The organism is Kribbella sp. NPDC048837 (genome assembly GCF_055586945.1).
Genome location: NZ_JBVJHF010000008.1, coordinates 115,926 through 172,672, shown reverse-complemented (window position 1 = coordinate 172,672; position 56,747 = coordinate 115,926). Strand labels below are relative to the sequence as shown.

The 56,747-nt window shown below is 69.7% G+C and carries 49 protein-coding genes and 1 riboswitch (2 of these 50 cut by a window edge); of the genes, 20 read left to right on the top strand and 29 right to left on the bottom strand.

Annotated elements, in window-relative coordinates; translation table 11 throughout:
- Both sucB and lpdA read right to left on the bottom strand, forming a co-directional pair.
- Positions 1 to 1,511 carry the 5' portion of a 2-oxoglutarate dehydrogenase, E2 component, dihydrolipoamide succinyltransferase gene (gene sucB, locus ACZ6O0_RS33115; RefSeq protein WP_465768958.1) on the bottom strand. The gene continues 529 nt to the left of window position 1, outside the view, so only the first 1,511 of its 2,040 coding nucleotides appear in the window; it begins with the start codon at positions 1,509 to 1,511; the stop codon falls past the left edge of the window.
- Between the two features lie 140 nt (positions 1,512 to 1,651).
- Positions 1,652 to 3,031 carry a dihydrolipoyl dehydrogenase gene (lpdA, locus tag ACZ6O0_RS33110; protein ID WP_465768957.1) on the bottom strand — a complete coding sequence of 460 codons (1,380 nt, stop codon included), beginning with the start codon at positions 3,029 to 3,031 and terminating at the stop codon, positions 1,652 to 1,654.
- Between the two features lie 181 nt (positions 3,032 to 3,212).
- Between lpdA and ACZ6O0_RS33105 the strand changes: the two genes are divergently transcribed.
- Positions 3,213 to 3,530: a hypothetical protein gene (locus tag ACZ6O0_RS33105; protein ID WP_465768956.1), complete on the top strand. Its 318-nt coding sequence runs from the start codon at positions 3,213 to 3,215 to the stop codon at positions 3,528 to 3,530.
- Here ACZ6O0_RS33105 and ACZ6O0_RS33100 read toward each other — a convergent pair.
- Positions 3,527 to 4,297: a nitrilase-related carbon-nitrogen hydrolase gene (locus tag ACZ6O0_RS33100; protein WP_465768955.1), complete on the bottom strand. Its 771-nt coding sequence runs from the start codon at positions 4,295 to 4,297 to the stop codon at positions 3,527 to 3,529. The two genes, ACZ6O0_RS33105 and ACZ6O0_RS33100, sit on opposite strands and share 4 nt — an antisense overlap.
- Positions 4,298 to 4,326: 29 nt before the next feature.
- On the opposite strand from ACZ6O0_RS33100, the gene ACZ6O0_RS33095 reads away from it, so the two are divergent.
- The 3 genes from ACZ6O0_RS33095 (at position 4,327) to ACZ6O0_RS33085 (ending at position 6,078) form a co-directional block, all read left to right on the top strand.
- Positions 4,327 to 4,965 carry a GntR family transcriptional regulator gene (locus ACZ6O0_RS33095; RefSeq protein ID WP_465768954.1) on the top strand — a complete coding sequence of 213 codons (639 nt, stop codon included), beginning with the start codon at positions 4,327 to 4,329 and terminating at the stop codon, positions 4,963 to 4,965.
- Between the two features lie 110 nt (positions 4,966 to 5,075).
- Positions 5,076 to 5,747 carry a DUF2848 family protein gene (locus tag ACZ6O0_RS33090; RefSeq protein ID WP_465768953.1) on the top strand — a complete coding sequence of 224 codons (672 nt, stop codon included), beginning with the start codon at positions 5,076 to 5,078 and terminating at the stop codon, positions 5,745 to 5,747.
- Position 5,748: 1 nt separating this feature from the next.
- Positions 5,749 to 6,078, top strand: coding sequence for a cupin domain-containing protein (locus ACZ6O0_RS33085; RefSeq protein ID WP_465768952.1), 330 nt, complete (start codon positions 5,749 to 5,751; stop codon positions 6,076 to 6,078).
- On the opposite strand, the gene ACZ6O0_RS33080 is transcribed toward ACZ6O0_RS33085, so the two are convergent.
- Positions 6,067 to 7,563 carry a leucyl aminopeptidase gene (locus ACZ6O0_RS33080; protein ID WP_465768951.1) on the bottom strand — a complete coding sequence of 499 codons (1,497 nt, stop codon included), beginning with the start codon at positions 7,561 to 7,563 and terminating at the stop codon, positions 6,067 to 6,069. The two genes, ACZ6O0_RS33085 and ACZ6O0_RS33080, sit on opposite strands and share 12 nt — an antisense overlap.
- A gap of 98 nt (positions 7,564 to 7,661) precedes the next feature.
- Here ACZ6O0_RS33080 and gcvT point away from each other — a divergent pair, with 98 nt between their 5' ends.
- The 7 genes from gcvT (at position 7,662) to ACZ6O0_RS33045 (ending at position 18,306) form a co-directional block, all read left to right on the top strand.
- Positions 7,662 to 8,768, top strand: a complete 1,107-nt coding sequence (gene gcvT, locus ACZ6O0_RS33075) for a glycine cleavage system aminomethyltransferase GcvT (protein WP_465768950.1) — start codon at positions 7,662 to 7,664, stop codon at positions 8,766 to 8,768.
- Between the two features lie 123 nt (positions 8,769 to 8,891).
- Positions 8,892 to 11,780: an AfsR/SARP family transcriptional regulator gene (locus ACZ6O0_RS33070; protein WP_465768949.1), complete on the top strand. Its 2,889-nt coding sequence runs from the start codon at positions 8,892 to 8,894 to the stop codon at positions 11,778 to 11,780.
- A gap of 344 nt (positions 11,781 to 12,124) precedes the next feature.
- Positions 12,125 to 13,132, top strand: coding sequence for an ABC transporter permease (locus ACZ6O0_RS33065; protein WP_465768948.1), 1,008 nt, complete (start codon positions 12,125 to 12,127; stop codon positions 13,130 to 13,132).
- Between the two features lie 41 nt (positions 13,133 to 13,173).
- The gene (locus tag ACZ6O0_RS33060) at positions 13,174 to 14,931 is read left to right on the top strand and encodes an ABC transporter substrate-binding protein (protein ID WP_465768947.1); all 1,758 of its coding nucleotides are present in this window, start codon (positions 13,174 to 13,176) and stop codon (positions 14,929 to 14,931) included.
- 106 nt (positions 14,932 to 15,037) lie between these two features.
- Positions 15,038 to 16,030 (top strand): ABC transporter permease, encoded by a 993-nt coding sequence (locus ACZ6O0_RS33055; protein WP_465768946.1) that lies wholly within the window; start codon positions 15,038 to 15,040, stop codon positions 16,028 to 16,030.
- Positions 16,031 to 16,062: 32 nt separating this feature from the next.
- Positions 16,063 to 17,190, top strand: a complete 1,128-nt coding sequence (locus tag ACZ6O0_RS33050) for an ABC transporter ATP-binding protein (RefSeq protein ID WP_465768945.1) — start codon at positions 16,063 to 16,065, stop codon at positions 17,188 to 17,190.
- An 18-nt stretch (positions 17,191 to 17,208) separates the two neighbouring features.
- On the top strand, positions 17,209 to 18,306 hold the full coding sequence (locus ACZ6O0_RS33045; RefSeq protein ID WP_465768944.1) for an ABC transporter ATP-binding protein: 1,098 nt from the start codon (positions 17,209 to 17,211) through the stop codon (positions 18,304 to 18,306).
- Positions 18,307 to 18,349: 43 nt separating this feature from the next.
- On the opposite strand, the gene ACZ6O0_RS33040 is transcribed toward ACZ6O0_RS33045, so the two are convergent.
- The 14 genes from ACZ6O0_RS33040 to ACZ6O0_RS32975 form a co-directional block, all read right to left on the bottom strand.
- A complete protein-coding gene (locus tag ACZ6O0_RS33040) occupies positions 18,350 to 19,567 on the bottom strand; it encodes a low temperature requirement protein A (RefSeq protein ID WP_465768943.1) in 1,218 nt (405 codons plus the stop codon).
- 96 nt (positions 19,568 to 19,663) lie between these two features.
- A complete protein-coding gene (locus tag ACZ6O0_RS33035) occupies positions 19,664 to 21,016 on the bottom strand; it encodes a sugar ABC transporter permease (protein ID WP_465768942.1) in 1,353 nt (450 codons plus the stop codon).
- Complete coding sequence (locus ACZ6O0_RS33030; RefSeq protein WP_360362079.1) at positions 21,013 to 21,828, bottom strand: ATP-binding cassette domain-containing protein; 816 nt, start codon at positions 21,826 to 21,828, stop codon at positions 21,013 to 21,015. The genes ACZ6O0_RS33035 and ACZ6O0_RS33030 overlap by 4 nt, the downstream gene beginning before the upstream one ends.
- 166 nt (positions 21,829 to 21,994) lie before the next feature.
- A complete protein-coding gene (locus ACZ6O0_RS33025) occupies positions 21,995 to 23,071 on the bottom strand; it encodes a substrate-binding domain-containing protein (RefSeq protein ID WP_465768941.1) in 1,077 nt (358 codons plus the stop codon).
- Positions 23,072 to 23,174: 103 nt separating this feature from the next.
- Complete coding sequence (locus ACZ6O0_RS33020; protein ID WP_465768940.1) at positions 23,175 to 24,356, bottom strand: ROK family transcriptional regulator; 1,182 nt, start codon at positions 24,354 to 24,356, stop codon at positions 23,175 to 23,177.
- A 149-nt stretch (positions 24,357 to 24,505) separates the two neighbouring features.
- The gene (locus tag ACZ6O0_RS33015) at positions 24,506 to 25,243 is read right to left on the bottom strand and encodes an adenosylcobinamide-GDP ribazoletransferase (protein WP_465769251.1); all 738 of its coding nucleotides are present in this window, start codon (positions 25,241 to 25,243) and stop codon (positions 24,506 to 24,508) included.
- A 44-nt stretch (positions 25,244 to 25,287) separates the two neighbouring features.
- Positions 25,288 to 25,815 (bottom strand): bifunctional adenosylcobinamide kinase/adenosylcobinamide-phosphate guanylyltransferase, encoded by a 528-nt coding sequence (locus tag ACZ6O0_RS33010; protein WP_465768939.1) that lies wholly within the window; start codon positions 25,813 to 25,815, stop codon positions 25,288 to 25,290.
- Complete coding sequence (locus ACZ6O0_RS33005; RefSeq protein WP_465768938.1) at positions 25,808 to 26,617, bottom strand: ECF transporter S component; 810 nt, start codon at positions 26,615 to 26,617, stop codon at positions 25,808 to 25,810. Before ACZ6O0_RS33005 ends, ACZ6O0_RS33010 begins: the two co-directional genes overlap by 8 nt.
- The gene (locus ACZ6O0_RS33000) at positions 26,614 to 28,224 is read right to left on the bottom strand and encodes an ABC transporter ATP-binding protein (protein WP_465768937.1); all 1,611 of its coding nucleotides are present in this window, start codon (positions 28,222 to 28,224) and stop codon (positions 26,614 to 26,616) included. Before ACZ6O0_RS33000 ends, ACZ6O0_RS33005 begins: the two co-directional genes overlap by 4 nt.
- The gene (locus ACZ6O0_RS32995) at positions 28,221 to 29,309 is read right to left on the bottom strand and encodes an energy-coupling factor transporter transmembrane component T (RefSeq protein ID WP_465768936.1); all 1,089 of its coding nucleotides are present in this window, start codon (positions 29,307 to 29,309) and stop codon (positions 28,221 to 28,223) included. Before ACZ6O0_RS32995 ends, ACZ6O0_RS33000 begins: the two co-directional genes overlap by 4 nt.
- A complete protein-coding gene (locus tag ACZ6O0_RS32990; protein WP_465768935.1) occupies positions 29,310 to 30,014 on the bottom strand; it encodes an SCO2322 family protein in 705 nt (234 codons plus the stop codon).
- A gap of 101 nt (positions 30,015 to 30,115) precedes the next feature.
- A riboswitch (cobalamin riboswitch) is annotated at positions 30,116 to 30,247 on the bottom strand.
- The gene (locus ACZ6O0_RS32985; RefSeq protein WP_360362053.1) at positions 30,235 to 30,444 is read right to left on the bottom strand and encodes a hypothetical protein; all 210 of its coding nucleotides are present in this window, start codon (positions 30,442 to 30,444) and stop codon (positions 30,235 to 30,237) included. It overlaps the preceding riboswitch by 13 nt.
- A complete protein-coding gene (locus ACZ6O0_RS32980; RefSeq protein ID WP_465768934.1) occupies positions 30,441 to 31,451 on the bottom strand; it encodes an aldo/keto reductase family protein in 1,011 nt (336 codons plus the stop codon). Before ACZ6O0_RS32980 ends, ACZ6O0_RS32985 begins: the two co-directional genes overlap by 4 nt.
- A 22-nt stretch (positions 31,452 to 31,473) precedes the next feature.
- The gene (locus ACZ6O0_RS32975) at positions 31,474 to 32,061 is read right to left on the bottom strand and encodes a DUF3043 domain-containing protein (protein ID WP_465768933.1); all 588 of its coding nucleotides are present in this window, start codon (positions 32,059 to 32,061) and stop codon (positions 31,474 to 31,476) included.
- A gap of 165 nt (positions 32,062 to 32,226) precedes the next feature.
- On the opposite strand from ACZ6O0_RS32975, the gene ACZ6O0_RS32970 reads away from it, so the two are divergent.
- From ACZ6O0_RS32970 to ACZ6O0_RS32955, 4 genes are all read left to right on the top strand, one after another.
- The gene (locus ACZ6O0_RS32970) at positions 32,227 to 33,048 is read left to right on the top strand and encodes a PspA/IM30 family protein (RefSeq protein WP_465768932.1); all 822 of its coding nucleotides are present in this window, start codon (positions 32,227 to 32,229) and stop codon (positions 33,046 to 33,048) included.
- Positions 33,045 to 33,320 carry a PspA-associated protein PspAA gene (pspAA, locus tag ACZ6O0_RS32965; RefSeq protein ID WP_465768931.1) on the top strand — a complete coding sequence of 92 codons (276 nt, stop codon included), beginning with the start codon at positions 33,045 to 33,047 and terminating at the stop codon, positions 33,318 to 33,320. Before ACZ6O0_RS32970 ends, pspAA begins: the two co-directional genes overlap by 4 nt.
- Positions 33,321 to 33,610: 290 nt before the next feature.
- On the top strand, positions 33,611 to 35,140 hold the full coding sequence (locus tag ACZ6O0_RS32960) for a sugar transferase (protein WP_465768930.1): 1,530 nt from the start codon (positions 33,611 to 33,613) through the stop codon (positions 35,138 to 35,140).
- Between the two features lie 93 nt (positions 35,141 to 35,233).
- Complete coding sequence (locus tag ACZ6O0_RS32955; protein ID WP_465768929.1) at positions 35,234 to 35,833, top strand: RNA polymerase sigma factor; 600 nt, start codon at positions 35,234 to 35,236, stop codon at positions 35,831 to 35,833.
- A 33-nt stretch (positions 35,834 to 35,866) separates the two neighbouring features.
- Here the strand turns inward: ACZ6O0_RS32955 and ACZ6O0_RS32950 are convergent, their stop codons facing one another.
- The 11 genes from ACZ6O0_RS32950 to ACZ6O0_RS32900 all read right to left on the bottom strand — a co-directional run bounded on the left by ACZ6O0_RS32950 (position 35,867) and on the right by ACZ6O0_RS32900 (position 51,874).
- The gene (locus tag ACZ6O0_RS32950; protein WP_465768928.1) at positions 35,867 to 36,244 is read right to left on the bottom strand and encodes a hypothetical protein; all 378 of its coding nucleotides are present in this window, start codon (positions 36,242 to 36,244) and stop codon (positions 35,867 to 35,869) included.
- A 6-nt stretch (positions 36,245 to 36,250) separates the two neighbouring features.
- Complete coding sequence (locus ACZ6O0_RS32945; RefSeq protein ID WP_465768927.1) at positions 36,251 to 37,882, bottom strand: right-handed parallel beta-helix repeat-containing protein; 1,632 nt, start codon at positions 37,880 to 37,882, stop codon at positions 36,251 to 36,253.
- A 34-nt stretch (positions 37,883 to 37,916) separates the two neighbouring features.
- Positions 37,917 to 39,119, bottom strand: coding sequence for a glycosyltransferase (locus ACZ6O0_RS32940; protein ID WP_465768926.1), 1,203 nt, complete (start codon positions 39,117 to 39,119; stop codon positions 37,917 to 37,919).
- Complete coding sequence (locus ACZ6O0_RS32935; protein ID WP_465768925.1) at positions 39,116 to 40,363, bottom strand: hypothetical protein; 1,248 nt, start codon at positions 40,361 to 40,363, stop codon at positions 39,116 to 39,118. Before ACZ6O0_RS32935 ends, ACZ6O0_RS32940 begins: the two co-directional genes overlap by 4 nt.
- Entirely contained in the window at positions 40,360 to 41,991 is a 1,632-nt protein-coding gene (locus tag ACZ6O0_RS32930; RefSeq protein ID WP_465768924.1) for a YveK family protein, read from the bottom strand. The genes ACZ6O0_RS32935 and ACZ6O0_RS32930 overlap by 4 nt, the downstream gene beginning before the upstream one ends.
- On the bottom strand, positions 41,988 to 43,202 hold the full coding sequence (locus ACZ6O0_RS32925) for a Wzz/FepE/Etk N-terminal domain-containing protein (RefSeq protein WP_465768923.1): 1,215 nt from the start codon (positions 43,200 to 43,202) through the stop codon (positions 41,988 to 41,990). The genes ACZ6O0_RS32930 and ACZ6O0_RS32925 overlap by 4 nt, the downstream gene beginning before the upstream one ends.
- 78 nt (positions 43,203 to 43,280) lie before the next feature.
- Positions 43,281 to 45,242 (bottom strand): heparinase II/III family protein, encoded by a 1,962-nt coding sequence (locus ACZ6O0_RS32920; RefSeq protein WP_465768922.1) that lies wholly within the window; start codon positions 45,240 to 45,242, stop codon positions 43,281 to 43,283.
- Positions 45,239 to 47,389 (bottom strand): bi-domain-containing oxidoreductase, encoded by a 2,151-nt coding sequence (locus ACZ6O0_RS32915; RefSeq protein ID WP_465768921.1) that lies wholly within the window; start codon positions 47,387 to 47,389, stop codon positions 45,239 to 45,241. Before ACZ6O0_RS32915 ends, ACZ6O0_RS32920 begins: the two co-directional genes overlap by 4 nt.
- 9 nt (positions 47,390 to 47,398) lie before the next feature.
- Positions 47,399 to 49,318, bottom strand: coding sequence for an asparagine synthase (glutamine-hydrolyzing) (gene asnB, locus ACZ6O0_RS32910; RefSeq protein WP_465768920.1), 1,920 nt, complete (start codon positions 49,316 to 49,318; stop codon positions 47,399 to 47,401).
- A 1-nt stretch (position 49,319) separates the two neighbouring features.
- Positions 49,320 to 50,555, bottom strand: coding sequence for a glycosyltransferase family 4 protein (locus ACZ6O0_RS32905; protein WP_465768919.1), 1,236 nt, complete (start codon positions 50,553 to 50,555; stop codon positions 49,320 to 49,322).
- Positions 50,552 to 51,874 carry a UDP-glucose dehydrogenase family protein gene (locus ACZ6O0_RS32900; RefSeq protein ID WP_465768918.1) on the bottom strand — a complete coding sequence of 441 codons (1,323 nt, stop codon included), beginning with the start codon at positions 51,872 to 51,874 and terminating at the stop codon, positions 50,552 to 50,554. The genes ACZ6O0_RS32905 and ACZ6O0_RS32900 overlap by 4 nt, the downstream gene beginning before the upstream one ends.
- Before the next feature lie 215 nt (positions 51,875 to 52,089).
- Between ACZ6O0_RS32900 and ACZ6O0_RS32895 the strand changes: the two genes are divergently transcribed.
- The 5 genes in view from ACZ6O0_RS32895 to ACZ6O0_RS32875 are tightly spaced (at most 28 nt apart) and all read left to right on the top strand, a layout consistent with a single transcriptional unit that may run on beyond the window.
- Entirely contained in the window at positions 52,090 to 53,166 is a 1,077-nt protein-coding gene (locus ACZ6O0_RS32895; RefSeq protein WP_465768917.1) for an NAD-dependent epimerase/dehydratase family protein, read from the top strand.
- Complete coding sequence (locus ACZ6O0_RS32890) at positions 53,166 to 54,398, top strand: class I SAM-dependent methyltransferase (RefSeq protein ID WP_465768916.1); 1,233 nt, start codon at positions 53,166 to 53,168, stop codon at positions 54,396 to 54,398. The genes ACZ6O0_RS32895 and ACZ6O0_RS32890 overlap by 1 nt, the downstream gene beginning before the upstream one ends.
- Positions 54,399 to 54,426: 28 nt before the next feature.
- Positions 54,427 to 55,281, top strand: a complete 855-nt coding sequence (locus tag ACZ6O0_RS32885; protein WP_465768915.1) for a sugar phosphate nucleotidyltransferase — start codon at positions 54,427 to 54,429, stop codon at positions 55,279 to 55,281.
- Positions 55,281 to 55,931, top strand: coding sequence for a PIG-L deacetylase family protein (locus ACZ6O0_RS32880; protein WP_465768914.1), 651 nt, complete (start codon positions 55,281 to 55,283; stop codon positions 55,929 to 55,931). Before ACZ6O0_RS32885 ends, ACZ6O0_RS32880 begins: the two co-directional genes overlap by 1 nt.
- A 14-nt stretch (positions 55,932 to 55,945) precedes the next feature.
- Positions 55,946 to 56,747, top strand: partial view of a class I SAM-dependent methyltransferase gene (locus ACZ6O0_RS32875; protein WP_465768913.1) — the 5' portion only. The gene runs 320 nt beyond the window's last position; only the first 802 of its 1,122 coding nucleotides appear in the window; its start codon is at positions 55,946 to 55,948; the stop codon falls past the right edge of the window.

Here is a 56,747-nt window from a genome sequence, read left to right as displayed (position 1 = left end):
AAGGACAGCTTGACGCCCTCGCGGGCCTCGAACTCGGCCTTCTTCGCCTTCCGCAGCTTGGCGATCTCGGTGACGTCGACCTCGACCACGGTGGTCAGCTGGGCCGAGACGCGCAGCGAGTTGACCATGTGGGTCGCGATCGCCTTGCGGATGCGGCTCATCTTCTCGGTCGTGCCGCGGAGCGGGCTGATGGTCGCGGCCTGTGCCGCGGGGGCTGCTGCGGCGGAGGCGTGCGGGGCGGGGGCGGCGGCTGCGGCGGCCTTCTTGGCTTCCGCGGCGGCGATGACGTCCTGCTTGCGGATGCGGCCGCCGACGCCGGTGCCCTGTACGGCGTTGAGGTCGACCTGGTGCTCGGCCGCGAGCTTGCGGACGAGCGGGGTGACGTAGTTCGGGCCTTCTGAGGTGGAGCCGTTCGGGGAGGCTGCCGGTGCCGATGCGGCCGGGGCAGAGGCCGGGGCTGCCTGGGGGGCGGGGGCGGGGGCGGCTGCCGGGGCCTGGGCGGCGGGGGCCTGAGCCGGAGCCGGCGCGGCGGCGGGGGCCGGGGCCGCAGCCGGGGCCTGTGCGGGTGCGGCGGCGGGGGCCTGAGCGGGCGGGGCGGCAGCCGGAGCCTGGGCGGCCGGAGCCTGGGCGGCGGGGGCCTGAGCCGTGGCGGCCTGAGCCTGGGGGGCCGGGGCGGATTCGGCGGGGGCCGCGGCGGGGGCGGCGTTCGCGGAGCCGACGATGGCTAGTTCGGCGCCTACCTCTACGGTCTCGTCTTCGGCAACCTTGATCTCGAGGAGCTTGCCGGCGACCGGGGACGGGATCTCGGTGTCGACCTTGTCGGTGGAGACCTCGAGGAGGGGCTCGTCCACTGCTACGTCGTCGCCGACCTGCTTGAGCCAGCGGGTGACGGTGCCTTCGGTGACGCTCTCGCCGAGGGCGGGGAGGGTGACCGGGGTGCCGGATGCTGCGCCGTTGCCGGACGCGGGTGCCGATGCGGCCGGGGAGGTCGCGGGAGCTGAGGCCGCTGCGGCCGGAGCTTCCTGAGCGGGGGCCTCTGCGGCGGGCGCCTGCTGGGCGGGGGCGGCCTCGGCGGCGGGCGCGGCCTGGGCGGGCGCGGACTCGGTGGCCGGCGCCTGCTGAGCCGGAGCCTGCGCGGCGGGCGCTGCCTGGGCGGGCGCGGCCGGAGCTTCCTGAGCCGGGGCAGCCTGCGCGGCGGGCGCTTCCTGAGCGGGCGCGGCCGGAGCTTCCTGAGCCGGGGCGGCCTCGGCGGGGGCGGAGCCGGTGGATTCGCCGGCGTCGCCGATGACGGCCAGTTCGGCGCCGACCTCTACGGTCTCGTCCTCGGCGGCCTTGATCTCGAGCAGGGTGCCGGCCACCGGCGACGGGATCTCGGTGTCGACCTTGTCGGTCGAGACCTCCAGCAGGGGCTCGTCGACGGCAACCGTGTCACCGACCTGCTTGAGCCAGCGGGTGACGGTTCCTTCGGTGACGCTCTCCCCGAGGGCCGGCAGGGATACAGAGGTCGGCATGACGGTGGTTGCTCCTTCGTCTGATCGGTCGAGTGTCAGCCTACGGTGCCGCCGGCGTGCGCGGGATCCGGGTCACGGCGACCCGCACGCCCCAGCGGCCCCAAACCTACTCGGGCGGTCCAGCGAACCGCCCGAGCGTCTCAGTCATGGAAATGCAAAGGTTTCCCGGCGAGGGCCAGGTGGGCTTCGCCGAGGGCTTCGTTCTGGGTGGGGTGGGCGTGGATGAAGGGGGCGACGTCGGCCGGGTAGGCGTCCCAGTTGTAGATCAGCTGGGCTTCGCCGATCAGCTCGCCGACACGGGAGCCGACCATGTGCAGGCCGACGACGGCGCCGTCCTTGGCGCGGACCAGCTTGATGAAGCCGGCCGTCTTGAGGATCTGGCTCTTGCCGTTGCCGCCGAGGTTGTAGTTGAGGATCTCGACGTCGCCGTACTTCTCCCGGGCCTGCTCTTCGGTCAGACCGACCGACGCGACCTCGGGCTCGGAGTACGTGACGCGCGGGATGCCGGCCTCGTCGATCGGGGTCGGTGCCAGCCCGGCGATGTGCTCGGCGACGAAGAAGCCCTGCTGGAAGCCGCGGTGCGCCAACTGCAGTCCCGGCACGATGTCGCCGATGGCGTACACACCCGGCACGCTGGTCTGCAGCGTCGCGTCCACGGTGACGAACCCGCGGTCGAGCGCGACCCCAACCTCCTCGTATCCCAGGCCGGACGTGTTCGGACCACGGCCGACCGCGACGAGCAGGACCTCGGCCTCGATCACCTCGCCGCCGGCCACTGTCACGCGTACGCCGGAATCCGTCACCGCGACGGACTCGAACGGCGTACCCGTCTTGAAGGCGATCTTCCGCTTCCGGAACGCCCGCTCGAGCGCCTTCGAGCAGTCCGCGTCCTCGGCCGGGACCAGCCGCGGCAGCGCCTCGACGATCGTCACGGCCGTGCCGAAGGAGGTCCAGGCGGAGGCGAACTCGACGCCGATCACGCCGCCGCCCAGGACGACGGCGGACTCCGGGACGCGGTCCAGGGTCAGGGCGTGCTCGCTGGCGATCACCCGGTGGCCGTCCAGCTCGAGGCCGGGCAGCGAGCGCGAGTAGGAGCCGGACGCGAGGACGATGTTCCGACCGGTGTACGTCGTGTCGCCGACCTGCACCGTGGTGGGCGAGGTGAGCCGGCCCTCGCCCTCGATCACGGTGACCCCGCGGGCCTTGAGCTGGCCCTGCAGTCCCTTGAAGAGCCGGTCGACGACGCCGTCCTTGTACTTGTTCACGCCGCCCATGTCGACGCCCTCGAGCGTGGTCCGGACACCGAACTGCTCACCCTCGCGGGCGGAGTCGGCCACCTCGGCGGCGTGCAGGAGGGCCTTGGTCGGGATGCAGCCGCGGTGCAGGCAGGTGCCGCCGACCTTGTCCTTCTCCACCAGGGCGACGGACAGCCCGAGCGTGGCGGCACGGATCGCGGCGGCATAGCCACCGCTGCCGCCTCCGAGAATCACCAGGTCGTACGTCGTACCACTCTCAGTCACAGGTTCCTCCGTGGGTCTGGTCGGCGGGCGGCCCCGGATCGCGGTTCCGGCCCGGCGTCATCTTTTCACCGATCCCACCGGCCGCCACCCTCGACCCGGTCACACTGTGCCGCCCGGGCGGCCCGGAACCGTTACGAGGGTTTTCTCCCGGAGAGTTGCCGGGATAGGGGACACTTACCTCATGAAGTGGTTCGGTCGCCGGCAGAAGGCCGGAACGATGCGCCGGTCGGACACCCCCGATCAGGCGCACCTGCGGGAGTTCGCCCAGACCCGCCAGGGTGTCGAGGGGTTCGTCGAGCCGCGGACGGCGGTGACGGAGTACACCTTGTTGCTGGTGGCCATCGACGGCGAGTGGACCCGGCGCCGGGTCCCGTCGGTCCGGTGGGCGCACGACTTCGCCAACAAGCTCGGCATCCCGTCGTACGACGCCGCCGTGGTCGGCTACCCGCCCCGCATGCGTGAGTACAACGCCCGCATGAAGAAGAACGGCCTGTCCTAAAGGATCGGGACCCGGGCGCGCACGGCACCCACGACCGAGGTGTCGATCGTCGCGTGCAAGGTGCCGGGCACGGCGTCCAAGCGGATCAATGTCTGGCCCAGGGGAGTGGTGACCGAGCTGCGGCCGATCCCCAGCGGATCGCTGCCGCGCGGCGGGACGTACGCCTGGTCGCACGCCAGCAGCCAGGCCTGCGCGTCGGCGGCTCGCGCCCGCGTCAGCAGGTCCCACTGCTCTTCTTTGCCGGGTCCCGCACCCCACGACGCCGGTACGACGATCAGCTCCGCGCCGAGCCGCCCGAGCGCGGTGAACTGCTCGGCGAACCGCAGGTCGTAGCACGTCGCCAGCCCGATCGTCACATCCCGCCACCGGAACGTCACCAGCTCCTTGCCCGGAGCAACAGTGTCCGACTCGCGCGAGCCGAAGGCGTCGTACAGGTGGATCTTCCGGTACGACGCCTCGACGCCAGGTCCCGTGACGAGCACCGTGTTGTGCACCCGCCCGTCGGAAGACGGCTCGAAGAGACCGGCCGCGACGACGACCCCGAGGTCCGCGGCGACCTTCCGTAGGCCCGTCGCGAACGGTCCGTCCAGCGGTTCGGCGACGCCGGCCAGGTCCGTGCCGAAGCAAGCCAGCGTGGCTTCGGGCAGCGCGACCAGTTCGGCGCCGCCCTCGGCTGCCTGCCGGACCGCGGCAGTTGCCGCGGCCAGATTGGCGACCGGATCCGGGCCGGTGCTGAGCTGGGCGGCGGCCACGCGCAGTTCTGTCATGAGGACCTCCGAGGCTGTATACGTTGAGTATGCAATTGAGTGGGGACTCCGGCCGTGATCGTGCCTATCAGTACTTGCGGGGGACTGTGCTGAGCGACCCCGCCGTGTCGGGGACGTTCATCAACGAGCAGAGCGTCGCGACCGAGGTCGGCATCTCCCGGACGCCGGTCCGCGAGGCGTTGCTGATGCTCGCCGCCGAGGACCTGGTCCAGCTCGTTCCGCACCGCGGTGCGTTCGTCGCGCCGCTGCCCGGCCGGGAGATCGCCGAACTGATGCAGGCCCGTGGAGTGATCGAGTGCTGGGCCGCGACCACCTCGCTCAGCGCCGGCGTCGCTCCGGTCGAGGCGATGTCCGCCGTCCTCGAGCAGCAGCGGGCGATCGTCGAGCAGGGTGACGCGAAGGCATTCATCGAGCTCGACAGCCAGTTCCACGCGCTGCTGGTGGAGGCCGGAGGCAACTCGGTGCTCGGCCGGCTGTACGACAACCTGCGGGCCAAGCACGTGCTGCTCGGCGTCGTCGCCCTGCAGCGCCGCGCCACCCGCCGGCAGGACGTGCTCACCGAGCATCAGGCCATCGTCGACGGCCTGGCGGCGGGCGATGCGGCCGCGGCCGAGAAGGCCATCCTCGGCCACCTCGGCACCACCGGCTCGATCCTCATGCAGGGCTGAGCGCAAGACCTTCCTCCCGGACCTCGAGTGGACTCCTCCGCGAACGTGTTCCATACTCGTTGTATACGACGTGTTCACGCAAGCGCCGCCGCGCAAGTGAGAGTTATCCGATGACTCTGCGATTCACCCTGCCCGACGGGACCGAGCGGGCGATCGCCGTCCGCTACGCCCTCAACGCCGGGTACGCCGGTCGCGACACCGAGCAGGTCCGGCACCACGTGGACGAGCTGGCCGAGCTCGGCGTACCGGTTCCGGGCCGCATCCCGACGCTGTACCCGTTGTCCGCGTCGTTGGTCGGGCGGCCGGAGGTCGTCCAGGTGGCGCACGCCAAGACGTCGGGCGAGGCGGAGTGGGCGCTGGTGGTCGGCGAGGACGACCTCCTGCTGACGGCTGCCTGTGACCACACCGATCGGGCGCTCGAGGTGCATGGCGTTGCCTGGAGCAAGCAATCCGCGCCGGACCTGCTCGGCGACATCGCCTGGCCGCTCGCGGAGATCGAGGACGAGCTCGACCGGTTCACCCTGAAGGCGTGGGTAAGGCACGGCGACACCGAGCAGCTGATCCAGGACGGCACGCTGGCCCAGCTACTGCCACCGTCCTACTGGCTGAAGGAGCTCGGCGACCGGGTCGTCCCGGGCACCGTCCTGCTCAGTGGCACGATCCCGATGATCCCCGGTGTCGACCAGTTCGCCGACGCGTGGCGCGTGGAGCTGACCGATCCGCGCGGCCTGACCAGCCGCGTCGTGTACACCGTCGAGCAGCTCGCACCGGCGTGGGACTGACATGAAGGAAGAGAAGGAGTTCTTCTCCGCCCAGAGCGTGGCGTGGACCGACGCGGGCGCCGGGATCACCCAGCGGGTTCTGAGTCAGGACGCCGACGGCACGCTGACCCGATTGGCCCGCTGGGCTCCTGGTACGACGTCGGGCACCGAGCTGATCCGGCACGAGTACGTCGAAGAGGTGTACCTGCTCGAGGGTGAGCTGACTGATCTCACCCTCGGGCAGACGTTCGGCCCCGGCGACTACGCGTGCCGGCCGCCGGGGATGCCGCACGGCCCGTACACCACGGCCGGCGGCTGCACGATGCTCGAGATCCGCTACTCAGCTCGCTGACGCGGCCAGTTCGATCAGGGTGCGTACGGCGTACCCGGTGCCGCCGGCCGGCGTGTAGCCGGAGCCGCCGCCCTCGTTGAAGGCCGGGCCGGCCACGTCCAGGTGCACCCAGTCGATGCCTTCGGCAACGAAGTCGCCGAGGAACGCGGCCGCCGCCAGCGCGCCGCCCCAGGGCTCGCCGGTGATGTTGGCCAGGTCCGCGACCTTCGAGTGCGACTTCAGCTTGTCCAGCATCTCGGCCGGGATCGGCAGCGGCCACATCGACTCGCCGGCCGCGATCGCGGCGTCGACGACCCGGTCCCGGGCGGTGTCGGTGTTCGCGAACGCGCCGGCCACCTTGGTGCCCAGGGCAACGACACAGGCGCCGGTCAGGGTGGCCACGTCGACGATCAGGTCCGGCTCGTCCTCGGACGCGCGGACCAGGGCGTCACCGAGGACGAGCCGGCCCTCGGCGTCGGTGTTCAGCACCTCGACGGTCTTGCCGCCGTACATGGTCAGCACGTCGGACGGCCGGGCCGCCGACCCGGACGGCATGTTCTCGGCCATCGCGGCGTACGTGGTGACCTGGACCGGCAGGCCGAGGCGGGCGATCGCGACGGTCGCGCCGATCACCGCGGCGGCGCCGGCCATGTCGGCCTTCATGCTGACCATCCCGCTGGCGGTCTTCAGCGACAGGCCGCCGGAGTCGAAGGTGATGCCCTTGCCGACGAAGGCCAGGTGGGTGACCGGCTTCTTCGGCGTGTAGCTGAGCCGGATCAGCCGCGGCGGGTTCGCCGAGCCCTGGCCGACGCCGAGGATGCCGCCGTACCCGCCCTTGAGCAGGGCCTTCTCGTCCAGCACCTCGACCTTGACGCCGTACTCCTTGCCGAGCTTCACCGCCGAGGCGGCGAAATCGACCGGGTTCAGGTCCGAGGGCGGGGTGTTCACCCAGTCGCGCACCTGGGCGACCGCGTCGGCGGTCACCTCGGCCCGCTCCAGCGCGGCCTTGGCGTCCTTGTTCCGGGCCAGGTCGGTCAGGATCGTCAGGTTGCCGGGCGCCTCGGTGATGCCCTCGGCGGACTTGTACGCCGTGAACGAGTAGCGGCCGAGCAGCGCGCCCTCGGCGATCGCGCGGACGCACCCGGCGTCCGGGGTCGGCAGCGCGAACGCGACCGACTGGGTGGTCTTGGCGGCCCGGACCCCGGTGCCGGCCGCGGTCCGCAGGTCCTCGGTCTTCAGCGCACCGTCGGGCGCCGCACCGAGACCGACCGCGATCAGCGTGGCCGACTTGCCCGGCTTCGGCCCGGGCACCTTGGTCACCTCCCCGGCCTTGCCGGTGGCGCCCAGTCCGGACAGCACCTCCACCAGCTTCCCGCCGTATGCGGCGTTCAGCGCCTCGGTGCCGGCCGGCAGAGCGACGCCGCCGCCGAGTTTGACCACGCCGATGACCACGGCGTCGGTCTTGACACCGGCCGCATCGGACTTGCTCAGGGTGATGGTGGTCACGAAATCCTCAGTCCTCCTTGACCGGCCAGGCAGCGGGCCGGTCGTGACGGTACGTACAAGCTGCCTCCGCATGCTACGCGTCAGGTAGTTTCCCCTCCATGACCGAGTCGCCGGAGTTGAAGAAGTCCCCGCTGCACGAGCGTCATGTCGCGCTCGGCGCGAAGTTCGCCGAGTTCGGCGGCTGGGAGATGCCCCTGGAGTACGGCGGTGTCGTCGCCGAGCACACCGCGGTCCGGACGTCGGTCGGCGTCTTCGACGTGAGCCATCTGGGCAAGGCGACCGTCAAGGGTCCGGGGGCTGCGGCGTACGTGAACTCGTGCCTGACCAACGACCTGGGCAAGATCGCGCCGGGCCAGGCGCAGTACACGTTGTGCTGCAACGAGCGCGGGGGAGTGGTCGACGACCTGATCGCCTACCTGCACGCCGACGACGACGTGTTCCTGATCCCGAACGCGGCCAACACCGCCGAGGTGGTCCGGCTGCTGCAGGCCGACGCACCCGAGGGCGTCGTGGTGACCAACACCCACGACGACTACGCGATCCTCGCGGTGCAGGGGACGAACAGCGACGACGTGGTGGCCGCGATCGGTCTGCCGACCGGACACGACTACATGTCCTTCGCGACCGCGGACTTCGCCGGTACGCCGGTCGTGGTGTGCCGGACCGGTTACACGGGCGAGCGCGGGTACGAACTCGTCGTACCGAACGCCGCGGCTGTCGGTGTGTTCGACGCGCTGCTGGAAGCCGGTGCGCAGTACGGCATCGTCCCGGCCGGGTTGGGAGCGCGGGACACGCTGCGGACCGAGATGGGGTACCCGCTGCACGGTCAGGACATCACTCCGGACATCACTCCGGTGCAGGCGCGCTCAGGGTGGGCCGTGGGTTGGAAGAAGGAGCACTTCTGGGGTGACGAGGCGCTGCGGGCCGAGAAGGAGCGTGGACCGGCCCGGATCCTGCGGGGTCTGCGGGCCGCCGGCCGTGGCATCCCGCGGCCGCACATGACCGTCCTCGACCAGTCCGGGACCGCACTCGGCGAGGTGACCTCCGGCACGTTCTCGCCGACGCTGAAGAAGGGCATCGCGCTGGCACTGCTCGACGCGACGGTGAAGGAGGGCGACCAGGTGACCGTGGACATCCGCGGTAGGCAGGAGCCGTTCGACGTGGTCAAGCCGCCCTTCGTCACCGTGCACGTGCGGGAGGGCTGATCGGATCAGCCCCAGTCCCAGGCCCGAGCCATGGCGGTCCCCTTCCGTCGCTGAGGCGTGCATCCTGGACCGGGGCCGTTACCGCGCACTTACCATCGGCCACCGCGGCCGTATGCTGACCCGGTGGAATTCCGACTGCTCGGTCCGGTCCAGATCTGGTCCGGGGGCGAGCGGATCGGTCTGAAACGCCGCCAGGAGCGGCTGTTGCTCGCGGTGCTCCTGCTGGAGCCGGGCAAGGCAGTGCCCGCCGAGCGGCTGATGGAGCTGCTCTGGCCCGAGGCGATGCCCACCAACCCCCGGCGCGCTCTGCAGGTCTACATCTCGCGGCTGCGCACTGTGCTCGAGGTCGAGCTCACCAGTGGGCGCGAGGGCTACGCCATCCAGGCGCCGCTGGGCAGCACCGACATTGAGCAGTTCAGATCGCTCGTGGAGCAGGCCCGGCGGGCGGACGACCTGGAACAGCGCAGCAAGCTGCTGACGGGCGCTCTGGCGCTTTGGCGCGGGCCGGCCTTGGCAGACGTCACCACCGAGGACGTACGACGGCGCTTGTGTGGGGGACTGGAGGAAGCGCGGTGGGCGGCCGAGGAGCTCCGGCTGACCACCGAGCTGGCACTCGGGCACCACCAGGAGTTGCTGCCCGCCTTGGCTGAGCTGACCGCGGCACAGCCCACGCGGGAGTCGTTCGCCGCGGCATCGATGCTCGCGCTGTACCGGTCCGGTCGTCAGGCCGACGCTCTGGCCGTGCACGCGGAGCTGGTGCGGCATCTCGACGAGGAGCTCGGCGTCGAGCCGGGGAGCGAGGTGCGGGACCTCCAGGTCGCGATCCTCCGGCAGGACCCGTCGCTGGAGCTGGCGACCGGAGTACAGGTGCCGCACGAGCTTCCCGCGGACGTGGGCGTGCTGGTCGGACGGGACGACGTACTCGCGGAGTTGTCCGGGGTCCTGCTCGGCCCCGGGCATCCCGGCGTACCGGCTGTTGTCTGTCTGTTCGGTGCTGCCGGAACGGGGAAGTCGGCGGCGGCTGTGCGGCTGGGGCATCAGCTGGCGGACGCCTACCCGGACGGGCAGCTGTTCGCGCGGCTGCAGGACGTGGACGGGCAAGGACGAGAGGTACGCACGGTCCTCGGGCAGCTGCTGCGGTCACTCGGAGTGGACGGTGGCGAGATCCCCGACGCGGTCGAGGCCCGGTCCGCGCTGCTGCGGAGCCGGCTGGCCGACCGGCACGTGCTCCTGGTCTTCGACGACGCGATCGACGCCGGACAGCTCCGTCCACTGCTCCCGGCCGGCGGCGGTTGCGGAGTGATCGTCACGTCTCGTCGGCCCATGCTCGGCCTCGAAGACGCCACCCATCGCGAGCTGCTGCCGCTGTCCGACGAAACGAGCGCGGAGCTGCTGGGTGCGTTGTCCGGTCTCGGTGCCGCGCGTGTGACGGACGTGGTCCCGCATTGCGCCGGCCTACCGCTGGCCCTGCGCATCGTCGGCGCCCGGCTGGCGCTGATCCGCGAAGACGTCGCCGACGTGGTCAAAACGCTCGCGGACGAATCCCAGCGCCTCGACTACCTGATCGCCGGGGACCGGGCCGTCCGCGCCAGCCTCGACCTCACCCTGAGCGTCGCCAGCGCCCAGGCCCGACTGCTCTTCGCCCGCCTGGCCCTCGTCGGCGCGGACGAGTTCGGCCCCTGGGTCGCGGCGCCGCTCCTCGGCCTGGACGAGCCCGCCGCCACCTCCGTCTTCGACAGCCTGGTCTCCCTCGGCCTCGTCCAGCAACGCCGCCTCACCCCACCCCGCTACGGCCTCCACGGCCTGGTCCGCGCCCTCAGCGTCGAACTCCTGGCCACCACCGACCCCGCGGAAGTCACGAGGCTCGAGCAGCTCTATACCGACACCGTCCTGCGCCTTGTCGTGACCGCGGACGCTCAGCTGGACCATGCGGTCACGACGAGCGTGGTCCTCGACCTCGACGCCGAACCACTCCTGCAAGAGACGCTCGCCGCGGCCGGCGCAGGCGCTGCCTGGCTCGACGTCGAGACTCCGGTGATCCAGGCGGCCGTCGAGCTCGCCAGCCGGACCGCGCCCCGCCAAGCCGGCCTGATGGCCTTGCGGATGCACGGGTTCCTCGCCATCCGCGATCTGCGCGAGGTCCGCATCGCCATCCTCGAGACGGCACGGGACACGACTGCCGACTCCGGTGACGTCGACCTCGAGGCCGAGCTGGATCGTGCGCTGTTCGCGGCCAACGCCCAGGGCAACGCGTCGGCGGACGACCTCGCACGGCTCGCCGAGCGGGGTCTGGACTCGGCGATCCGTTCCGGCGACCCCGCCCTGCGCATCCGCGCGCTGAACCAGGTTTCGTGGGCCGCGGCGGCGCGCGCCGATTTCGCCCGGTGCCTGGAGATCGCGGACGAGATGCTCGTCCTGGCCGAGACGAGCCCGGACCCTGAACAGTCCAGGTTGCACGCGCTCGACCAGCGGTCCGGAGCCTTGCACAACCTCGGCCGGACCGCCGAGGCACAGGCGATCCGCCGGGAGATCCGCGCCCACAGCGAGCCCGGGAGCCGCGTCCATGCGATCCGCCTGGTGCTGCTCGCGGAGTCGTTGCTCGACGGTCCGGATCAGGGCACCGCACACGTGGACGAACTGACCGGCGTGGTCCGCGAGGCCCGGGAGATCATCGAGCGCATCGGTGACGAGCTCGGACTGGCTCACGTGGACAACGTCGAAGGAATGGCCCTGATCGCGTCCGGGCAGCCCGACGCGGCCGAGGAACTGTTGCGCCGCGCGGCCGATATGTTCACCCGCCGGCCGGACAACTGGGGCGAGACCACCAATACCGCGGGATGGGCCCGGCTGGCGATTCTCCGGGGCCGTCCGGACGACGCGCGAGGCATCCTGACCGAGGCCCTCGAGAATGCTCCCGCCGCACACGTCGTGACCGAGCTCGAACGCCAAGTGGAACGGCTCGGCCGGCATGAACAAGGGGCAACGAACTCCGGAACGATATACGAAGCGTGACGATCACCGCGTGCCAGGTTTCCTCACGCTGTGTCATAAGTTGGCACAAAATGGCCGCTGGCTGGACTGTGCCGACGCGTTTTGCGTAGGAATGACTGCACAGGGTGATGGATCGGGGCAAATGTTCCGTTCCGGTACCCGTTCCGGTAACGATTTGTGCACTGGTGCCGAGCACCGCTGGTTTGGTGTCACAGTGTCAGGCAGGCTAGCGCCCGGTTGTGCGGGATCGGCCTGTCAAGGGGATTTGACGGCCGCCCGCCACAGAGCGAAGCTTCGGCACGATATCCACCGATAACTGCCGATCCACGGACCGAAATCCGGCTGACAGAGCTGACGGAGCGCGAATGAGTATTGGGTCACCCGACTCGACCGTAGGGATCGAGGACCACCCGGCGTCGGCGGAACCGGTACGTGCGGCAACCGTGGCGCACGGTAAGTCCCCGACCCGGATCGCGGTCGACCGACTCCGCAAGGACAAGGTCGCCGTGATCTGCGTGTGCGTCGTGCTGTTCTTCGTGCTGATCGCGATCTTCGCGCCGCTGCTGGCCAAGCTCGAGGGCGGCGACGTGCAGACGTTCCATCCCGAGCTGGTCGACGAGTTCGGCTTCCCGGTCATCGGCATCACACCCGATCACTGGTTCGGTGTGGAGCCGAAGACCGGCCGGGACAACTTCGCCCGCTGGGTCTTCGGTGCCCGGCCGTCGCTGATCGTCGCGTTCGTGGCCACCATTTTCGGCACCACGGTCGGCGTGGTGATGGGCCTGCTCGCAGGATTCCTCGGCGGCTGGGTCGACCGGGTGATCTCCTGGTTCATCGACTTCGTCCTGAGCCTGCCGTACCTGCTCTTCGCGATCGCGATGGTGCCGATCGTCGAGTCGTGGCGCGGCGGATCGTTCAACCTCTCCCCCGAGGAACAGGCCAGCACCCGGTTCTACGTGCTGATCTTCGTGTTGTCGTTCTTCGGCTGGGCCGGACTGGCGCGCATCATCCGCGGCGAGGTGTTGTCGCTGCGGGAGCGTGAGTTCGTCCTGGCTGCCAAGGCGATCGGTGTGTCGACCCGGCGGATCCTCTTCAAGGAACTGCTGCCGAACCTGGTCGCGCCGATCGTCATCTCGGCATCCCTCGCGTTGCCGGCGTACGTGACCGCGGAAGCGGGACTGTCGTTCCTCGGCGTCGGCTTGATCGAGCCCCGGCCCTCCTGGGGCCAGACGATCGCGAGCGCGACGAACTGGTTCAAGGCCGACCCGTTGTATCTGTGGCTTCCGGTCGCGGCGATCACCATCCTGGTGCTCGCGCTCGCCCTGCTCGGCGACTCGATCCGAGACGCCTTCGACCCCAAGACTCGCCGGTAGTACGGCGATTGCCCCAGCGGCAGAAAAGGAGAAACCCGACCATGCAGTGGAAACGGATCACCGCAGTCGCGGCGACGGTCATGCTGGCCGCCGTTGCCTGTGGCAGCCCGTCCTCGAACAGCGGTAATGCGAGCGAGTCGAACGGGCCGGCCAACACGACCCAGACCAAGGTGACGGACGAGTCGGCGAAGGGCCCGGCCGCCGACGTCGACGGTTTCAAGAAGGGCGGGACGGCGACGATCCTGTCGGACGTGACGCCGGACACCTTCGACCCGACGAACACCTACTATGTCGACGGTTTCCAGATCGAGAAGCTGTACTTCCGGGCGCTGACCCAGTACCGGCTCGACGGACCTGACCACAAGCCCGTCCTGGTGCCCGACCTGGCCGAGGACCTCGGCAAGGTCTCGGACGACAAGCTCACCTGGACCTTCAAGCTGAAGCAGGGCATCAAGTACTCCGACGGCACCCCGGTCAAGGCCGAGGACTTCGCGTACTCGATCAAGCGGTCCTTCGCGCACGACCTGTACGACGCGGGACCGGCGTACCAGATCCAGTTCTTCAAGGACGGCGACAAGTACAAGGGCCCGTACGCCGCCGGCGGTGACAACTACGCCGGTGTCGAGACTCCGGACGACAGCACCCTGGTGATCCACCTGGCCAAGCCGTTCCCGGACATGCCGTTCTTCGCGGCGTTCACGATGTTCACGCCGATCCCGAAGGCGAAGGACACCAAGCAGAACTACGAGCAGAAGCCGCTGTCGACCGGCCCGTACATGGTCGACTCGTACAACCCCGGCACCGAGCTCAAGCTGGTCAAGAACCCGAACTGGGACCCGGCCACCGACGCGGTGCGCCACCAGTACCTGGACGGCTACGACTTCAAGTTCGGCCTGGACACCCTGAAGATCCAGCGGCAGATCCTGGCCAGCTCCGGCCCGGACGCGAGTGCCCTGACCTACAGCAACATCGACTCGACGCTGGTACCTGAGCTGACCGACCAGAACAAGTCCCAGCTCATCCAGGGCGACACTCCGTGCAACCGGATGGTCCCGATGGACACCCGCAAGATCCCGCTGCCGGTCCGCAAGGCCATTGCGGCCGCGTACCCGTACGACACCGAGCGCAAGGTCGCGGGCTGGACCTCGCTGGCCGAGCCGGCAGCCTCGACGTACATGTCGCCGTCGGTTCCGGGCTGGGAGAACTACGAGCTCCCGGGCCTGAACGGCAAGGGTGACGGTGACCCGGTGAAGGCCAAGCAGATGCTGACCGACGCCAACGCGGTCGGGTTCGAGCTGTCGTGGTACTACTCGAACGACGACAAGATCGCCACCCAGCGCAGCCAGGTTCGCCAGCAGAAGCTGGAGGCCGCGGGCTTCAAGGTCAAGGCCATCGGTGTTCCGAAGGCCCAGATCCGCACCGTGACCGGTGACCAGAACGCTCCGGTCAACATGCTGAAGGCCCCGACCGGTTGGTGCTCCGACTGGCCGAGCGGTTCGTCGTGGGCGCCGGTGCTCTTCCGTTCCGACGCGATCGCCCTGGGCAACAGCGTCGGCCAGCTCGAGGACAAGGCGCTGGACGCGGAGATCGACAAGGTCTCGAACATGGACCCGAACGAGGCCCTGAAGACCAAGGCCTGGATCAACCTCGACAAGAAGATCATGCAGGACTTCCTGCCGGCTCTTCCGCAGTACCAGTCGCGGTCGGCCTTCCTGGTCGGTACCAACATCGGCAACGCGATCAACGACCCGACACAGGGCATGCCCGAATTCACCTCGCTGTTCCTGAAGCAGCCCTGATAGGTACCAGTGACCGGACAGCCGTGAGGCGTCCGTTCTGATCGCAGGTAGGTGGCCGGACCGGTAATCGGTCCGGCCACCGCCAGCGATCGGTGAGGAGAATCCCGTGTTGCACTTCCTGGCGCGTCGCATCGTGAGCGCCCTGTCCGTCGTGCTCGTCACCCTCGTCGCGACGTTCGCGCTGTTCTTCGTCGCGCCCACCGACCCCGCGGGCGCGATCTGTGGACAGCGCAACTGTCCCCAGGAGCGGTACGAGGAGATCAAGAAGAACCTGAACCTGGACAAGCCGAAGGTGACGCAGTTCGCCGACTACATGAAGGGCATCGTGGTCGGCCGGACCTACGTGACCGCCGGTGCCGAGCGTGATTGCCCCGCACCGTGTCTGGGTTTCTCCTTCAAGAACGACCGTCCCGTCCTGCAGATGCTGGCTCAGCGCGTACCGGTGACGGTGTCGCTGGTCGCAGGTGCCGCGGCCATCATGCTGCCGGTCGGCGTCGCGATAGGTTCGATGGCCGCGAAACGACGAGGGACGACCGGCGACCGGGGGTTGGTGACCACGTCGCTGGTGATCAGTTCGATCCCGTACTACATCGTCGCGCTGATGGTCGCGCTCTACCTCACCATCTTCTACTCGGTGCTGCCACGCGGTAGCTGGACGCCGTTCTTCGACGATCCCGCCAAGTGGTTCGTCGGGTTGCTGACGCCGTGGCTGTGTCTCGGCCTGGTCAACACGACGCAGTATGTACGGTACTCGCGAGGCTCGATGGTCGAGACGCTCAACGAGGACTTCATCCGGACCGCGCGGGCCAAGGGCCTGTCGGACCGGAAGGTCACCTACAAGCACGCTCTCCGCGCGGGACTCATCCCTGTCATCACGATCTTCGGTCTGGACGTCGCCGGCATGCTCGCCGGTGCGATCTTCACCGAGCGGATCTTCGACCTGCCGGGCCTGGGCAACCTGGTACTGGAGAGCCTGAACAACTACGACCTGCCGGTGATCATGGGGACCGTGCTGGTGGCCTCGGTGTTCCTGGTTGCGGCCAACCTGGTCGTCGATATCGTGTACAGCGTGATCGACCCGCGGGTGAGGCTTACGTGAGCACACCCGCCCCAGAAGACCGGAAGGACACCATGGTCGAGAGTGCAGCCGGCCAGCCGGAGACGGCGGCCGCGGCGAAGCGTGGTCCTTCGATCGCGACCCGTGAGCGCCGCCAAGGTGCGATCAACCCGAGCGGCGAGACGCCGTACCTGGTGGTCGAGGACCTGACGGTCAAGTTCCCGACCGCGGACGGCGTGGTCAGCGCCGTGAACGGGTTGAGTTATTCGGTCCCGCTGGGCCGGACGCTGGCGATCGTCGGCGAGTCCGGTTCCGGCAAGTCGGTGTCCAGCATGGCCGTGATGGGCCTGCACGACCGCAAGCGCACCCAGATCACCGGCTCGATCCGGCTCGGCGGCGACGAGATCGTCGGACTGCCGGAGAGCGAGCTGATGCGGGTCCGCGGCGACGCGGTGGCGATGGTCTTCCAGGACCCGCAGTCCTCGCTGCACCCGCTCTACACGGTCGGCAACCAGATCGTGGAGGCCTACCGGGTGCACCACAAGGTGTCCAAGGAGGCCGCGAAGAAGCGGGCCCTGGAGATGCTCGACCTGGTCGGCATCCCGAACCCGCCGCGCCGGTTCGCGCAGTACCCGCACGAGTTCTCCGGCGGTATGCGGCAGCGCGCGATGATCGCGATGAGCCTGGTCAACGACCCCAAGCTGGTGATCGCCGACGAGCCGACCACCGCGCTGGATGTGACCGTGCAGGCGCAGATCCTGGACCTGCTGAACAACCTGCAGAAGGAGTTCGGCTCCGCGATCGTGATGATCACCCACGACCTGGGCGTGGTGGCCGAGATGGCCGACGACGTCCTGGTGATGTACGGCGGGCGCTGTGTGGAGTACGGGACGGCCGAGGACGTCCTGGCCAACCCGCGGATGCCCTACACCTGGGGGCTGCTCGAGTCGATCCCGACCGTGTCCGCGGCCAGCGAGCGGCTGCGCCCGATCAAGGGTCTGCCGCCGAGTCTGCTGAGCCTGCCGACCGGTTGCTCCTTCAACCCGCGCTGTCCGTACGTGGACCGCGTGAAGGGTGAGCGCTGCACCACCGAACTGCCGGAGCTGATGCCGGTCGACGGCGCCGGTGCCCACACGTCCCGTTGTCATCTGCACGACAAGGCCGCGATCTACACGGCCGAGGTCCTGCCGAGACTGAGCTGACAGGGGCTGAGGAGAGAGATGAGCGACGACACAGTGCGTGACGAGGGGAGCAACGTCGAGAGCATCGGCGCTGCTGGCGGTGCTCCGGCGTCCGGCGCGGGGACCCCGCTGCTGCAGGTCCGGGACCTGAAGATGCACTTCCCGATCAAGGAAGCGGCGGGTCTGGCCCGGACCAAGAAGGTCGTCCAGGCGGTCGACGGCGTGAGCTTCGACCTGAACGCGGGCGCCAGCCTCGGTCTGGTCGGTGAGTCCGGCTGCGGCAAGTCGACGACCGGCCGGATGATCACCCGGCTGCTGACCCCGACGTCGGGGCAGATCCTGTTCAAGGGCACCGACATCGCGCAGTTGAAGGAGCGGGAACTGCGCCCGTTCCGCCGCGAGTTGCAGATCGTCTTCCAGGACCCGTACAGCTCGCTGAACCCGCGGCAGACGGTCAGCAACATCATCAGTACGCCGCTGCGCGTGCACAACTTGGTGAAGAAGGGCAAGGAGGTCGAGCGGGTCCAGGAGTTGCTGGAGCGGGTCGGCCTGAACCCCGAGCACCACAACCGGTACCCGAACGAGTTCTCCGGCGGTCAGCGCCAGCGCATCGGCATCGCCCGGGCGCTCGCGGTGGAGCCGGAGGTGATCATCGCCGACGAGCCGGTGTCCGCGCTGGACGTGTCCATCCAGGCCCAGGTGATGAACCTGCTGGAGGACCTGCGGCGTGACCTCGGGATCGCGTTCGTGTTCATCGCCCACGACCTGGGCGTGGTCCGGCACTTCTGTGACCAGGTCGCGGTGATGTATCTGGGCAAGATCGTCGAGCAGGGCCCGCGGGACCAGATCTACAACGCGCCGCAGCACCCGTACACGCAGGCGCTGCTGTCCGCCGCTCCGGACCTGGGCACCATCCGTGGTGTTCCGCCGAAGGAGCGGATCCGGCTGGTCGGCGACGTACCCTCGCCGATCGACCCGCCGAGCGGGTGCCGCTTCCGCACCCGCTGCTGGAAGGCGGAGGACATCTGCGCCACGCAGGAGCCGCTGCTGGAGATCAAGCCGAAGTCCGGCGCCGGCCACACGGCCGCCTGCCACTTCGCGGAGCCGAAGGTCGACCTGACCGCCGCCACCGCCTGAACACCTTGTGGAGAAGGGCCCCCGGTGATCCGGGGGCCCTTTCTCATGCGTGCTGTCCGCCGTGCTTCAGTTCCTCGCGCTCCTGCGCGAACCGGACCGACTCGAAGGCGACCAGGCCGGCCAGCAGCGCCGTGAGTACGGCGAGCTGCCCGAGCGCGGGCACATCGGCCAGCAGCGGTACGGCGAGCAGCGTGAGCAGGGCCGTGATCAGGCGGGACATGCTCCACCGGTGCACCGTCCGCCGCTTGAAGCCCACGTGGCCGAGCAGGTAGAGCGCGACCCCGAAGAACAGTGCGGACAGGCCGACGCCCTTCAGCGGGTCGTCGAGGTGGTGGTGCTCGACGTCGCCGACGTATTCGAGGACCTTCTTCAGGCCGAGGGCGAGGAGCACGATGCCGGCCACCATGGGCAGGTGCAGGAACGTGTACGCGTCCCGGGCCAGCTTCGGGCGGGTCTCCGGTGGCTCGGCCTCGAGTGCCCGTTCGCCGTACCGGACGGTGGCGTCGAAGTAGATCCACCACAGTGCGGTCGAGACCGCCAGGCCGAGCAGTGACGCGACCAGGATCGGCCAGGAGATCGGCAGGTCGGTCACCCCGACGCCGATCGCCACGATCGACTCGCCCAGCGCGATGATGATGATCAGCGCATGCCGCTCGGCGAAGTGCGCGGCCGAGCGGAAACGCCAGCCCCGCGCGTCGATCAGGTACGTGCCGCCGTAGTCCGCCGCGAGCGCGGCCGCCCAGAGCAAGGTCTGCGTCGTGCCGTGGTACTGCGAGGCGACGAGGAGCAACGCCGTACCCGCGAGCATGGACGGGGCGAAGCGGACCAGGGTACGGCGCAGCACGGCGTCGCCGTCCGCGATCAGCCAGAACAGGACCAGGTGCAGTGCCCGGAAGGCGAAGTACGCACCGGCGATGACCACCGGCCCCTGCAATCCGCCGGGCAGGTCATGGAACGCCTCCGGGATCGCGAGCGCGATGACGAACATCGCCGCCATCGCCAGCAGCAGCACGATCCGGACCGAGCCCTCGTCGGCCTTGACGAGGTTGCACAGCCAGGAGAAGCCGATCCAGCTCCACCAGAGCAGTCCGACCAGGAGCATTCCCCGCAGTACGCCGTGCCAACTCAGGTCGTGGGCCATCAGGGCCGTGATCTGTGTCAGCGCGAACACGAAGACCAGGTCGAAGAACAACTCCAGTGTCGTGACCGACTGGTTCTCACTGGTGACTGCTGCCCTGATGGGCTTCCGCGATGGTGCCATGGCGCACATCCTGCCATCGGCAGCGGGCCTCGGCGGCTAGCTGGAAACGGTGGGCTCCCACCTGGTCAGGGTCAGGAGGGAGCCCACCGGGTCACATTACGCGCGGCCGTGCGCCTGGCGGCTGCGGCGGCTCAGCGAGTCGATGGTGACGGCGATCAGGAGGACACCGGCGGTGACCATGTAGCGCACGTTCGAGTTCAGGCTCAGCAGCGCGAGACCGTTGGAGATCGACATGATCACGAGCGCGCCGAGGAGTGCGGAGTACGCCGATCCCCGGCCGCCGAACAGGCTCGTGCCACCGATCACCGCGGCGGCGATCGCGTTCAGGTTGGTGTCCCCACCACCGCTGCTCTGGTTCACCGCGACCAGCCGGGCCGCGGCCAGCAGACCGCCGACCGCGGCGAAGGTCGAGCAGGCCGCGAACACGGACAGATAGATCATCCGGACGTTGATACCTGCCCGCCGGGCCGCCTCGACGTTGCCGCCGACCGCGAAGACCGAGCGCCCCCAGCGGGTCCGCCGTACGGCGAGGTCCGTCCCGACCACCAGAACGAGGAAGAGCAGGAACATCGACGAGACACCGCGGTCGCCGTTCAGGACGACGACCGGGATCAGCAGGACGACGGCGAGCGCGCCGGCCTTGATCCCGATGACCGAGTTCGGCGCCGCCGACAATCCTGCCGTCGCACGGGCGCCACGGGCCCGCAGCCGGGTCAGCACGTACGCCGCCACGACCACCACGATCAGCCCGTACGCGAGCGCGGGGGAGAGGAAGCTGCGGGTGGCGAACCCGACCAGCGCGGAGTCGTACGGAAGGTTCAGCGAACCCTCCTTGCCGAGCACGAGCAGTTGGAGCCCGAGGAATCCGAGCAGACCGGCCAGCGTGATGACGAAACTCGGTACGCCGAAGCGTGTGTACAGAGCTCCGTAGAACAGTCCGATCAGTACGCCGATGGCGACGCCGGCCAGCAGCGACAGCACCAACGGCCAGCCCTGGTTGACGAAGGTGACGCCGAGGACGGCCGCGGACAGACCGCTGACCGAGCCGACGGACAGGTCGATCTCACCCAGCAGCAGGACCAGAACGATGCCGAGGGCAATCACTCCGACCGAGGTGGTCTGCAGGGTCAGGTTGACCAGGTTGCGGCTGGACAGGAACGAGCTGTTGGCGATCTGGAAGACCGCCCAGATGATGATCAGGCCGACCACCACCGGTACCGAGCCGAGGTCACCGGAGCGCAGCCGGGCGGTGAACGCCGCGACCGCGCCGCTGATGCCGTGACCGGCGATCAGCCGCTCGTCCTGGAGGTCGGCGGGCAGCTGGGCGGCGTCCGTCGTACCGATGTCGCCGTTGGCCGGCGCCGGGGTCCCGTTCTCGGTGGCCGGGTCGGCGGAGTCGGGGCGCGGGGCGTCCTGAGGGCGGCGGGTGCCGGATCCGTGCAGGCTCATGATGCGGGGCCCTCCTCCCGGGTCCGGCGCGCGGCGCGCTCGGAAACGGCGTTGTCGGTGGCGCCGGTGATGGCGGCGATGATGTCCTGGGTCTTCGTGTCACTCACCATGAAGACGCCGTTGTTGCGGCCGAGCCGGAGGACGGCGACCCGGTCGGCGACGGCCATCACGTCGGCCATGTTATGGCTGATCAGGATCACGGCCAGGCCGCGTTCGCGCAGCCGCTCGACCAGGTTGAGGACCTCGGCGGTCTGAGCTACGCCGAGGGCCGCGGTCGGTTCGTCCAGCATCACGACCTTGGGCTGGCCGAGCAGGCTGCGCGCGATCGCGACGGTCTGCCGCTGGCCGCCGGACAGGCTGGCCACCGGGATCCGGACCGACGGGATCTTCGCGGAGAGCTGGCGCAGCAGCTCCCACGACGAGCGTTCCATCTCGACCTCGTCGAGCACCCGGCCCCGCCGGAGCTCGCGGCCGAGGTAGAGGTTCGCGACCACGTCGAGGTTGTCGCACAGCGCGAGGTCCTGGAACACGGTGGCGATCCCGAGCTGCTGCGCCTCGGCCGGACTGCCGACCCGGACCTCCCGGCCGTCGAACACCATGGTCCCGTCGTCGGCGGTGTAGACCCCGGCGATCGTCTTCACCAGCGTCGACTTGCCGGCGCCGTTGTCGCCGACCAGCGCCAGCACCTCGCCGGCGCGGACGTCCAACTCGATGTTCTTCAGAGCCTGCACCGCGCCGAAACGCTTGGAGACCCCTCGGAGCGACAGCACCGTGCCGGTGCCGACGTCGAGGGGTGTCGGGGTAACAGTCACTCGATCAGCCTCCTGGGCTTTGCGTTCAGGCCATGATCCCGAGGTTCGGCCTCGCGGGACAGGGCGACGGGGCAACAGATCCGGCCGGTCGCACGGGACCCGGGCCGGGATGCTGCCCGGTGTTGCCCCGCACCTCACTGCGGGGCAACACCAAGGGGGCGGTCAGTTAGTTGGTAGTCAGGCCCGCGGCGCTGCAGGCGGCGGCGAACGAGGCGGTGCAGATGTCGGTCACCTTGTAGATGCCGTCCTTCACCACGGTGTCCTTGATGTTGGCCTTCGTCACGGCGACCGGGTCGAGGATCGTCGACGGTACGCCGCTCTTGTCCGTGGTGGACTCGGGCTTGTTCCCGTTCGCCAGCGCGACCGCGGCCTTCGCGGCGGCCTCGGCCTGCGGCTTCACGGCCTTGTAGATCGTCATCGCCTGGTCGCCGGCGACGATCCGCTGGATCGCGGCGAGCTCGGAGTCCTGGCCGGTGACCGGCGGCAGCGGGGTCACGCCACCACCCTTGAGCGCTGCGATCGCGCCACCCGCCGTACCGTCGTTGGCGGCGTACACGCCGACCAGGCCGTTCTTGATCGCGCTGAGCTGCCCCTCCATCCAGGCCTGCGCCTTGTCCGGGCTCCAGTCCGGGGTGTCGAACTCGGCCGCGACCTTGAAGCCGCTGGAGTCGAGCACGCTGTGCGCGCCCTTCTTGAAGTCGGCCGCGTTCGGGTCGGTCGGCGAGCCGTTGATCATCGCGATGTTGCCGGAGGTCTTGCCGGCCGCCTTCAGCACGTCGACCAGGGTCTGGGCCTGCAGCTTGCCGACCGCCTCGTTCTCGAACGACACGTAGTAGTCGGCGTTCTCGATGAACCGGTCGTAGGCGACGACGGGGACGTTCTGGCCCTTCGCGGAGGCGACCACCGCGGCGGCGGCCTTGCCGTCGACCGGGTCGAGGACGAGGACGTTCGCGCCCTGGGTCAGTGCCGCCTCGGCCTGCTGTTGCTGCTTGGCGGCGTCCTGGTCGGCGTTGCTGTAGATCAGCTCGCAGTCGCCGCAGGCCGCCTTGAGCGCCTCGGTGAACAACGGCCGGTCGAGCGCCTCGTAGCGGGTCGTCTTCGACTCGGGCAGGAGCAGCGCGACCTTCTTCGCGCCGCCCGAGCTGCCGGAATCGCCGTCGTCGGAGCCACAGGCCACGAGGGAGACGGCGAGGGCGGAAACGGCGATGCCGAGGCCGACGAGACGGGATGCTGACAGGGACATACGGCGGCTCCTTGACGTGAAGGCCCGAGTAGGCCTGCCCCGAAGTCAAGCGGCCGGGAGCCTTGTCGTCAAGACTTGAATTCAAGAAATAGACATATTGGCGTTACATCGGCGCACTCAGGGCCTGGGAGTGGCTGAGCACGGACGCGAGGTGGATCGCTCCTTCGATGTCGGCGTCGTCGCCGAGCTCGGGGCGGCGGAGCTCCACCGTCGCCGCGGCGCTCGGGATGGCGCATCGATCCAGCGCCTCGCGGAGCGGGTCCATGATCAGCTCGCCGGCCTCGGCCATCAGGCCGCCGACGACGATCACCTCGGGGTTGAGCAGATTCACCAGTCCCGCCACGGCGACGCCGACCCGGCGGCCCGCGTCCTCGATCACTCGGCGACAACCCAGGTCGCCGCCCAGCGCGCGGGTGACGATGTCCTTCAGGCGGAGTGGACCGTGGGACGCGGCCAGGCTGTTGATCAGCGCCCGGGAGCCGACGAACGTGTCCAGGCAGCCCCGGTTTCCACACCGGCAGATCGGGCCGTTCTCGTCGATCGTGACGTGGCCGATCTCGCCCGCCGTACCGGCTGAGCCGCGGAACACCTCGCCGTCCAGCACGATCCCGGCGCCGACGCCGTACGAGAACTTCAGGTAGCAGCCGTGCCGCACGCCGCGCAGGGCGCCGTTGCGGAGCTCGCCCAGGGCGGCCAGATTCGCTGTGTTGTCGAGCGCGACGGGCGCGCGGAGGTGGCCGGCCATCGCCTCGGCGACGTTGACGCCGCGCCAGCCGGGGAGGACCGCGTCGGAACCCGCTTCACCGCTGACCGAGTCGACCGGCGCGGGCAGGCCGAACCCGATCGCGGCGATGTCCTCGACGCCGGAGCTGACCGTCTCGGCGAGGTCGGCGAGCAGCCGGGCGGCGCGTTCCATGCCGTCGTCGGCGACGTGGTCGGCCTGCAGCGGCATCAGTTGCTGGGCGAGGATCTCGCGGGACTCGTTCGCGATCGCGACCCGGACGTCCCGCTCGCCGAACGCGACGCCGGCCAGCAGGCCGCCGCCGGACGCCAGCGAGACGAGTACGGCGCGGCGGCCGTTGCGGATGCTGCGGGACAGGCCGACCATGCCGGCCTGGTCGAGCTCGCGGACCATGTTCGACACGGTGGCGGCGGACAGGCCGGACGCGGCGGCGATCTCGACCTGGGTCAGCGGGCCGTGCTGGCGGACGACTCCGAGAACGCGCGCGCGGTTGGCTTCGCGCAGCGAAGCCTGTGAGCCCGGCGCCGGGCGGGTTGCGTTCATTACATAAAGATAACGGATCGCGGGGCGTATGCCGCCGCACACCGGCCGTGAACCACCAACATCACCATTCGACCTCGCCGTCACTACCCCACTTCACCGTCCATCGGTGACAGTAATGCACCCTGGCGTCAGGGTGGTGGAGGCGGGCTTTACGCCGTCAGGGCGAGGGTCAGGAGGGTGACCGGGAGGGCGAGTTCGACGGTGGCGCCGAGGACGTCGCCGGTGGTGCCGCCGAAGGCTGATCGGGCACGGCGGCTGGTGACGAAGCTGGTGGCGACGGCCAGCAGGACCGCGGCTGCGGCGCCCACGAGCTGGAGTGCGTCGGGCCAGGTCAGGAGGACGGTGGCGGCTAGTACGGCGGCTGTGGCGAGGGTGGCTGTGAGAGGGCGAACCGTGGCGGCCACCAGGGCGCCGAGGCCGTCAGGGCGGGCGGCGGGGACCGTGGTGCGGCAGGACCAGGGGAGCGTCAGGCGGCTCGCGGTCGTGGCGATCAGCACGGCCTGCCAGCCGAAGCCGGCCTGGACACAGGCGGTCAGCGCGGCGACATCCACGAGCAGTACGCCGACGATCGCGACGACGCCGAACGGGCCGATGTCGCTCTGCTTCATGATCCGGAGCATGGTCTCGCGATCCCGCCGGCTGCCGAGCGCGTCCGCGAAGTCCGCCAGCCCGTCGAGGTGCAGCGCCCCGGACAGTCCCGCCACCACCAGTACGCCGAGCACCGCGGCCAGCAACCCCGCATCCGGCCGAACCACCTGAGCCAACGCCACAACGCCGGCCGCCACCCCGCCGAGCACCACCCCAACCGCCGGCGCCACCACCATCGCCCGCCCACCAACCACCCGATCAACCCGCGAAGGCATTCCCGCAGGCAGCACACTCAGCATCCCCACCGCCAGCCGCACCCCATCACCCCAACCGCCTTGGCGTGTCATGTCAGGGGGAGGGTTCGGCCGGCGATGGTCCAGAGGACCTGGTCGGAGGCTAGCGAGATGGTGGTGTTGAGGCGGCCCATCAGGTCGCGGAACAGGCGGGTGCCGGCGTCGGCCGGCACCACACCCGAGCCGATGTCGTTGCTGACGGCAATCACCAGGCGCGGCGTCCGCGACCACGCGTCGGCGAGGTCGGCGATCCGCTGCTCGACCTGCCCGGCCCGGCTCAGATCGGACCAGACGTCCAGCGCGTCCATGGTGCGCGACAGCCAGAGCGTCAGGCAGTCGATCAGCAGCGGCGGACCGGGGGACTCGAGCAAGGGGACCAGGTCGATCGTCTCGACCAGACCCCAAGTGGCCGGGCGCCGGGCCTGGTGTTTGGCGACCCGCTCGGCCCACTCCGCGTCACCGGAGTCGTCCCCGCCGGTAGCGACGTACAGTACGTCGGCCTCCGCGGCCAGGCGGCGCTCAGCGGCGATCGACTTACCGGATCGCGCGCCGCCGAGGATGAGGATTCGTTCAGCCATCTGAGCTCCTGGAGTCGAAGCGCACCGGGACTTCGAACGCGGCCTTGCGCGCGGTTCGCCGGAAGGCGTTGAGCACCGGCCGCCCGAGCAGCAGCACCAGTACGGCGCACAGCACGCCACGCGGAATGTCCCACCCGAGCGACGTCGCCACCACGAACAGGAGGTACCGGTGCAGGTTGGCCGTCAGCTCGTCGCCCGGAATGAACGAGAAGTCGCTGCCGAACGTCGCATACGGCCAGAACCACAGGTTCATCACCACGCCGTACATCACCCCGGCCACCAGCGAGTACGCCGCCAGCATCAGCAACTCCAGCCGTCCGCCCACCCGCGGCAGCAGCCCGGCCAGGCACCCCACCCACGCACAAGCGAACATCTGGAACGGCATCCACGGCCCGACCCCACCAGTGATCAGCGCGCCACCCAGCAGCGACACCGCCCCCAGCACGAACCCGAACCCGGCACCGAACGCCCGCCCCGCCAGCACGAGCAGGAAGAACCCCGGCTCCAGCCCCGCCGTACCAGGGCCGAGCGCCCGCAGCGCAGTCCCCACCGCCGCGAGCATGCCGAGCAGCGAGATCACCTTCGCGTCGATCCCCGACTCGGACAGCTCCGCGAGGATGACGGCCACCAGCAGCGGCAGCAGCAACACGAACAGCCACGGCGCGTCCGTGGTGTGGCCGATCGCCGACTCACCCACCTGGTCGGTATGAAGGAACAGCGGCCACCCGAACGCCAGCAGCCCGACCAGCGTGGCAACGACCATCGTCGCCGTGCTGCGTGGCTTCAGCCGGACGAGTCTCACGACGCACGTTCCAACGCGGTCGCGACCTCACCGACGGTCAGGAACGGCAGTGGGGCAAGGATCTTCGCCACCTGCGGGGCGAACGCCGGGGACCCCGCGATCACCTCGGCCGTTGGGCCATCGCTCACCAGCTCACCCTCGGCCAACACCATGACGCGGGTAGCGACCTCGGCCACCATCTCCACGTCGTGCGTCGACAGCACGACCGCATGCCCGGCCGCGGCCAGCTCACGCAGAATGCCCACCAGCCGGCGCTTGGCGCCGTAGTCCAGCCCTCGCGTGGGCTCGTCCAGCAGCACCAGCGGCGGAGCGCCACACAGTACGACGGCCAGCGCCAGACAGAGCCGTTGTCCCTCGGACAGGTCTCGTGGGTGCATCGAGACGTCGATGTCCGGCGCCAGCCGATTCAGCAGCGCCCGGCAACTCCCCGCCGGCACGCGGAAGTCGGAGTCGGCGGTCGCACACTCGTCGGCGACCGTGGCGGCGTACAGCACGTCAGCCGGCTCCTGCGGCACCAGTCCGACCGCCTTGACGAGCTCGGCGGGCTTGGTACGCCGTGGGTCCGCACCAGCGGCCACCGCCGTACCGGAGCGGACCGGGCCGATGCCCACCAGGGCGTTGAGCAGGGTCGACTTGCCGGCGCCGTTGCGGCCCATCAGTGCGACGAGTTCACCGGCCTTGATGCTGACCGACACCCCGCGGAGAGCCATGAAGGTGCCGTAGGCAACGACCAGGTCGGTGCACCGCGCGAGCTCGGCACCGGGGACGGCCGACGACCGCTGCGGCGCGGTGGAGTCCAGCTGGCTTCGCAAGGTGACAGCAGCCCGCCGGGCGTCGCGTACCGACAACGGCAGGGGAGACCAGCCGGCCAGCCGTCCCAGCTCCACGACCGGCGGTGCGACCGGTGCCGTGATCATCCGATCGGCCGGAAGCCCGGTGGACACGGCAGCCGCGCCACCCGGTACTTCGATCACGCGGTCGGCGTACTGGATCACTCGCTCGAGCCGGTGCTCGGCCATGACCACGGTGACGCTCAGGTCGTGCACGAGCCGCTGGAGCGCAGCCAGCACCTCCTCAGCGGCCTGTGGGTCCAGTGCGGACGTCGGCTCGTCCAGCACAAGCACGGCAGGATGCGAGGTGAGCGCGGCGCCGATAGCGGTCCGCTGCCGCTGACCGCCGGACAGCGAGATCAACGCCCGGTCCCGTACGTCGGCCAGCCCGAGCAGGTCCAGAGTCTCCTCGACCCGGCGGCGCATCACGTCCGGCGCGACTCCGAGGGACTCCATGCTGTACGCCAGCTCGTCCTCGACCGTGTCGGTGACGAACCCCGCCATCGGGTCCTGCCCGACCAGACCGACCACATCGGCCAGATCGCGCGGCCGGTACTCGCGGGTGTCCCGGCCGTTCACCAGCACCCGGCCGGACAGCGTGCCGCCGGTGAAGTGCGGCACCAGCCCGTTGATTGCCCGCAGCAACGTTGACTTGCCGGACCCGGTCCGCCCGATCACCAGCGCCAGCTCACCCTCGGGCACCGTGAAGCTCACGTCCCGCAGCGCCGGCTCGGCGGCACCGTCGTACGTGACCGTCACCTGGTCGAACTCGATCATGTGACCGCCCGCCTGACCACCGGCGGTGCTGCGAGCGCGGGAGTCAGTCCCACGAGTATGCCGACCACCGGCAGTAGCGGAACCGGTGGCACCACCAACGGACCCGCGAGCAGCAGACCGGCGACACCAATGGCAGCCGCGGTCACCATGGCTCCGGCAGCGATCGCGCCAGACGCGACGACGAGCCACTCGGGCAAGGCCCACGGATCTGGCCGGTAGCGGGTTCGGGTGACCCGCTGGCGCCCGATCGCCATGGCGCCGACGGACAACAGCAGTCCCACCGCCAGTGCGGCCGCGGCGAACGGGAACGCCATGGCGTCGGTCAGCAACGCATAGACCCCGAGCAGAATGCCCAGCAACCCCAGCAGAACGCAGACCGCGGTCGTCCGACGCTGCGCCAGGGGGACCTGCGCCGTACGACCGTAGCCGCGCGAGTCCATTGCGGCGGCGAGCTCCACCGACCTGTCCAACGCACCCTCCAGCACCGGCATGGCCGTCGTACGGAACGAGCCGCGGGTGCGGCCGCGCAGACGGCGGGCGGCGCGAACCCGGCGCGCGTCCGTCACGAGCTGCGGTGCGAACGTCAGAGCGACCACACAGGCCACACCCATCTCGTAGAGGGCCCCGGGCAACGACTTGAGCAGCCGCCGGGGACTGGCCAGTGCGTTGGCCGCGCCGACGCAGCAGAGCATGACGGCCAACTGGCCACCGTCGTACAACGCGGTCAGGAGTGCCTCGAGAGTGACCTCGCCGCCGAGCTTGACGCCGTTCGCCCAGTCGGGCAAGGGGATCAGCGGCAGCGTGAACAACACCGTGTTGCCCTGCGAGCGGGTGGACAGCAGCGCCTGCAGCACCACCCGGACGCCGATGACCACCAGACCGAGCTTGAGGAACGCGGCGTAGCTGTGTGCCCAGGGAGCGTCGCTCCGGCGTGCGGCCACCACGAATCCGGTGACTGCGAGGATCAGCACGAGCAGCACCGGGTTCCGCGTCCGGCTGGCCGCGACGGCCATGCCGAGCGCCCACAGCCACCAGGCCCCCGGGTGGAGTGCCCGGGGGATCGTCAGGTGATCGACAGTACGCACTTACTTGGCTGTCCGCCGGCGGTTGAGAGCCAGACCGCCGCCGGCCAGGGCGACGACGACCACGGCGGCGATGATGATCCCGGTCCACGGCGCACCACCGTCATCGTCGGAGGACGATGCGGCCGGCGAGGTCGCGGCGGTCGAGCCGACGGCGGCACCGATCTGCAGCGTCACCGGGGTGTCGGTGGCCGGGACGTTGATGTTCTTCACCGCATCGCCGCAGCCCTTGGCCGGATAGCCCGCGATGCCGCAGGTCAGGCCCTTCTCGATCCGCACCGGCGCGACCGCGCCGAGGATCTTGGCGCCGTTCGCCTGGACGTCCGTGACCACGCAGGTGCCGGTGGCCTGCCCCGGAGTCTCACCACTGGCGGCGTCTTCCGGCGTACCGGGGTCGACGACCAGCGCCACCCGCTTCTTGCCGGTCTCGGCCGGCGTCTTGCCGCAGATCGCCTCGAAGTCGCCGGCGGCACGCGGCACGCGGGGCTTGGCGCCGCCGACGGCGAACCGCCAGCCCTCCACCGCCCCGTCGGCCGGGACGACGGCGTCCGCGCCCTTCGGCGAGAAGGCCCACTGGCCCGAGCTCCACTGGTAGTAGCCCCAGAAGCGATAGCCGTCCTCGGCCTGGGCGGTGGTGGCGACGGTCCCCGCCAGCAGGAAACCCGCCAGCGTGGCGAGGACCAGTCGTACGGTCCGGTGTGCAGTCATCTCATGTCCTCGATCGGGCCAGGTCGGAGCCATGGCCCGGTGGAGGAGGTCCCGCCTGCGCAGGCAGGGTAGGGGCTCCACCCGCGGACCACGGCGGGTAGTTGAGCCTGTCGCCTGCGGCACAGTGTTCCGGCTCGCCACACGAGGTGGCCTACGGTTGCGGGTCAGCGCCGGACTCGGACCGGCTTCCCTGTGCACGCAGGAGTGGTTCGACCGAAGCCTACTCTGCGGAGGAGAGACTCATCGGGCCGTAGACCTCGCGGCCGTCCTCCAGCAGGTACACCTGGCCGACACCGCGCTCGGCCAGGTCCCGCCAGCTCTCACCGAGCCAGCTCTCCGCGTCACCCTGCGCGGAGAACTCCGCCCCGCCGACCTCACCGGGGTCGACCAGGGCGCCGCTCGCGGTCTCGAACCGCCAGCTCCAGCTCATGAGCCAGGCCGGGTCTGCGGCGAGTTCTGCGCGGTCTTGGCCGGGTCGCGCTCGACGATCCCGCCGAGGACCTCGTCGATCCGCTTGAGCAGGCCCTCCTCGAGCTTCACGCCGGAGGCCTTCACGTTCTCCACGACCTGCTCGGGGCGGGACGCGCCGATGATGGCCGAGGAGACGTTCGGGTTCTGCAGCACCCAGGCGATGGCGAGCTGGGACAGCGCCAGGCCGGCCTCGTCGGCGAGCGGCTTCAGCTCCTGCACCCGGCCCAGCACGTCGTCGTTCAGGAACCGCTTGATCATGTTCGCGCCGTTGGCGTCGGTGGCCCGGGAGCCCTCCGGCGGCTGCTGACCGGGCAGGTACTTACCGGTGAGCACGCCCTGCGCGATCGGGGAGAACACCACCTGGCCGATACCGAGCTCCTCCGAGGCCGGCACCACCTCGGCCTCGATCACCCGCCAGAGCATGCTGTACTGCGGCTGGTTCGAGACGAACGGGATGCGCAGCTCCCGGGCCAGCCGGTGGCCCTCCTGCAGCTGCTCCGCGGTCCACTCGGACACGCCGATGTAGAGCGCCTTGCCGGAGCGGACGACGTCGGCGAAGGCCTCCATCGTCTCCTCCAGCGGCGTCTCGGTGTCGAACCGGTGCGCCTGGTAGAGGTCGACGTAGTCGGTCTTGAGCCGCTTCAGCGAGCCGTTGATCGACTCGTGGATGTGCTTGCGGGACAGGCCGACGTCGTTCGGTCCGCCCGGACCGGTGGGCCAGTAGACCTTGGTGAAGATCTCCAGCGACTCGCGGCGCTCGCCCTCCAGCGCCTCGCCGAGCACCGACTCGGCCTTGGTGTTGGCGTACACGTCGGCGGTGTCGAAGGTGGTGATGCCGGCCTCGAGCGCCGCGCGGACGCACGCCTTGGCCTGATCGTTCTCCACCTGGGACCCGTGCGTGAGCCAGTTCCCGTACGAGATCTCGCTGACCTTCAGACCACTGTTGCCGAGATAGCGGAAGTCCATACCCCTGACCCTACCGGCCCGGTCAGCTCGGCTTCTCGCCGCGCTTCACCATCGGCTTCGGGAGCCGCCAGCGGCGCATCTGCATGGTCCGGCGGACCGCGTAGAACCCGAGGCCCTTGGTCGACTCCTTCGGGAACTTCACCGTCACCGCCCGCCGCAGCCCGGCCGAGAGCAGGAACCAGTCCGCCGCGATCAGCAGGATCATCACCAGGAAGAGCAGGTTGACCACGCCGGCCAGCCACGGGAACTGCGCCGAGAACACCACGCCGACCAGCGACACCACCAGCAGCACCGGCAGCGCGAACTCCATCACCGAGTAGCGGGCGTCGACGTAGTCGCGGGCGAACCGCCGGACCGGGCCCTTGTCGGCGGCCGGCAGGTACCGGTCGTCGCCGGTGCGCATGGCGTCCTGCATCTTGGCCCGCTCGGTCCGGACCTTCTCCCGCCGGTACGCCGAGGCCTCCTTGCGGTTGCGCGGCTTCTTCAGCGCGGCCTTGCGGGCCGCCTCCGCCTCCTTGCGGGTCGGGGTGGGGCGTCCCTTCCCGCCCGGCTTGCCCTGGGGCTCGGCGGGTACGGTGGTAGCTGTCTCAGACTTGGTACGACGGAACACGGGGTCTGAACCTCATTCGGCAGGGCAGGTCGCGACTCGGGGTGGTCCCCGGACCTGAGCACCACTTTATCGGGGCCGGTCCTGATGGTGTGGTGACCCGTGGGGACATAGGGTGGAAAACGCACGCCGGGTCGTCACGCCGGCACAGAAGGGGTACGGATATCGATGAGCATCTTCAAGCGGATGTCGACGATCTTCAAGGCCAAGGCGAACTCCGCCCTGGACAAGGCCGAGGATCCTCGCGAAACCCTTGACTACTCGTATCAGAAGCAGCTGGAGCTGCTGCAGAAGGTACGGCGGGGCGTGGCCGACGTGGCCACCAGCCGCAAGCGGGTGGAGCTGCAGGCCTCCCAGCTGCAGGCCCAGTCGTCGAAGCTGCAGGAGCAGGCCCAGAAGGCGCTCTCGATGGGCCGCGAGGACCTGGCCCGGGAGGCCCTGACCCGCAAGTCCGGGCTGCAGGGCCAGATCGACGACCTGCAGACCCAGCACGCCCAGCTGCAGGGTGAGGAGGAGAAGCTCACGCTCGCCTCCCAGCGGCTGCAGGCCAAGGTCGAGTCCTTCCGGACCCGCAAGGAGACCATCAAGGCCACCTACACCGCGGCCGAGGCGCAGACCCGGATCAACGAGGCCTTCTCCGGCATCTCCGAGGAGATGAGCGACGTCGGCCTGGCGGTCCAGCGGGCCGAGGACAAGACCCAGCAGATGCAGGCCCGGGCCGGCGCGATCGACGAGCTGCTGGCCTCCGGCGCGCTCGACGACGCCAGCGGCACGGTCAAGGACAACATCACCCTCGAGCTGGACCGGATGTCGTCCAACTCCGACGTGGAGAACGAGCTGGCCGCGATGAAGGCCCAGCTCTCCGGCGGCAGCGCGCCGAAGGAGCTCTCCGGTGAGGCCCAGGGCGCCGCGGCGCCGCAGTCCGCCCAGCAGCCAGTGCAGCAGCCGGCCGCCGAGCCGGTGCGACCTCAGGACGGAGACGTTCGATGATCGTTCGCATCATGGGTGAAGGCCAGTACCGTCTGGCCGACGAGAAGCTGGACGCGCTGAACGCGGTCGACGGCGACCTGGAGAAGGCGGTGTCGTCCGGCGACGAGGCGTCCTTCCAGACCGCGTTCGCCGCGTTGCTGGAGTTCGTCCGGTCCGGCGCCAAGGTGCCGGACGACGAGCTGCACGACTCCGACGCGATCCTGCCGCCGGGCGACAGCTCGCTGGCCGAGATGCGCGAGCTGATCAGCGGCGACGGCCTGATCGCCGGCTGAGCACACCCCCGCGCCCGGCTGGGCGCACCCGGCGATCACCGTCCCCGACCCGGCGGCCGATCACCACTGGTAGTCACTCGAAGACCCTCAGGCCCGTTCAGCGGGCCTGAGGGTTTTTGCATGCCCGTCGGGTTGCGCAGCGGTAAACACTCGCGATCAGTGCTGTTATACGCCGCATCCACGTAGTACTCTCTGGTTCACGCCGTTGTGGGGGCGGCGTTCAACGAGGTCCGTGACGGGGTGTGGGTTGGTCGCGGGCGTCGCTTTTCACCTGTGGGGGGTGACTGTGCGTGACTGAATTTGTCATGTCCGAGGGGTTGGCCGATTCGGCTGACCTTCGGCCGGCGCCGTCGGGGGAACGTCGTCGGCCGGTCTGGCTGGTTCCGGACGAGATCCCGGCGATCCTGCCGCGATCGGCCCGTTACACCGAGGCGCGCTGGGTGGCGAAGTACCGGCGGTACTCGCTCGCGGCCGACGTCGGCGCGGCGCTGATCGGCGGTTCGCTGGCACTGGTGGCGCGGTTCGGGGCCCAGATCAACCTCGGCTATTTCGTGCTGACCGCGTTGCTGCCGATCGCCTGGCTGGCCTGTGTGGCGCTGCAGCGGGGGTACGAGACCCGCTACTTCGGCACCGGGCCGGAGGAGTTCCGATCCATCATCCGGGCCGCGGTGGCGCTGACCGCGCTGCTGGCGATCACGTCGTACGCGACCAAGAGCGAGGTCGCTCGTGGTTTCGTGATCCTGGCGGTGCCGATGACCTGTCTGGCGGCGATGATCGGCCGCTGGGTGCTGCATCGCAGCATCTCCTGGCGGCGGTTCGCCGGCCGGTGCATGCGCCGGGTGCTCGTTGTCGGGCGCAACGACCAGGTGACCACGCTACGGCGGCATCTGGAGGAGCGGCCGGCCGACGGCTACATCGTGGTGGCGAGTTGCCTGCCGCGCGGTGACGCCGTCGAGGAGGGGCCGGAGGTCGAGCGGCTGGGCCGGACCGAGATGGACATCCTGGCCGCGGTCGACCAGTACGACGTGGAAGTCGTCGCGGTCGCCGCCGACCCGGAGCTGGCCGGCTACACGCTGCGCAAGCTGTCCTGGGCGCTGGAGCAGCGCGGGGTCGAACTGATCGTCTCGCCGGGCATCGTCGAGGTCGCCGGGCCGCGGATCTCGATCCGCCCGGTCGCCGGCCTGTCGCTGCTGCACCTGGAGCGGCCGTCGGTCTCCGGCGGGCCGCACCTGCTGAAGAGCATCTTCGACCGGGTGGTCGGCTGCCTGCTGCTGCTCGGCGTCGCGCCGATCCTGATCGTCACCGCGGTCCTGGTGAAGCTGACCAGCCGCGGGCCGGTGCTGTTCCGGCAGACCCGGGTGGGGCGTAGCGGTGAGCAGTTCTCGATGCTGAAGTTCCGGACGATGGTCGCCGACGCCGAGGCCCGCAAGGCCGAGCTGCACGCGCTGAACGAGGGCAACGGGGTGCTGTTCAAGCTCCGCGACGACCCGCGCGTGACCAAGGTGGGCAAGTATCTGCGCCGGTTCTCGATCGACGAGCTGCCACAGCTGGTGAACGTGCTCCGCGGCGACATGTCGCTGGTCGGTCCCCGGCCGCCGCTACCGGCCGAGGTCGCGCAGTACGCGATCGACGACGCGCGCCGGATGCTCGTGAAGCCGGGCCTGACGGGTCTGTGGCAGGTCAGCGGACGCAGCGATCTGACGTGGGAGGAGTCCATGCGGCTCGACCTGCGCTACGCCGACAACTGGTCGATCGCTCTGGACCTGCTGATCTTGTGGAAGACCGCTCGCGCCGTGCTCGGTAGCGACGGCGCCTACTGAAGTACTCGCGGCGGCCATCTGCCGGCCGCCGCGACGAAGGCACCAAACGTCGGGGGACGTCAATTACGCGGTGCATTCCCGAGGGGGGAATTCATGATGCAACACCTCAGTGCCGAGCCCGGTACTGATCACACGACGACCGAAGACACCACTGTCCGGTCCGAAGCCGCGACCCTGGTGATCCAGGCCGCGTCCGGGGACCAGGGCGCGTGGAGCCGGCTGGTCGACCACTATGCGCGGCTCGTCTGGGCCGTGACCCGCAGCTTCCGGCTCAGCGACAGCGACGCGGCCGACGTCTCCCAGATGGTCTGGCTGCGGTTGCTCGAGCACATCCACCGGGTCGACCCCGAGCGGGTCGGAGCCTGGCTGGTCGTCACGACCCGCCGGGAATGCCTGCGGGTACTGGCGTTCCGCAAGCGGGTCCTGCTCACCTACGAGTCGGCCGCGTTCGAGGGGGTCGCGGGGGACCAGCCCGAACTCGACGCCGATCTGCTCGCCGGCGAGCGGGCCGACGACGTACGCCGTGCGCTCGAAAGCCTGCCGGACCGGTGGCAGCGGCTGCTCGGCATGCTGATGGCCGACCCGCCCGCGCCGTACGCCGAGATCTCCGCCACCATCGGGATCCCGATCGGGAGCATCGGCCCGATCCGCGGTCGGTGCCTGGAGAAACTCAGACTGCTGCTTGCCTCCTGAAGCAGCACTTGCACCGGTCCGGACGGCCTGCGATCAGAGGATGATCCAGGCGGTCCGGACCGGTCGCTGCGTGCCGCCCGGCCAGCGGAGCAGGAAGCTCACCAGCCGGGCCGCGGTCGGGCCGTCGGTGTCGCCGCCCCGGGACTCGACCACGACCGGACCGGACGGCGAGACCCGCAGCTCGATGGTCAGGTCGGCCTGTCCGCGCACGTCGACGTCCAGGGTGATGCCGTGGCCGGTGAACCGCAGCCGGCGGATGTCGCCGTGACCGGTGTCCGGTGCGTCGACGAGGCTGTCGAAGACCAGGTCCAGGACGTCGAGATCCCGCTCGTGCCGCCCGAACGCGGCGTAGCCGACCGAGCGGAGCAGTGCGATCTGCTCGCCGGCGGCACGCTCAGGAGGCCCGATCATGGCTGCTCAGCGCTCCCCTTGGACCTTGATCACGCTGTCCTGGTCCTGCCCGTACGGCGCACCCTGCCAGGCCGCCCAGTTCACCCGGTTGCCCTGCTCGTGCACGATGAAGTTCCACGGGCCGGCGTAGGTGTTGTTGAAGAACCGGTTGCCCTGGTGGAACGTGATCGCGTCCTGCACGGTGGCCCGGTGGTACGGCGACCAGGCCGGGAACGTGCCCCAGTTGGAGAACAGCCCGTTGTAGCCGCAGCCGCTCCGGAACGCACACGTCGCCCCGATCTTCTCCGGCTCGAGGGTGAACACGTTGTCGTGCACGCGCACGTTCTGCGTCTTCCACCGGCAGTCGCTCAGGTACGGCTGGTTCTTGATGGTGGTCGCGTTACAGGTCTTGGCGTTGACCACCGAGGGGTTGACCAGCGTGCCCGAACCGGTGCTGGTGTTGGCCGCCGACCCGGCGAACCGGTCGGCGTTCTCCCACAGGATCACGCCGGCCCAGTTGTCGGTGAAGACGTTCCCGCTCACCTCGAAGGTCTGGTTGAACAGGCCGGGCACCCGCGGGTCGCTGCCGGACTCGGAGATGTACAGCGCGGGCGTCGGGAAGCCGCTGTTGGCCGGTCCCTTGCCGAGACCGTTGCGCAGGAACGTGTTGCCCCGGATGCCGGCGTTGTAGCTGGTCTCGTAGAGGATGCCCTCGGCCAGGTTGTTGGAGATGTAGTTCTCCTCGATCACGAACCCGGTGTTGTTGGTGTCGGCCCACAGCCCGACGCTGAGGTTGTCGTGGATCCAGTTGTGCCGCACGACCGCGCCGGTGACCTCCCAGAACTTGCCGCCGCCGGTGCAGCCGCACCCGCCCTTGAGCTTCTCCCAGTCGTCGGTGTTGTTGCCGGTGATCTCGTTGCCCTCGATCGTGATGCCGGCCACCTTGCCCGGGTTGTAGGCGTTGAAGCCGTACTGCCCGTTGTCCTTCAGGCAGTTGCCCTTGAGCACGTTGTGGTCGCCGACCATGACCCCGGCACCGGCGTTGTCCGTGATGGTGTTGCCGGCGATCGTCCACCGGCCCGCGGCGTCGTGGTTCACCACGCCCTCGTCGTTGTTGCTCCGGAGCGGACCGAAGTTCTGGATGGTCAGGTTCTTCACCGTGACCCCGGTCGCGTAGCCGGTGAAGGCGTAGCGGTTCTTCCGGCCGCCGTCGATGATCGCCCCGGGCGCACCGATGTAGGTGTTGCCGTCCTTGGGGATGACCTGGGCGTACTGGCCGGTTCCGAGTTTGTGCGTTCCGGCGGTCACGTAGAAGGTCGTGCCGGCCGGGTTCGACTGCGTGAGCGCGTCGAGCTTCTCGTTCGGGCCGACCACGATCGCGCCGGCCGGGGCGGTGGCCGGGCCGGACAGCGCCTTGGCGTTGTCGCAGATCTTGGCCGGCGGGGTCGTCGGCGCGGTCACCTGGGTCAGCGTGGCCGCGGGCGAGGTCGATCCGCCGGGCCCCGCCTCCGGCGAGTCCGAGTCTCCGGTGAAGACCGCGATTCCGGTCGCCACCAGGGCCGTGACGACGACCAGCGCGGCCGGGACGACGATCCGCGGTCGCCGGTACCACGCGGGTCCGTCGCCGGACGGCGGCGGAGGCGGGTCGCCTTGTGCCATGGGGTTTCCTTCGGGGGGCATGGGTCCTCGAAACTCAGCGTCGGGCGATTACCGGGTGCTCGATGGCGTACCGGTAGATCTCGAGCAGTTGCTCGATGCTCTGGTGGGGTCGGTGCTTCTTCTCGTACGTCGTGCGCGCCTGCCGGCCGAGTTCGTCGTACCGGTCGGGCGACGCGTCGACGTCGAGCAGCAGCTTGGCGAGCGCGTCGGGGCGACCCGGCTCGAACAGTGCGCCGTCGACGCCGTCGGTGATCAGGTCCGGGAACGACCCGTGGCCCGAGGCCAGCGGCGGTACGCCGACCGCCATCGCCTCGACGACCACCAGGCCGAACGTCTCCTCCCACTCCGAGGGCAGCACGACGCCCCGGGAGCGGCCGATCAGTTCGAACACCTGCTGCTTGCTCATCAGCCCGCGCAGCTCGACCGACGGCCGGGTGGCCGCCCACGCGGTCACCTCGTCCAGCATCGGGCCGCCGCCGGCGATCACGAGCCGGAGCGCCTCGTCGCCGGCGACCGCCCGATAGGCGTCCCAGCCCTTCATCAGCAGGGGAGCGCCCTTGGCCGCGTCGAGCCGGCCGACGTACGTCACCTGCCGCTCCCGCGGTCCGCCGACCGGGCCGTCGTACGGAACGACGTTGTGCTTGACGAACGTCCGGTCCGGATCGAAGTCCATCGCGCCCATCAGGCGACGCTGGGACTCGGAGATGAAGATGTACGCCGAGACCAGCCGGCGCCAGCTGCGGCGATGACCGCGTGCATTGAGCACAGTGGTCGAGGTCGCCAGCGCGGATCCGCGGTAGCAGCGGTGGATCACCGCGGAGGCAGGGTTGCCGCCGGCGCAGTCGTGGCACACCTCGCCGTTGCGGAAGAAGTCACCGCTGGCGCACAGCAGCTTGTAGTTGTGCAGGGTGATCACGACGGGTACGCCGGCCGCCCGGCACGCGTACAGCACGGACGGGCTCAGCAGCGGGAACGTGTTGTGGATGTGGACGACATCCGGCTTGTCCTGCTCCAGCACCGCGGCGAGGTCCCGCCGGCTGGTCGGATTCCAGACCACGCGAGCGGGCAGCGTCGCCTTCTGCCACGCGGGCCACTCCTCGATGTCGTCACTGTGCCGTTCGAAGTGCCGGACGTCGTGCCCGAGCGCGGCCAGCGCCTCGCTCTCCTGATCGACGACCCGGTTCTCTCCGCTCGGAGCGGTCGACCGGTAGCGGTTGTGTACCAGCAGAATCTTCATCGCGGTCCCTCGCGAGTGGACGTGGAGTAGACGAGTGACGCGGCCAGCGTCAGTTCGAGCAGGTACGGCGACGCCTCGCTGAGCCCGCTCTCGGTGAACGAGGCGATCACGCAGTAGGCGACCAGGAAGAGTGCGAGCGCCCGGTGCGGGCCCTGCGGCCGGAACCAGGCGGCGGTCAGGACGAACAGCACCAGCATGATCGTGATCGCGACCCCGGCCAGCCCGACGTCGTAGTACGTGCCGAGCCAGTTGCTGTCGATCGGCAGGCCGTTGAAGGACTTGTTCGACAGGCCGAAGCCGAACAGGGTCTCGAAGGTCGTCCGCGGCTGGGCCAGGATCGAGTCCCACACCGCCTTCCGTCCGGTCAGGGCGCCGAGCTCCTGGGTGTCCTGCCCGCGGGCCAGCCAGGTCGTCACCACCGAGCTGAGGGTCAAGGCCCCGACGGAGAAGACGACGATGCCGACCGCGAACGCCTTGCGCACCCGCGAGCGCGCGGTGAACAGGCTCAGCCCGGCGATCAGCAGGCCGGCCAGCAGCGCGATCAACGCGGTCCGGGTGTGGGTCAGCAGCAGGACCGGGATCGCCACCAGCACGCTGGTGAGCGCGACCGCGCGCCGGAGGTGGCCGGACATCCACAGCACGATCGTGAGACCGGCGGCCACCGCGGAGTAGTGCCCGACCTGGGTCGGCGGGATCGGCCAGATGATGCCGCCGAGCCGGTCCTCGGTCAGCGCCAGTCCCGGTGCGATGAACAGACCGAGGACGACCGAGGCGAGGATCGCCCACAGGACCATGAGGTGCGTGCGCACCAGCAGCAGGTCGCGACGTGTCCACCACGGCGTCAGCAGCCACAGCACCAGGGCGAACCCGCACAAGCGGCCGGCCCGGAACAGGGCGCCGAACAGGAACTCGGCCCGGACGCTGGCCAGCAGGCCCTCCACGGCCAGGGTCAGCAGCAGGAAGATGAAGACACTCGGCCGGATCCGGACCGGCCGGTTCACCGTCAGTGCCACCGTCAGGGCGCCGATCAGCGCCATCTGCGCGATGAGCTTGCCGACCGATCCCGGGATGGGAACGATGTGCGGCGCCCCCGGGAAGAACGTCATCACGTTGAGCACCAGCAGCGCCCAGGCGAGCTGGACGCGCCGCCGCCGGCGGACCTCGGGCGCGATGACCCGCCGGGTCGGGCGGTGACCCAGCCGGGTGGCGAGCTGGGTGCCGAGGCGGGTGGCGACCGTGGTCATCGGCGGAACATCTCGACGTCCACGGTCCGGGGGCGGCCGGCCTCGGCCTCGGTGATGCCGACGCCTTCGTCCGTGCGGTCCGGAGCCAGCACCACGGCGGTGTCCATCTCCAGCCCGGCCAGCCGCAGCATCTCGCCGGTGGCCTGGATCTTGGTGGTGGTCGACCGGCCCGCGGTGACGACGACGGCGGCGTGCGACGCCCAGGTGCCGAGGTGATCGGCGCCGATCTCCGGCGTCAGGGTGGTCAGGCTGAGGACGAGATCGGCGACCTCCCAGGCGGCGTCGAGCTGGATGTCACCGGAGTTCGCCGGCCGGCTGGAGTCGCTGAGGTGCAGGTAGCAGCCCAGCGCCGGCCCGGCGGCCGGGTCTGGGCGGTGGACGTCGATGCGCTGGCCGGGCTGGCTGAAGCGGGACTCGTGCGTACCCGGAGTCTTCACCCCGAGCATGCCCGCGAGCCGGCCGGACTCGGTCAGGTCGGCGACCAGGACGTGCTTGCCGTCCTCGGCCAGCGCCACCGCCATCGACGCCACCACGAGCGCGCAGGTCTTCACGTCGTCGACGCTCACCACGGTCATCGCCGGTGTCGGCAGCTCGCCCCAGAAGACGCGCTGGTCGAGGTGCTGCACCATCAGCCGCACCTCCGGCTGCCGTCGTTGCGAGGCCCGCAGGTAGCGCGGACGCGGCAGCAGTTGGAGGCGCGACGGGCGTGGGCTGCTCAGCCGGATCCGGGCGCCCAGGGCCTGGGCGATGTCCTGGCGCTTCCACAGCCGGTCGGAGATCAGCGCGCGCACGATGACGAAACCGAGACCGATGAACAGTCCCGCGATCAGCCCGGTGCCGGCGTTGATCGCGAGCGTCCGCTTGGCCGAGACCGGCACCGGCGAGGCCACGTCGAGCATCCGGCTGCTGTTCATCCGCAACGCCTGGGTCTGCTGGTCGAGCAGTTGCTGCCGGACATACGTCTCCCGGTCACGGGCGGCGCCGAGGCGGACCCCCTCCGGGCTGTTCGGGCGCTTCATCTCGTCCGGGTTGTCACCGGCGGCCGTGACCGCCTGCTCGGCCACGGACACGTCGTTCTGGGCCGAGGTCAGGTCGCGGACCAGCGGCGCGTTCTGCAAGGCGATCTGTTCCTTGCGGTAGACCAGGAAGACCTGAGCGACCGCGGTGGCCAGCTTGGTCGCCTCGTCGCTGGTTTTCGCTCCCGCGGTGATCTCCATCACCCGGTCGGTCTTCGCGGACGCGCTGTACTGCTTGAGCAGGTCGTCCTGGGTCTCCGGCAGACTGAGCAGGTCGATCACCCGCTGCGCCACGGTGTGCGTGGTCGCGAGACTGACGTCCGTCGCCATCGCCTTGGCCGGGTCCTCACCGTCGCGATGGGTCAGCAGCAGCCGGGTCGACGACACGTGCGCGGCCGGCAGGACGAAGGTCGACGCCACCCCGCCGGCGAATCCGATCAGCGCGATGACGAGCCAGATCCGCAGATGCCGGCGGACGGCGTCGCGGAGAAAACGGAAGGTGACCAGGGCGTCCGGCGGGAAGGCGCTCGACCGCTGGTCCTCGAACAGCCCGTCGTCATCGGCCCAGGCCGGCTCGCTCACCACGGGCTCGTTGAACGGCTGGTTACTCATTTGGTCCTCCTCGCGGTGCCGGTGAGGAGGGTGGGCAGCCGCGAGCTGGACCGGCGCATCGACTGCGAGACGCGCCCGATGGTGCGGTCCGTCGGGTCGGGATCGGTGACGACCAGGCCGTCGATGTTGCGGTCGTCGGCCGCGGCCGCGACCGCCAGCCGGGCGAGTTCCTCGGCGGTGACGGTGCCGGCCGACAGCGCGACGATCGTGTTCGTGGTCGGCTCGGCGCCGATCACGTGCGGCGCGTCCCGGTCGACGACGACCAGGTGGATGCTCAGGGTGGCGTCGCCGGACGGCTCCTGGTGCGAGTCGACCACGATCGCGGTGGTGATGCCGATCGACCCGGCGAACGCCGCGAGCTGCGGACCGAGCGGCAGCGCCTTGTCGTCGCCGGCGAACGAGAGGACGGTCAGCGAGACCGGCCCGCGGCCCTTCACGTCCAGGCCGAGGTGGTGCAGCGTCTTGCGCAGGCTCCACGCCTCGACCGCGGTCGGTGAGTAGTGCTCGAGCAGATTGGCCCAGTCGGAGGCGTCGTTCGCCCGGTACGACGAGACGGACGCCAGCACCGGCAGTCCGACCGCGTCGGCGAACTCGTCGCGCAGCCGCAGCCGGCGGTCGCCGCGCTCCTTGGCCAGAACCCCGATCGACCCGGCCACGGCGCCGATCAGCGCGCCGAGCAGGCCGAAGATCCCCAGATGAATTGCCAGATTTCCACCTCGTGCGGTGGTTGCCTGCTCCAAGACCCGTGCCCCCGTTTTCTTCCCCAGGTCGCCGGGCAGCTTCTGGTCGGTGGTGACGAAGACCAGGTAGACCTCGGCGACGGCGTTCGCCAGTCGCATCGACTGGCTGGCCGTCGTGCCCTTCGCGTCGATCTTGATGACGTCCTCGGTGACGGCGGTGACCTTGACCCGGCCGCGGACCACTTCGGTCGGCAGCGGCGGGGTCAGGTTCTGTCCGGCGCTCTTCAGCACCGGCTCGCTCTCGGCGATGAAGACCTGCGTGTCGATGCTCTGTGTGCCGGTGGCCTTCTCCGGATCGGCGGCCGGCGGTGGTGGCAGCACCACGAGCGAAGTGGCGGTGTGCAGGGGAGGCACCAGGAACCCGGCGGCGATGCCGCAGAGCAGCCCGGCCGCGGCCACGGCGGCCACGATCAGGCGATGCCTTCGGATGGCCCGCCAGGACTTCTTGACGTCGAGCTGCTGTGCGCTCACAGTCCCCTCCAGTCGAACGCCACGGTGTTGTCTGTTAATAGAGGGCGGCGACCGGAGGCTGATACAGCGGAAGTGCGGTCAAGACCGGAATTGGAAGGTACTGACCGCCGGAGCGTCCGCCGCCAGGGTCCCGGCGCCGACCAACGTGGTGATGGGGACCTTGTGACCGAATCGCGGTGAGTACCAGCCCAGCAACGGATCGTCGCCACCGCGGTGTGCGGTCCAGGTCAGACCCGCCGGCAGTTCGGCGACCGCCGAGCCGGTGGGCCATTCCAGCCGTCCGGTCGCTCCGTCGAGCTCGACGGTGACCTCGGGCCCGAGATGCCAGGCGACGCGGACGTCGGCCGTCGCGTCGAGGCGGTCCTCGACCCGCAGCACCCCGTGATCCAGTACGGCGGTCCGCCGGTGGGTGACCGGGTTCTCGCCGGCGGTGTAGCCGTCGTGCTCCGCGTCCCAGGTGATCACGCCGGCGTCGTCGGCGTACCGGCGTACGCGGGAGGTCGCGCCGCGGAGCCAGAGGAACGGGCCGCCCCAGACGGACTGCTCCGCGCCGGCGACCTCGACCGTGTTGTGGGCGATGGTCGAGCGGAAGTAGTTCCGCCACTCTTCCTCGCCGTGGTAGCAGTACGTGCCCGGGTCGGCCAGGACGTCGACGCCGCCGACCCGAACCTCCAGGGACAGCGCGTCGCAGTGCGCGTGCGCGGCGATGGACAGGAAGCCGTGCGGACCGGCGTCGGCGCGGCACCAGATCTCCGGACCCGCGTCGCGGCTGCGCAGGATCGTCAGGCCGGCGTCCGCGAAGTGCTCCGGGCGTTCCGCCGGGCGATCGGGTTGGGCACCGTCGACCATTGAGCCGACGATGACCGACGTCGCGGTTGGCGGGCTCTCCGGCCACCACGGCGCCCGGCCGACGACGGCGGCGCCGAGCGACAGGAACGCCGACCAGCTGTGGACGTTCGGCGGATCGAGGACGAGCACCATGCCCTCGTCGTCGTCACCCTGGCGGGGCGGCCGCAGCGTGGAGTCGACGATCGCCGCGGCCACGTCGACGGTGCGCGTGAGCAAGGCCCAGGTGTCCGGGCCGAGCGGATGACCGGACCGGTCCGCCTCGAGAGCGGCGTACAGACCGAGCTCGGAGACGAAGCGGTGGTAGTCGGTCGCCAGCTCGCGGTTCACGCCGGACGGGAAGGTGTTGGCGGCGAGCTCCTTCTCCAGCAGGGCCGCGGCGTCGGTGCGCCAGCGAGCGCTCTTGCTGAACCAGGGGAACGCGCAGGCGCCGACGAGCTGCCCGGCCGCCTCGGCGATCACGTGGTTGTTCGCCGAGGACCCGCGGCTCTGGAACGCGGCGAGGTAGCGCTGGTGCCAGTAGATCTGCTGGAGGGCCGGCTCGTTGTGCTCGAACAGGTCGGTGATCTCCGGCCAGTCGTTCAGCAGGCGGCGGATCCAGGTCCAGCTGATCAGCCGGGTGCCGAGCTCGATCCCGCTGGCCCAGTGCACCCCGGACAGGAACGGGTTCGACCGCCACCAGTCGTTCAGGTGCTCGGCGACGCGCTCGGCGTACGTGTCGTCGTGGGTCAGGTACCAGGCCGCGGCCAGCTGGGTGAGGTGGTGGTGTCGGGACAGCTCCCAGACCTGCTTGATGTTCCCGACCACGTCCTCGTTGCGGTGGTTCACCTTGAACACGTACTGCGCCGGGTCCGACCGCCGGCCGGTGACCGGGTCCCGGAACCAGTCCGGGGACTTCAGATCGGTCCGGTCGACGCCGAGCACCTCGAGCTTGCCGGCCATGATCGCGTCCGCGGTCGTGATGACGGCCTTGCGGACCTCTTCCGGTACGGCGCACGCGGTGTGCGGCGGGAGCGTCGTACCGAAGGTCAGCTCCTTGCGCAGCGGCAGGTGGATCTGTGCGTCCTGCCCGGGCCGGACCTGCTGGTAGGCCCAGGCGGTCCGGCGGGCGTGGTCGCGGGTACGCCAGACCAGCTCGGTGGGGGACATCCGGCGCAGGCGGCGGACGTACCAGCCCAGGGGCTGACGGCTCATACGCTCTCCGGCTTGCCGCTGGCCAGGCTCTTGTCGACGGCGATGGTGGCGCGGGTGGTGGCGATCAGCGAGTCGAACGGGATCGGCATCGGGCCGCCGGACTTGACCGCGGCGACGAAGCGCTCGAGCTCGGTCCGCTGGCCCTTGTCGGTGCCACGGGCCTTGCGGGTGGCCGGTTTGCGGCCGGTCCACACCGAGGCGCTCTGGAAGTTGTCCAGCCGGCCGTTGCGGCCGCCGCCGGTGATGTCGAGCGTCTCCTTCGGGAACCGCGCGTTGCCGCCGGCGACGTAGCTGATCGTGCCGACCGAGCCGTTCGCGAACCGCAGGGTGACGATCACGTCGCCGGCGTCGGGACCGGGTACGGCGTACACCTCGGTGGGCGGGCTGTTCAGCCACCAGCTGAGCGTGTCGATGAAGTGCCCGCCCTCACCGGCGAACCGGCTGCCCTCCTTGCCCGCGTCCAGGTACCAGCTGGTGGAGTCGAGCTTGCCGGCGTTCACCAGGTAGCGCAGCGAGGAGTTGCCGCCCGGGTCGCCGAAGCGGTCGCGCAGGTCGGTCAGCAGTGGGGCGAAGCGGCGGTTGAAGCCGACCATCAGCCGGTCGTTGCCGGTGGCATCGACGGTGGCGACGATCCGGTCCACGTCCTCGGTGGTCAGCGCCAGCGGCTTCTCCACGAAGACCGCCTTCCCGGTCTCCAGCGCCTGGCACGCGAGCTCGGCGTGACTGCTGTGCCGCGTCACCACGAACACCGCGTCCAGCGACTCGTCCGCCAGCACCGCCTGCGACTGCGTGGCAATCTGTTCGAACCCGAACTTCTTCTGCGCGTTGGCCGCCGACAACGACTTGTTGGTGGCCACGTGAGCGAGAACTGCGTCCTCGTTCTTCTGCAGGTGGGGGAGAAGCATGCTGGACGCATAGTTCCCCGCACCGATGAACCCGAGCCTCACGGATCCAGTGGTGGGGCTCGCAGGGCGCGCAACAATTGTCGTCTGCGGCGCGCTCTCCTGCTGTGGGACATCCGGGTACTCGAAGAGGAAGCCGACTCCGGGGAGGGCGCCTGAGCTGAGTTGCTGGTAGGCCTCGGTGGCGTCGGCGATGGGGAAGGTGTTGGCGATCAGGGAGGCTACGTCGATCTGTTCGCGGGCGATCAGGTCGATGAAGCAGGCCAGGTTGCGGCGTTCGGTCCAGCGGACGTAGCCGGCCGGGTAGTCGATGCCCTGCAGCTCGTAGCGGTCGTCGTACCGGCCGGGGCCGTAGGACCGGGAGAACCGGACGTCGAGCTCCTTGTCGTAGTACGCGTTCCACGGCAGGTCGAGCTTGGTCTTGCCGATGTCGACGACCCGGGCCCGGTCGCGGGCCAGCCGGGCGGCCGTCTCGACCGGACCGTTGGAGTGACCGCCGGCGGCCAGCAGGATGTGGTCCGCGCCCAGCCCGTTCGATGCCTCCAGCAACGACCGCTCGAGCGTCGCGACCCCGGCCTCGTCGGGCGACGAGCAGTGCAGCGCGCCGGCCTTCTCCGCCATCCGGCAGCGGTCCTCGACCGTGTCGATGCCGAACACCCGCACGCCGGCCGCGACCAGCAACCGGACCACCAGCTGACCGACCAGCCCGAGCCCGATCACCACCGCGGTGTCTCCGAGCTGCACCTCCGCCTGCCGGACGCCCTGCATCGCGATCGCACCGACCGTCGAGAACGCGGCCTGCTCGGCCGGCACGCCGTCCGGCACCGGCACGCACAGGTTCAGCGGCACCCAGTTGTACTCCGCGTGCAGCGCGAACTCGTTGCCCGCGGCAGCGACCAGCTGCCCGACGCTGAACTCCTCCGCCCCGGCGCCGACCTCGACCACCACACCGCACAGCGAGTAGCCCAGCGGCGTGTACGAGTCGAGCTTGTTCATCACCTTCTTGTAGGTGCTCATCACGCCCTGCTGGGCGACCGTGTCGAGCACCTTGCGCACCTGGTCCGGACGCGCCTTCGCCTTGCCGACCAGCGACAACTTCGCCTCGCCGACCTTCATCAACTCGGTGCCGGTGGAGATCAGCGAGTACAGCGAACGGACCAGCACGCCCCCGGGCGCACAGGTGGGCGGAGGCACGTCCAGGACTGCCAGCTCACCGGACTTGTAGTTCTGTGCAACCTGCTTCATGTCCGTCCTTCAGAGAGAGGTGATGGTGACGCCCAGGGACCGCATGTTCCGGGTCCACGTCTCGAGCGTCAGCAGCTGCCAGATCTGCTTCGAGTAGTCCTCACGCCCGGCGCGCTCGTCGTCGACCAGCCGCTGTACGGCGGCCTGCCGGAGGAACCCGCTGCCGACGAGCTCGCCGCGCAGCAGCGTGTCGTCGACCAGCTCGCGCAGGTCGTTGCGGACCCAGGCCCGCAGCGGCGCGCTGAACGACGCCTTCGGCCGGTAGATGATCTCCTTCGGCAGCCACGCCTCGGCCGCCTTCTTCAGCGCCAGCTTGCTGACCCGGCGGTGGATCTTCTCGCTGCCCGGGATCGAGAACGCCGCCCGCGCCACGATCGGATCCACGAACGGGGTCCGGACCTCGGTCGACGCGGCCATGCTGGACCGGTCGGTGTAGGCCAGGTTGAGCCCCGGCAGGAACATCCGCGAGTCGGCCAGGCACATCCGGTTCACGTGGTCGTCGAGCGTGGTGTCGTGGTAGATGTCGCTGTGCTCGGCGAGCAGCTTGCCGACGTACGGCTCGAGGTCCGGGCTGATCAGGCCGGCCAGCTGGTCCCCGTCGTACATCGTGTAGCTGCGCCGGAACGCGGTCTCCTCGGGCAGGTTCGCGAATGTCTCGAACCGCTTCGCCCAGCGCGCGTACCGCAGTCCGCGACCGTTCACGGTCACCGGCAGCCGCCGGACCGTGGGTCCGATCAGGCCGTTCCGCAGTACGCCGGGAAGCCGCTGGTACTGCGCTCCCATCACACACGCGAGGTGCTTGCGGTAGCCACCGAACAGCTCGTCGGCGCCCATCCCGGACAGCAGCACCTTCACTCCGGCGTCCCGCGCGGTGTCACACATCAAGAGCGTGTTGATCGCGGCCGGGTCACCGATCGGCTCGTCCAGGATGTCGACGATCCGCGGGAGCAGTTCGACGACGTCCGGGGCGATCTCGATCTCGTGCAGGTCGATGCCGAACTGCTGCGCCACCTTGCGCGCGTAGATCGCGTCGTCCGGCATCGCCTCGAGCTTCTGGTCCTGCGCGCGGAAGGTGATCGTGTACGAGTCGACGCTCGGATCCATCCGCTTCGCCAGCACGGTCACCAGGCTGGAATCCAGACCGCCGCTGAGGAAGGTGGACACCGGTACATCGGCGACCATGTGCGCGGCGACCGACTCCTCGATGATCGTGCGCAGGTCGGCGCGCGGGCCGGCCGCCGCCTCGGTCGCGACGTCGGTCACGCGCCAGTACGTCTCGTGCCGCATGCTGCCGTCCGGCCGGAACTCGGCCCACGACCCCGGCGGCAGCTTGTCCACGCCGTCGATGGCGCAGCGCTGCTCGGGAAGCCAGTAATAGAGCATCGACGCGATCAGTGCGCCGGGCTCGGTCCGGAGCTCGGAACCGACCGCGGCGACCAGTGCCTTGAGCTCGGACGCGAAGATCACGCCGCCCTGCCGGCGGAGGAAGTACAGCGGCTTGATGCCCAGCGGGTCGCGGGCCAGGTACAGGCTGCCGCTGTCCTCGTCGAGCATCGCGAACGCGAACATGCCGCGGAACCGCCTGAGGGCGTCCGGGCCCCAGCGCCGCCAGGCCTCCAGAACCACCTCGGTGTCGCCGTTGGTGCGGAAGGCGACGCCGGCCCTGGACAGCTCGGCGCGGAGTTCCTTGTAGTTGTAGAGCTCGCCGTTGTAGCAGATCGTCAGGCCGCGCTTGGTGAACGGCTGGTCCGCCTCCGACGAGAGGTCGATGATCGACAGCCGGCGGTGCGCCAGGAACGCCCGGACATCACCCTCGTCGAACGCGTACACCCGGTCGGCGTCCGGACCGCGGTGCGCGATCCGGTCGCTCATCGTCTCGGCGAGCGCGAAACCGTCGTGCTGCTGGTAGCAGCCGGCGATGCCGCACACCTCAGGATCCCGTCGCCCGGGCGACGTCACCGACGTGGCTGACGTGACCGGTGAGCTGGTCGTACACCCCGAGGTAGGCCTTCTGCTGGTGCTTCCAGGCGAGCACCTGCTCGACCCGGTCCCGGCCGAACCGGCCCATCCGGCGGCGGCGGACCTCGTCGTCCAGCAGGTCGACGATCGCCTGGCCGTACAGCTCGACGTCGTTCGGCTCGACGTACACGGCGGCGTCCTCGGCCGAGACCTTGGTCTCGATCAGGTCGAACGCGACCACCGGGAGCTCGAAGGCCATGTACTCCATCGTCTTGTTCATCGTCGACACGTCGTTGAGCGGATTCTTCGGGTCCGGCGAGAGGCCGATGTCCGCGGTCGACATCACCGCGCGGACGGTCTCGTCCGGCACCCGGCCGGTGAACTCGACGTGGTCGCCGAGGCCGAGCTCGTCGCGCAGCGCCACGACCTCGTCGAAGGAGTCACCGCCACCCATCAGGGTGAACGCGATGTCGGTCCGGCCGAGCTTGTTGACGATGTGGTCCGCCGCGCGGACCACGATGTCGACACCGTCCTGCGGACCCATCACGCCGATGTAGGTGACCAGGTAGCGGAGACCGCGGCGGAGCGACTCGTCCACACCCCGTGGGTCGCGGCGCAACTTGTCCGGGTCGGGGCCGGTGCGGACCACGGTCACGTCGTGGTTCGCCTTGCCGCTGCGGGTGATCGCGATCCGCCGGTACGAGTCGTTCGTCGAGGTGACGTGGTCGGCCTTGCGGTGCGTCATCCGCTCCAGGAACCGCAGTCCCTTGTACGGCAGGCTCGTGGTCCCGCCGAAGCGGGACTGGAACAGCTCCGGGCACAGGTCGTGGTGGTCGAAGACGAACTTCGTGCCGTCGAGCCGGCGCAGCAGCATCGCGATCGGCCAGAAGATGTCCGGCGGGTTGCACGCCTGCAGCACCTGGAACTTGCCGGCCCTGCGGGCCCGCAGCACCAGCCGCAGCGTCATCAGGAACGAGTAGGCGTACTCCGCGACGAACCCGATCTTGCTGCCGCCGGGGGAGTAGGCCTTGTACTGGTGCACGACGACGTCGTCGATGACCTGGTACGACGGGTCGCCCGGGCCCTTCGGGCACACGACGGTCACGTCGTACCCGGAGGCGACCAGGGCCTTGCACTCCAGCCAGACCCGGCGGTCGAACGGCACCCAGAGGTTCTGGATGATGATCAGGACGCGCGGACCGCTCACCAGCCCACTCCTTCGTATCCGGGCAGCGCCTCGACGGCTTCGCCGAGCCGGCCGATCAGGTCGATGGTCCGGGCCGGCGGCGCGCTGAGCAGAGCGTCGATGGCCGCGGTGTCGGTCGCCGAGACCAGCGCCAGGTCGGCGCCGCGGAGCGCCTCGACCGGGTCGTCGGTTAGCACCCGCTGCAGGTGCGGCAGCTTGGACTTCACGTGCCGCAGGTTCGCGCCGACCAGGCGGGCGGGGTTCACGATCGCGTCGTAGATGCGCAGGTTGTAGCCCTTGCCGATCAGCCGTTCGGCGAGCTCGACGTTCGGGCTCTCGCGCAGGTCGTCGGTCGCGTGCTTGAAGCTCAGGCCGAGCAGCGCGATCTCGCGGCCCGGTCCGGCGATCACCCGGTCGACGACGTCGCTGACGGTCCGCTCGTTGGTGGCCAGCGTGCCGGCCAGCAGCGGCAGGTCGGTGTTGTTCACCCGGGCCAGGTGCAGGACCGAGCGCAGGTCCTTCGGCAGGCACGAGCCGCCGAACGCGAAGCCCGGCTTCAGGTAGTACGGCGAGATGTTCAGGCTGGTGTCCTGGACGAAGATCCGCATCACCTCGCGGGAGTCCACGCCGTAGTGGCGGAAGATCCGGCCCATCTCGTTGGCGAACGAGACCTTGGTCGCGTGGAACGCATTGCACGCGTACTTGAGGGCTTCCGCCGTACGGACGTCGACGGTCTGGACATCGACCCCGAGGAAGCCGAACAGGTCGGTCAAGGCGGTACCGACCTTCGGGTTCCGCGTCCCGACCACGACGAACGGCGGGTCGTAGAAGTCGGCCAGTCCGGATCCTTCACGCAGGAACTCCGGGACCATCGCCGTACCGAAGGTGACGTCCTCCGGGGCCGGCACCTCGGCCAGCACCTGCTCGACGACCTCGTCGACGGTGCCCGGCGGCACGGTGCTGCGGACCACGATGCTGTGGAACCCCGAATCCGGCGGTACGACGACACTCGCCGCCTCGGCGATGTCGCGGACCGCGCGCCGGATGTAGGTCAGATCAGTACTGCCGGCCGGTGTCGACGGCGTCCCCACGCAGATCAGGGAGACATCGGCACGGTCCAGCGCGAGGCGCGGATCGGTGGTCGCGTGCAATCTGCCCGCGCTGACACCCTCCGCCACCAGTTCGTCCAGGCCGGGCTCGACCACCGGACTGTGTCCCTCAGTGATCGGGCCGACCTTCGCAGTGTCGACATCGACCCCCCAGACGTCGTGGCCGTTGGCCGCCAGGCACGCGGCCGTCACCGACCCCACGTACCCCAAGCCGAATACGGCAACCTTCATAACGCCCCCCACAGGCTCATGACGCGGGAATCCCCCACGTACCGCAGCGCAGAGGAGAGCAGCCTGTGGGCCGCCCTGATACACAGCGGCAGAAATTGGCTGTATCCACACCTTCCCCACCCCACCGCCCCGGGTCTCTCAAATTGCCTGTATCAACCGCCGTGCCCGGTGATCTGTATTGGTCGACAGGGCTGTGCCGGGGTGAGGGGAAGCGGATGAGGGTTCTGGTCACCGGGGATCGGGGTTACATCGGGGCCGTGATGGTGCCGTTCCTGCGGGATGCGGGGCATCAGGTGGACGGGCTGGACACCGGGCTGTACGAGGGGTGTGACCTGCTGGGCGGTCCGGACCCGATCGGGAGCCGGGCGCCGCGGGACATGCGGGACGTGACCGCGCGCGAGCTCCAGGGGTACGACGCGGTGGTGTGCCTGGCCGCCTTGTCGAACGATCCACTGGGCCACCTGAACAGGGACGCGACGTACTCGGTCAACCTGGACGGCACGCTGAACGTGGCGCGGGCCGCCAAGGACGCCGGCATCGAGCGGTTCCTGTTCGCCTCGTCCTGCAGCCTGTACGGCGCGGCCGGGTCGGAAGCCGTCGCCGAGGACGCCGAGATGTTCCCGGTCACGCCGTACGGCGAGACCAAGGCACTGGCCGAGCAGGAGCTGGCCAAACTCGCCGACGACACCTTCAGCCCGACGTACCTGCGCAACGCCACCGCGTACGGCGCCTCGACGCGCCTGCGGCTGGACATCGTGGTGAACAACCTGACCGCGATCGCGATGACGTCCGGCCAGGTCCGCCTGGAGAGCGACGGCACCCCGTGGCGCCCGCTGGTCCACATCGAGGACATCAGCCGGGCGTTCCTGAAAGTGCTCGAGTCGCCCCGCGAGGTGATCCACGACCAGGCCTTCAACGTCGGCCGGTCCGAGGACGTGGTCCAGGTCCGCGACATCGCCGAGATGGTCCGCGAGGCCGTGTCCGGCTCGACCCTGTCGATCGCCGACGGCGCCGGCCCGGACCTGCGCAACTACAAGGTCGACTTCAGCAAGCTCAACGACACCTTCCCGGACCTGAAGCTGGAGTGGACGGTCCGCAAGGGCGTCGAGGAGCTGTACGCCGCCTACCGGCGGCACGGCCTCACCCTCGACGACTTCAACTCGGCCCAGTTCGTCCGGCTCCGCCGGATCCAGCAACTGCTCGGCGCCGGACTGGTCGACGACCAGCTCCGCCGGCAGACCGACGACCAGTTCCCCGGTCCCGGGGACGCACTGTTTGAGGAGAAGCACTGATGGGGGATTCAGTTGCCTGCCGCCTCTGTGGCGAGACGCTGACGCGGACGTTCGTCGACCTGGGCATGTCGCCGCCGTGCGAGAGCTACCTGCGCGCCGACCAGCTCGACAGCGGTGAGACGTTCTACCCGCTGCACGTCCGGATCTGCGACAACTGCCTGCTCGTCCAGCTGCCGGCGTACGTCGCGGCCGACGACGTGTTCAGCGACTACCTGTACTTCTCGTCGTACTCGACCAGCTGGGTGGAGCACGCCCGCCGGTTCGTCGTCGACATGCAGGAGCGTCTCGACCTCGGCGCGGAGAGCCTGATCGTCGAGGCGGCCAGCAACGACGGCTACCTGCTGCAGCACGCGGTGGCGCTCGGTATCCCGGTGCTCGGCATCGAGCCGGCCGCGAACATCGCCGAGATCGCCAACGAGAAGGGCATCCGGACCGAGAGCTACTTCCTCGGCGAGGAGACCGGCCGGGACGCGGCGTCGCGGCACGGCCGGGCCGACCTGGTCGTCGGCAACAACGTCTTCGCGCACGTGCCGGACATCGTCGACTTCGCCAAGGGCCTGCGCGCGCTGGTGAAGGACGACGGCCTGGTGTCGCTGGAGTTCCCGCACCTGCTGCGGCTGATCGAACGGCGTCAGTACGACACGATCTACCACGAGCACTACCAGTACCTGACGCTCAAGACCGCCGCGCTCGCGCTGGAGAAGGCCGGCCTCAAGGTCGTCGACGTACAGGAACTGGCCAGTCACGGTGGGTCGCTGCGGGTGTTCTCGACGCCGATCGAGACCGCGGGCGAGCCGACCGAGCTGGTCGGCAAGGTGCTGCAGGACGAGGCGGACGCCGGGCTGCACACGGTCGAGGGACACGCGGGCTTCGCCAAGGACGTGTTCGCGATCAAGGCCGACCTGGTCACCTTCCTGGTGCAGGCCGCCCGGGCCGGCAAGACGGTCGCCGGGTACGGCGCTCCCGGCAAGGGCAACACCCTGCTGAACCACTGCGGTATCCGCGAGGACCTGCTGCCGTACACCGTCGACCGGAGCCCGCACAAGCACGGCATGTTCCTGCCGGGCACGCACATCCCGATCCACGCCCCGGAGCGCCTCGCCGAGACCCGCCCCGACTACATCGTGATCCTCCCGTGGAACCTGCGCGAGGAGATCGTCCACCAGCTCGGCTACGCCCGGGAGTGGGGCGCGAAGTTCGTCGTGCCGATCCCGCGTCTCGAAGTGATCTGAACAACGTGTTGGGGGGAAGGGAAGTCAGATGAAGGTCGTGATCTTCTGTGGGGGGTTCGGGCTGCGGATGCGCAGCGGGGTGGACTCCGCACCGAAACCGATGATGACGATCGGCGACCGGCCGGTCCTGTGGCACGTGATGCGGTACTACGCGCACTTCGGCCACACCGAGTTCATCCTCTGCCTGGGCTTCGGGGGGTCCGCGGTCAAGGAGTACTTCCTGCGCTACGAGGAGACGGTCTCGAACGATTTCGTGATGTCGAAGGGCGGCCAGCGGATCCAGCTGCTCGACTCCGACATCAGCGAGTGGAAGATCACCTTCGTCGACACCGGGATCGACACCTCCATCGGTGAGCGGCTGCGCCGGGTCCGTCCGTACCTCGAGGACGACGACGCGTTCCTGGCCAACTACGGCGACGTGCTGACCGACGCGCCGATGGACAAGATCGTCGACCACGTGATGACCAGCGACATCACCGCCAGCCTGCTCGCGGTCCCGCCGCAGGCGTCCTTCCACGTGGTCGAGTTCGACAACGACTCGCGGATCACCGCGCTGCGGTCGGCCGCCGACCTGAACGTGTGGATCAACGGCGGGTACTTCGTGATCAAGAAGGAGATCTTCGACGTCCTGCACGAGGACGAGGACCTGGTCGGCGACGCGTTCCCGCGGCTGTCCGCGATGCGCAAGCTGGAGGCGATCCCGCACCACGGGTTCTGGGCGCCGATGGACACCCTGAAGGAGCGCAGCCAGCTGGAGGAGCTGTACCGGTCCGGCAAGAAGCCGTGGGCGCTGTGGAGCCACGAGGCCCGTGAGCAGCAGGCCCAGGTTCTGGACAAGGCACCCTTCAGCACACCGGGTGACCCGGTAGTGGTGGCGATCTGATGCTGCCGTTCCAGCTCGGCCTGATCGACAGGCCGGTCCATCTGGTTGCCCTCGGCGCCCATCCGGACGACATCGAGATCGGCTGCGGCGGCACGCTGCTCAAGCTGGCCGAGTCGGTGCCGGAGCTGACCGCCGAGTTCGTGATCGCGACCGGCACGTCGCTGCGGCTGGACGAGGCCCGCCGGGCGGCGGAGCTGTTCCTGCCCGAGTGCGAGGTGACGGTCACCTCGGCCGAGCTGCCGGACGGCCGGCTGCCGTCGTACTGGAACGAGACCAAGGAGTTGCTCGAGGCAACGGCTCGGGGGAGCCGCCGGCCCGACCTGGTGCTGGCGCCGAGCCGCACCGACGCGCACCAGGACCACCGGCTGATCGCCGAGCTGGCGCCGACGGTGTGGCGCGACCACCTGGTGCTGCACTACGAGATCCCCAAGTGGGACGGCGACATCAGCCGGCCGTGGCTGTACGTCGAACTGTCCGAGGAGCAGTTGCGCGAGAAGGTCGCCCGGCTGCACAAGGCCTACCCGTCCCAGGTCCCGCACGACTGGTTCGACGAAGAGGTCTTCGCCGGACTGGCCCGGCTGCGCGGGATGGAGTGCCGGGCGAAGTACGCCGAAGCGTTCACCACGGCCAAGGCGATGTTGACATGGTGACCGGAGGGGGACAAGTGAGCTTCAAGTGTCGTGGGTGCGCGGGGGAGAACGTCGTACCCGTGGTGGACCTCGGCCCGCAGCCGTGTGCGGACTACTTCCCGACCGCGGACACGCCGGGGCCGGATCCACGCTGGCCGCTGGAGCTGTGGCTGTGCCGGGACTGCACGCTGGTCCAGCTCGGCCCGGTCCAGCCGCAGCTGCCGGAGGAGCCGCTGGCGGTCGAGTCGGCGACGAGCATCGCGCACGCGGAGAAGTCGGTGAAGGAGATCCTCACCGAGTACCCGGAGCTGAACGGCGGGGTGGTGTTCGAGTTCGCGAGCCACCACGGCGGCTCGTGGCTCGACCACCTGTACGCCGCCGGCTGCCGGCTGGCCGGTGACGGTGAGAAGGCCGACCTCGTGGTCGACGTGCACGGCATCGTGCACGAGCCGGCGTTCGGGGAGCTGCTGCGGCTGCGTGCCGACCGGCTCGCACCGGGCGGGCTGCTGGTGATGGAGTTCCACCACCTGCTGCCGCTGTTCATCGGCAACCAGTTCGACACCATCCGGCACGGCCACTGGTCGTACATCTCGCTCCGCGCGATGCAGCGGGTCGGCGCGCTGCACGGCCTGACGGTCGAGTCGGTCAAGCAGGTCGACATGTTCGGCGGCAGCCTGATGGTGATGCTGCGGCACACCGCGGACGCCAGGCCGGACGCCTCGGTCGACGTCGTGCTCGAGGACGAGGAAGCCGCCGGGATCGCCGACGAGGTACAGCTCGCCAGCCTGCAAGAGGCTGCTTGGCACGCGGCCGGCGCACTGCGCGACGAGCTGGCCC

What these genes read in the sequence shown, in the direction of transcription:
- ACZ6O0_RS33105 (WP_465768956.1), top strand. Translation starts at nt 3,213, where the DNA reads ATGAAGTGGTTCGGTCGCCGGCAGAAGGCCGGAACGATGCGCCGGTCG.
- ACZ6O0_RS33100 (WP_465768955.1), bottom strand. Translation starts at nt 4,297, where the DNA reads ATGACAGAACTGCGCGTGGCCGCCGCCCAGCTCAGCACCGGCCCGGAT.
- ACZ6O0_RS33095 (WP_465768954.1), top strand. Translation starts at nt 4,327, where the DNA reads ATGCAATTGAGTGGGGACTCCGGCCGTGATCGTGCCTATCAGTACTTG.
- ACZ6O0_RS33090 (WP_465768953.1), top strand. Translation starts at nt 5,076, where the DNA reads ATGACTCTGCGATTCACCCTGCCCGACGGGACCGAGCGGGCGATCGCC.
- ACZ6O0_RS33085 (WP_465768952.1), top strand. Translation starts at nt 5,749, where the DNA reads ATGAAGGAAGAGAAGGAGTTCTTCTCCGCCCAGAGCGTGGCGTGGACC.
- gcvT (WP_465768950.1), top strand. Translation starts at nt 7,662, where the DNA reads ATGACCGAGTCGCCGGAGTTGAAGAAGTCCCCGCTGCACGAGCGTCAT.
- ACZ6O0_RS33065 (WP_465768948.1), top strand. Translation starts at nt 12,125, where the DNA reads ATGAGTATTGGGTCACCCGACTCGACCGTAGGGATCGAGGACCACCCG.
- ACZ6O0_RS33060 (WP_465768947.1), top strand. Translation starts at nt 13,174, where the DNA reads ATGCAGTGGAAACGGATCACCGCAGTCGCGGCGACGGTCATGCTGGCC.
- ACZ6O0_RS33050 (WP_465768945.1), top strand. Translation starts at nt 16,063, where the DNA reads ATGGTCGAGAGTGCAGCCGGCCAGCCGGAGACGGCGGCCGCGGCGAAG.
- ACZ6O0_RS33045 (WP_465768944.1), top strand. Translation starts at nt 17,209, where the DNA reads ATGAGCGACGACACAGTGCGTGACGAGGGGAGCAACGTCGAGAGCATC.
- ACZ6O0_RS33040 (WP_465768943.1), bottom strand. Translation starts at nt 19,567, where the DNA reads ATGGCACCATCGCGGAAGCCCATCAGGGCAGCAGTCACCAGTGAGAAC.
- ACZ6O0_RS33035 (WP_465768942.1), bottom strand. Translation starts at nt 21,016, where the DNA reads ATGAGCCTGCACGGATCCGGCACCCGCCGCCCTCAGGACGCCCCGCGC.
- ACZ6O0_RS33025 (WP_465768941.1), bottom strand. Translation starts at nt 23,071, where the DNA reads ATGTCCCTGTCAGCATCCCGTCTCGTCGGCCTCGGCATCGCCGTTTCC.
- ACZ6O0_RS33020 (WP_465768940.1), bottom strand. Translation starts at nt 24,356, where the DNA reads ATGAACGCAACCCGCCCGGCGCCGGGCTCACAGGCTTCGCTGCGCGAA.
- ACZ6O0_RS33015 (WP_465769251.1), bottom strand. Translation starts at nt 25,243, where the DNA reads ATGCTGAGTGTGCTGCCTGCGGGAATGCCTTCGCGGGTTGATCGGGTG.
- ACZ6O0_RS33010 (WP_465768939.1), bottom strand. Translation starts at nt 25,815, where the DNA reads ATGGCTGAACGAATCCTCATCCTCGGCGGCGCGCGATCCGGTAAGTCG.
- ACZ6O0_RS33000 (WP_465768937.1), bottom strand. Translation starts at nt 28,224, where the DNA reads ATGATCGAGTTCGACCAGGTGACGGTCACGTACGACGGTGCCGCCGAG.
- ACZ6O0_RS32990 (WP_465768935.1), bottom strand. Translation starts at nt 30,014, where the DNA reads ATGACTGCACACCGGACCGTACGACTGGTCCTCGCCACGCTGGCGGGT.
- ACZ6O0_RS32985 (WP_360362053.1), bottom strand. Translation starts at nt 30,444, where the DNA reads ATGAGCTGGAGCTGGCGGTTCGAGACCGCGAGCGGCGCCCTGGTCGAC.
- ACZ6O0_RS32980 (WP_465768934.1), bottom strand. Translation starts at nt 31,451, where the DNA reads ATGGACTTCCGCTATCTCGGCAACAGTGGTCTGAAGGTCAGCGAGATC.
- ACZ6O0_RS32970 (WP_465768932.1), top strand. Translation starts at nt 32,227, where the DNA reads ATGAGCATCTTCAAGCGGATGTCGACGATCTTCAAGGCCAAGGCGAAC.
- pspAA (WP_465768931.1), top strand. Translation starts at nt 33,045, where the DNA reads ATGATCGTTCGCATCATGGGTGAAGGCCAGTACCGTCTGGCCGACGAG.
- ACZ6O0_RS32955 (WP_465768929.1), top strand. Translation starts at nt 35,234, where the DNA reads ATGATGCAACACCTCAGTGCCGAGCCCGGTACTGATCACACGACGACC.
- ACZ6O0_RS32950 (WP_465768928.1), bottom strand. Translation starts at nt 36,244, where the DNA reads ATGATCGGGCCTCCTGAGCGTGCCGCCGGCGAGCAGATCGCACTGCTC.
- ACZ6O0_RS32945 (WP_465768927.1), bottom strand. Translation starts at nt 37,882, where the DNA reads ATGGCACAAGGCGACCCGCCTCCGCCGCCGTCCGGCGACGGACCCGCG.
- ACZ6O0_RS32940 (WP_465768926.1), bottom strand. Translation starts at nt 39,119, where the DNA reads ATGAAGATTCTGCTGGTACACAACCGCTACCGGTCGACCGCTCCGAGC.
- ACZ6O0_RS32935 (WP_465768925.1), bottom strand. Translation starts at nt 40,363, where the DNA reads ATGACCACGGTCGCCACCCGCCTCGGCACCCAGCTCGCCACCCGGCTG.
- ACZ6O0_RS32930 (WP_465768924.1), bottom strand. Translation starts at nt 41,991, where the DNA reads ATGAGTAACCAGCCGTTCAACGAGCCCGTGGTGAGCGAGCCGGCCTGG.
- ACZ6O0_RS32920 (WP_465768922.1), bottom strand. Translation starts at nt 45,242, where the DNA reads ATGAGCCGTCAGCCCCTGGGCTGGTACGTCCGCCGCCTGCGCCGGATG.
- ACZ6O0_RS32915 (WP_465768921.1), bottom strand. Translation starts at nt 47,389, where the DNA reads ATGAAGCAGGTTGCACAGAACTACAAGTCCGGTGAGCTGGCAGTCCTG.
- ACZ6O0_RS32900 (WP_465768918.1), bottom strand. Translation starts at nt 51,874, where the DNA reads ATGAAGGTTGCCGTATTCGGCTTGGGGTACGTGGGGTCGGTGACGGCC.
- ACZ6O0_RS32895 (WP_465768917.1), top strand. Translation starts at nt 52,090, where the DNA reads ATGAGGGTTCTGGTCACCGGGGATCGGGGTTACATCGGGGCCGTGATG.
- ACZ6O0_RS32890 (WP_465768916.1), top strand. Translation starts at nt 53,166, where the DNA reads ATGGGGGATTCAGTTGCCTGCCGCCTCTGTGGCGAGACGCTGACGCGG.
- ACZ6O0_RS32885 (WP_465768915.1), top strand. Translation starts at nt 54,427, where the DNA reads ATGAAGGTCGTGATCTTCTGTGGGGGGTTCGGGCTGCGGATGCGCAGC.
- ACZ6O0_RS32880 (WP_465768914.1), top strand. Translation starts at nt 55,281, where the DNA reads ATGCTGCCGTTCCAGCTCGGCCTGATCGACAGGCCGGTCCATCTGGTT.